49 protein-coding genes and 1 pseudogene (1 of these 50 cut by a window edge) are annotated in these 56,788 nt (G+C 74.4%); 34 read left to right on the top strand and 16 right to left on the bottom strand.

The window, feature by feature from the left end:
* The 9 genes from greA to MNY62_RS10290 all read left to right on the top strand — a co-directional run.
* Window positions 1-245, top strand: partial view of a transcription elongation factor GreA gene (gene greA, locus MNY62_RS10330; RefSeq protein WP_242344073.1) — the 3' portion only. 262 nt of this gene lie to the left of the window's left edge; 245 of the gene's 507 nt are visible here — the last part of the coding sequence; its start codon lies off the left edge, out of view; it ends in the stop codon at window positions 243-245.
* A 27-nt stretch (window positions 246-272) separates the two neighbouring features.
* The gene (gene recG / locus MNY62_RS10325; RefSeq protein WP_242344072.1) at window positions 273-2,957 is read left to right on the top strand and encodes an ATP-dependent DNA helicase RecG; all 2,685 of its coding nucleotides are present in this window, start codon (window positions 273-275) and stop codon (window positions 2,955-2,957) included.
* A gap of 49 nt (window positions 2,958-3,006) precedes the next feature.
* Entirely contained in the window at window positions 3,007-3,630 is a 624-nt protein-coding gene (locus MNY62_RS10320; RefSeq protein ID WP_279426403.1) for a protein-L-isoaspartate(D-aspartate) O-methyltransferase, read from the top strand.
* A 20-nt stretch (window positions 3,631-3,650) separates the two neighbouring features.
* A complete protein-coding gene (locus tag MNY62_RS10315) occupies window positions 3,651-4,181 on the top strand; it encodes a hypothetical protein (protein WP_242344071.1) in 531 nt (176 codons plus the stop codon).
* Between the two features lie 55 nt (window positions 4,182-4,236).
* On the top strand, window positions 4,237-5,433 hold the full coding sequence (locus MNY62_RS10310) for an aminotransferase class I/II-fold pyridoxal phosphate-dependent enzyme (protein ID WP_242344070.1): 1,197 nt from the start codon (window positions 4,237-4,239) through the stop codon (window positions 5,431-5,433).
* Window positions 5,434-5,437: 4 nt separating this feature from the next.
* Window positions 5,438-6,796 carry a threonine synthase gene (gene thrC, locus MNY62_RS10305; RefSeq protein WP_242344069.1) on the top strand — a complete coding sequence of 453 codons (1,359 nt, stop codon included), beginning with the start codon at window positions 5,438-5,440 and terminating at the stop codon, window positions 6,794-6,796.
* 11 nt (window positions 6,797-6,807) lie between these two features.
* Entirely contained in the window at window positions 6,808-7,179 is a 372-nt protein-coding gene (locus MNY62_RS10300) for a hypothetical protein (protein WP_242344068.1), read from the top strand.
* A 1-nt stretch (window position 7,180) separates the two neighbouring features.
* Window positions 7,181-7,825, top strand: a complete 645-nt coding sequence (gene tmk / locus MNY62_RS10295) for a dTMP kinase (RefSeq protein ID WP_242344067.1) — start codon at window positions 7,181-7,183, stop codon at window positions 7,823-7,825.
* A gap of 79 nt (window positions 7,826-7,904) precedes the next feature.
* Complete coding sequence (locus MNY62_RS10290; RefSeq protein ID WP_242344066.1) at window positions 7,905-8,651, top strand: competence/damage-inducible protein A; 747 nt, start codon at window positions 7,905-7,907, stop codon at window positions 8,649-8,651.
* Window positions 8,652-8,713: 62 nt separating this feature from the next.
* On the opposite strand, the gene MNY62_RS10285 is transcribed toward MNY62_RS10290, so the two are convergent.
* Window positions 8,714-8,929, bottom strand: coding sequence for a hypothetical protein (locus MNY62_RS10285; protein ID WP_242344065.1), 216 nt, complete (start codon window positions 8,927-8,929; stop codon window positions 8,714-8,716).
* A gap of 49 nt (window positions 8,930-8,978) precedes the next feature.
* On the opposite strand from MNY62_RS10285, the gene MNY62_RS10280 reads away from it, so the two are divergent.
* Window positions 8,979-9,800 (top strand): hypothetical protein, encoded by an 822-nt coding sequence (locus tag MNY62_RS10280; RefSeq protein ID WP_242344064.1) that lies wholly within the window; start codon window positions 8,979-8,981, stop codon window positions 9,798-9,800.
* 15 nt (window positions 9,801-9,815) lie between these two features.
* Here MNY62_RS10280 and MNY62_RS10275 read toward each other — a convergent pair whose 3' ends face one another.
* Entirely contained in the window at window positions 9,816-10,226 is a 411-nt protein-coding gene (locus MNY62_RS10275) for a hypothetical protein (protein WP_242344063.1), read from the bottom strand.
* 167 nt (window positions 10,227-10,393) lie between these two features.
* Between MNY62_RS10275 and MNY62_RS10270 the strand changes: the two genes are divergently transcribed.
* Window positions 10,394-11,278 carry an acyl-CoA desaturase gene (locus MNY62_RS10270; protein WP_242344062.1) on the top strand — a complete coding sequence of 295 codons (885 nt, stop codon included), beginning with the start codon at window positions 10,394-10,396 and terminating at the stop codon, window positions 11,276-11,278.
* 89 nt (window positions 11,279-11,367) lie between these two features.
* A complete protein-coding gene (locus MNY62_RS10265) occupies window positions 11,368-12,750 on the top strand; it encodes a glucose-6-phosphate isomerase (RefSeq protein WP_242344061.1) in 1,383 nt (460 codons plus the stop codon).
* A gap of 120 nt (window positions 12,751-12,870) precedes the next feature.
* On the opposite strand, the gene MNY62_RS10260 is transcribed toward MNY62_RS10265, so the two are convergent.
* Window positions 12,871-14,103 (bottom strand): lysophospholipid acyltransferase family protein, encoded by a 1,233-nt coding sequence (locus MNY62_RS10260; protein WP_242344060.1) that lies wholly within the window; start codon window positions 14,101-14,103, stop codon window positions 12,871-12,873.
* 99 nt (window positions 14,104-14,202) lie between these two features.
* Here MNY62_RS10260 and mutL point away from each other — a divergent pair, with 99 nt between their 5' ends.
* The 3 genes from mutL (at window position 14,203) to MNY62_RS10245 (ending at window position 17,213) form a co-directional block, all read left to right on the top strand.
* On the top strand, window positions 14,203-16,020 hold the full coding sequence (mutL, locus tag MNY62_RS10255; protein WP_242344059.1) for a DNA mismatch repair endonuclease MutL: 1,818 nt from the start codon (window positions 14,203-14,205) through the stop codon (window positions 16,018-16,020).
* Between the two features lie 439 nt (window positions 16,021-16,459).
* Window positions 16,460-16,627 carry a hypothetical protein gene (locus tag MNY62_RS10250; RefSeq protein ID WP_242344058.1) on the top strand — a complete coding sequence of 56 codons (168 nt, stop codon included), beginning with the start codon at window positions 16,460-16,462 and terminating at the stop codon, window positions 16,625-16,627.
* Between the two features lie 58 nt (window positions 16,628-16,685).
* Window positions 16,686-17,213 (top strand): hypothetical protein, encoded by a 528-nt coding sequence (locus tag MNY62_RS10245; RefSeq protein WP_242344057.1) that lies wholly within the window; start codon window positions 16,686-16,688, stop codon window positions 17,211-17,213.
* A gap of 40 nt (window positions 17,214-17,253) precedes the next feature.
* Here the strand turns inward: MNY62_RS10245 and MNY62_RS10240 are convergent, their stop codons facing one another.
* The 6 genes from MNY62_RS10240 to lon form a co-directional block, all read right to left on the bottom strand.
* Window positions 17,254-17,892 carry a hypothetical protein gene (locus MNY62_RS10240; protein WP_242344056.1) on the bottom strand — a complete coding sequence of 213 codons (639 nt, stop codon included), beginning with the start codon at window positions 17,890-17,892 and terminating at the stop codon, window positions 17,254-17,256.
* A complete protein-coding gene (locus MNY62_RS10235) occupies window positions 17,889-19,712 on the bottom strand; it encodes a sigma 54-interacting transcriptional regulator (protein ID WP_242344055.1) in 1,824 nt (607 codons plus the stop codon). Before MNY62_RS10235 ends, MNY62_RS10240 begins: the two co-directional genes overlap by 4 nt.
* Before the next feature lie 9 nt (window positions 19,713-19,721).
* Complete coding sequence (locus MNY62_RS10230; protein WP_242344054.1) at window positions 19,722-20,564, bottom strand: tetratricopeptide repeat protein; 843 nt, start codon at window positions 20,562-20,564, stop codon at window positions 19,722-19,724.
* Complete coding sequence (locus tag MNY62_RS10225) at window positions 20,561-22,501, bottom strand: serine/threonine-protein kinase (RefSeq protein ID WP_242344053.1); 1,941 nt, start codon at window positions 22,499-22,501, stop codon at window positions 20,561-20,563. The genes MNY62_RS10230 and MNY62_RS10225 overlap by 4 nt, the downstream gene beginning before the upstream one ends.
* 205 nt (window positions 22,502-22,706) lie before the next feature.
* Complete coding sequence (locus MNY62_RS10220) at window positions 22,707-23,765, bottom strand: NAD-dependent epimerase/dehydratase family protein (protein ID WP_242344052.1); 1,059 nt, start codon at window positions 23,763-23,765, stop codon at window positions 22,707-22,709.
* Between the two features lie 28 nt (window positions 23,766-23,793).
* Window positions 23,794-26,283, bottom strand: a complete 2,490-nt coding sequence (gene lon / locus MNY62_RS10215) for an endopeptidase La (RefSeq protein WP_242344051.1) — start codon at window positions 26,281-26,283, stop codon at window positions 23,794-23,796.
* Between the two features lie 410 nt (window positions 26,284-26,693).
* Here lon and MNY62_RS10210 point away from each other — a divergent pair, with 410 nt between their 5' ends.
* Genes MNY62_RS10210 through MNY62_RS10195 form a run of 4 tightly spaced genes read left to right on the top strand, consistent with a single transcriptional unit; the run spans window position 26,694 to window position 30,938 of the window.
* Complete coding sequence (locus MNY62_RS10210; RefSeq protein WP_242344050.1) at window positions 26,694-27,800, top strand: PAS domain-containing protein; 1,107 nt, start codon at window positions 26,694-26,696, stop codon at window positions 27,798-27,800.
* Between the two features lie 22 nt (window positions 27,801-27,822).
* Window positions 27,823-28,686 (top strand): metallophosphoesterase family protein, encoded by an 864-nt coding sequence (locus tag MNY62_RS10205; protein ID WP_332842123.1) that lies wholly within the window; start codon window positions 27,823-27,825, stop codon window positions 28,684-28,686.
* Between the two features lie 5 nt (window positions 28,687-28,691).
* Window positions 28,692-29,609, top strand: coding sequence for a hypothetical protein (locus MNY62_RS10200; protein ID WP_242344049.1), 918 nt, complete (start codon window positions 28,692-28,694; stop codon window positions 29,607-29,609).
* A 6-nt stretch (window positions 29,610-29,615) separates the two neighbouring features.
* Window positions 29,616-30,938 (top strand): type II toxin-antitoxin system RelE family toxin, encoded by a 1,323-nt coding sequence (locus MNY62_RS10195; protein WP_242344048.1) that lies wholly within the window; start codon window positions 29,616-29,618, stop codon window positions 30,936-30,938.
* Window positions 30,939-31,005: 67 nt separating this feature from the next.
* Here the strand turns inward: MNY62_RS10195 and MNY62_RS10190 are convergent, their stop codons facing one another.
* The gene (locus MNY62_RS10190) at window positions 31,006-31,245 is read right to left on the bottom strand and encodes a hypothetical protein (RefSeq protein WP_242344047.1); all 240 of its coding nucleotides are present in this window, start codon (window positions 31,243-31,245) and stop codon (window positions 31,006-31,008) included.
* Between the two features lie 184 nt (window positions 31,246-31,429).
* Window positions 31,430-32,131 carry a transcriptional repressor LexA gene (gene lexA, locus MNY62_RS10185; protein ID WP_242344046.1) on the bottom strand — a complete coding sequence of 234 codons (702 nt, stop codon included), beginning with the start codon at window positions 32,129-32,131 and terminating at the stop codon, window positions 31,430-31,432.
* 108 nt (window positions 32,132-32,239) lie between these two features.
* On the opposite strand from lexA, the gene MNY62_RS10180 reads away from it, so the two are divergent.
* On the top strand, window positions 32,240-33,145 hold the full coding sequence (locus MNY62_RS10180; protein WP_242344045.1) for a hypothetical protein: 906 nt from the start codon (window positions 32,240-32,242) through the stop codon (window positions 33,143-33,145).
* Between the two features lie 76 nt (window positions 33,146-33,221).
* Here MNY62_RS10180 and MNY62_RS10175 read toward each other — a convergent pair whose 3' ends face one another.
* On the bottom strand, window positions 33,222-34,901 hold the full coding sequence (locus tag MNY62_RS10175; RefSeq protein WP_242344044.1) for an ABC1 kinase family protein: 1,680 nt from the start codon (window positions 34,899-34,901) through the stop codon (window positions 33,222-33,224).
* 124 nt (window positions 34,902-35,025) lie between these two features.
* Between MNY62_RS10175 and mutS the strand changes: the two genes are divergently transcribed.
* Complete coding sequence (mutS, locus tag MNY62_RS10170; protein WP_242344043.1) at window positions 35,026-37,680, top strand: DNA mismatch repair protein MutS; 2,655 nt, start codon at window positions 35,026-35,028, stop codon at window positions 37,678-37,680.
* Between the two features lie 98 nt (window positions 37,681-37,778).
* Here the strand turns inward: mutS and MNY62_RS10165 are convergent, their stop codons facing one another.
* From MNY62_RS10165 to elbB, 3 genes are all read right to left on the bottom strand, one after another.
* Complete coding sequence (locus tag MNY62_RS10165) at window positions 37,779-38,063, bottom strand: cytochrome c3 family protein (protein WP_242344042.1); 285 nt, start codon at window positions 38,061-38,063, stop codon at window positions 37,779-37,781.
* Between the two features lie 202 nt (window positions 38,064-38,265).
* The gene (locus tag MNY62_RS10160) at window positions 38,266-38,550 is read right to left on the bottom strand and encodes a cytochrome c3 family protein (protein ID WP_242344041.1); all 285 of its coding nucleotides are present in this window, start codon (window positions 38,548-38,550) and stop codon (window positions 38,266-38,268) included.
* A 180-nt stretch (window positions 38,551-38,730) separates the two neighbouring features.
* Window positions 38,731-39,396, bottom strand: a complete 666-nt coding sequence (gene elbB, locus MNY62_RS10155) for an isoprenoid biosynthesis glyoxalase ElbB (RefSeq protein WP_242344040.1) — start codon at window positions 39,394-39,396, stop codon at window positions 38,731-38,733.
* A gap of 326 nt (window positions 39,397-39,722) precedes the next feature.
* On the opposite strand from elbB, the gene MNY62_RS10150 reads away from it, so the two are divergent.
* From MNY62_RS10150 to MNY62_RS10090, 13 genes and pseudogenes are all read left to right on the top strand, one after another.
* Complete coding sequence (locus MNY62_RS10150) at window positions 39,723-41,327, top strand: N-acetylmuramoyl-L-alanine amidase (RefSeq protein WP_242344039.1); 1,605 nt, start codon at window positions 39,723-39,725, stop codon at window positions 41,325-41,327.
* Window positions 41,328-41,352: 25 nt separating this feature from the next.
* Window positions 41,353-44,145: a [protein-PII] uridylyltransferase gene (glnD, locus tag MNY62_RS10145; protein ID WP_242344038.1), complete on the top strand. Its 2,793-nt coding sequence runs from the start codon at window positions 41,353-41,355 to the stop codon at window positions 44,143-44,145.
* A gap of 217 nt (window positions 44,146-44,362) precedes the next feature.
* Complete coding sequence (locus tag MNY62_RS10140; RefSeq protein ID WP_242344037.1) at window positions 44,363-45,310, top strand: RimK family alpha-L-glutamate ligase; 948 nt, start codon at window positions 44,363-44,365, stop codon at window positions 45,308-45,310.
* Complete coding sequence (locus tag MNY62_RS10135; RefSeq protein WP_242340197.1) at window positions 45,303-45,695, top strand: general stress protein B; 393 nt, start codon at window positions 45,303-45,305, stop codon at window positions 45,693-45,695. Before MNY62_RS10140 ends, MNY62_RS10135 begins: the two co-directional genes overlap by 8 nt.
* A gap of 34 nt (window positions 45,696-45,729) precedes the next feature.
* Window positions 45,730-45,918 (top strand): annotated as a pseudogene (locus tag MNY62_RS10130) (hypothetical protein); the annotation flags it as partial.
* A gap of 180 nt (window positions 45,919-46,098) precedes the next feature.
* Window positions 46,099-46,722 (top strand): L-threonylcarbamoyladenylate synthase, encoded by a 624-nt coding sequence (locus MNY62_RS10125; protein ID WP_242344035.1) that lies wholly within the window; start codon window positions 46,099-46,101, stop codon window positions 46,720-46,722.
* A gap of 53 nt (window positions 46,723-46,775) precedes the next feature.
* Window positions 46,776-47,672, top strand: coding sequence for a site-specific tyrosine recombinase XerD (gene xerD, locus MNY62_RS10120; protein WP_242344034.1), 897 nt, complete (start codon window positions 46,776-46,778; stop codon window positions 47,670-47,672).
* A gap of 115 nt (window positions 47,673-47,787) precedes the next feature.
* Window positions 47,788-48,435 (top strand): site-2 protease family protein, encoded by a 648-nt coding sequence (locus MNY62_RS10115; protein WP_242344033.1) that lies wholly within the window; start codon window positions 47,788-47,790, stop codon window positions 48,433-48,435.
* A gap of 5 nt (window positions 48,436-48,440) precedes the next feature.
* Complete coding sequence (trpS, locus tag MNY62_RS10110) at window positions 48,441-49,439, top strand: tryptophan--tRNA ligase (protein WP_242344032.1); 999 nt, start codon at window positions 48,441-48,443, stop codon at window positions 49,437-49,439.
* 24 nt (window positions 49,440-49,463) lie between these two features.
* The gene (locus MNY62_RS10105; protein ID WP_242344031.1) at window positions 49,464-50,366 is read left to right on the top strand and encodes a segregation and condensation protein A; all 903 of its coding nucleotides are present in this window, start codon (window positions 49,464-49,466) and stop codon (window positions 50,364-50,366) included.
* Window positions 50,363-51,424 (top strand): SMC-Scp complex subunit ScpB, encoded by a 1,062-nt coding sequence (scpB, locus tag MNY62_RS10100; protein ID WP_242344030.1) that lies wholly within the window; start codon window positions 50,363-50,365, stop codon window positions 51,422-51,424. Before MNY62_RS10105 ends, scpB begins: the two co-directional genes overlap by 4 nt.
* Entirely contained in the window at window positions 51,421-52,746 is a 1,326-nt protein-coding gene (locus tag MNY62_RS10095; RefSeq protein WP_242344029.1) for a pseudouridine synthase, read from the top strand. Before scpB ends, MNY62_RS10095 begins: the two co-directional genes overlap by 4 nt.
* A gap of 72 nt (window positions 52,747-52,818) precedes the next feature.
* Window positions 52,819-54,717 carry a HEAT repeat domain-containing protein gene (locus tag MNY62_RS10090; protein ID WP_242344028.1) on the top strand — a complete coding sequence of 633 codons (1,899 nt, stop codon included), beginning with the start codon at window positions 52,819-52,821 and terminating at the stop codon, window positions 54,715-54,717.
* A gap of 437 nt (window positions 54,718-55,154) precedes the next feature.
* Here the strand turns inward: MNY62_RS10090 and MNY62_RS10085 are convergent.
* On the bottom strand, window positions 55,155-56,788 hold a 1,634-nt coding region (locus MNY62_RS10085; RefSeq protein WP_242344027.1), incomplete at its 5' end, for an STN domain-containing protein.

The raw sequence follows: 56,788 nt of genomic DNA, 5'->3' as shown, positions 1-56,788 counted from the left end.
TCGGCGCGACCGTGGCGCTCGAGGAATCCGACTCCGGCGATCAGGTGACCTACCGGATCGTCGGCGAGCTCGAGGCCGACCTGAAGCAGGGCCGGATCTCGGTCACGAGCCCCATCGCCCGCGCGCTCATCGGCCGCGAGGAGGGGGACACCGTGACGGTGCGCACCCCCGGCGGCGAGAAGGAGTACGAGATCCAGTCCATCGCGTTCATCGAGGAGGAGCTCCCGGCCGAGTCCGGCGAGTAGTCGGACCGCGCTGGTAGCCTCGCCCCCGTGGAGCGGAGGGGCCGCCAGGGCGATGCGCCCGCCGCCGGGGAGTCCGTCCCCGGCCTCGCCGCCGCGCAGCAGGCGCTCGCGGCGCTCGTGCCCCCGCTGCGCTTCGCGGTCAAGGACGGCTTCGCCGGCGCGCCCCGCCTCAAGGGGTTCGGCGAGCTGGCGCGCGGCGCCATCGCGCGCGCCCGCGCCGCGGGCGCCCCCGACACGCCCGCCCTGCAGCGGCTCGCCGCCGAGGCCGACGGCTTCGACGCGCTCCCCGCGGAGGGTCGCCGCGCCTCCCTCGCGCGCATCGCAGGGGGGCTCTCCGCGCTCATCCCCGTGCCGGACGAGCTGCGCGAGGTCGCGAGGCTCGGGCGGACCGAGCTCGGTGGGGGGAGGAGGACCGCGGCCGCGCCCGTGGCCCCGACATCGACCGCGACGACCTCGACCTCGACCGCGACCGCGACCCGGACCCCGACCGCGACCCCGACCGCGACCCCGAACGCGAGCTCGAGCTCGAGCCCGACCGCGCCGACCCCTCCCACTCCGGTCATCGACCGCTGGACCGAGGCTCCCCCGCCGCGCTCGCCGGAGGAGCGCGCCGCCCGCCGCAAGCAGCTCGCGATGCCGCTCGCCTCGCTGCCTCGCGTCCACCCGGCGACCCGCGCGCAGCTCGAGGAGCGCGGGCGCGCCACCGTGGAGCAGGCGCTCGAGTTCTTCCCGAAGGGCTACCAGGATCGCACCCACGTCCGGCGCATCGCGGAGCTGCGCGCCGGCGACGAGGGAATCGTGCTCGGCACGGTGAAGCACGTCCGCGTGCAGCGCATGCGCAACGGGCGGCCGCTCCTCAAGGTCGGGGTCTCGGACGCGTCCGGCGCGCTCGAGCTCGTGTTCTTCAACCCGCCGCCGTGGCGGCTGCGCCAGTTCGCGGCCGGCGAGGGGCTCCTCTGCTCCGGCAAGGTGACCGAGGGCTTCGGCCGCCGGTTCCAGATGAGCCAGCCCGAGGTCGAGAAGCTCGCGGCGGGCGACTCGGCGAGCTTCGGACGCATCGTCCCCATCTACGCCGGCCCCGCCGACTACCAGCACCCGGCGCTGCGCAAGCTCGTGAAGCGGCTCGTGGACGAGCACGCCCCGCTCGTCGTGGACGACCTGCCGCCCGCGGTCCGTGCGCGCCGGGAGCTCGTCTCGCGCGCCGTGGCGCTGCACGACGCGCACTTCCCGACGCCCGGCACCGACCTCGCGCTAGCGGCGGAGCGGGCCACGCCCGGCTTCCGCCGGCTCGTGTTCGAGGAGCTCTTCTTCCTGCAGCTCGCGCTCGCGCTGCGCCGGCGGGGCGTGCGCACCGAGCCGGGCATCGCCTTCGACGCCTCGCCGGCGGCCATCGCGCGCGCGCTCGCGCTGCTCCCGTTCCAGCTCACCGGCGCGCAGGCCCGCGCGCTCGACGAGATCGCCCGCGACATGGGCCGGCCCGAGCCGATGAACCGGCTGCTGCAGGGCGACGTGGGGAGCGGCAAGACCGCCGTCGCGTTCGCGGCGATGATGCTCGCCGTCCGCTCCGGCCACCAGGCCGCCCTCATGGTCCCGACGGAGATCCTCGCCGAGCAGCACGCGCGCACGCTCGCGGGATGGCTCGCGGGGACCGGCATCGAGGTCGCGCTCGTCGCGGCCGCCGCGCGTGGCAAGGGGCAGAAGGAGACGCGCGCCAGGGTGGCCGACGGGACCGCGCGGATCGCCGTGGGGACGCACGCGCTCCTCGAGCAGGACGTCGGGTTCGACCGCCTCGGCCTCGTTGTGGTCGACGAGCAGCACCGCTTCGGCGTGCTGCAGCGCGCGAAGCTCATCGGGAAGGGGCGGCGCCCGGACGTGCTCGTGATGACGGCGACGCCGATCCCGCGCACGCTCGCCCTCGCGTTCTACGGCGACCTCGACCAGTCGAAGATCGGCGAGCTGCCCCCGGGCCGAACGCCCGTCGCGACCAAGGTCTACGGCGACTCGCAGCGCCGGGCGGCGTACGAGCTCGCGCGGCGGGAGCTCGAGGCGGGACGGCAGGTGTACGTCGTCTACCCGCTCGTCGCCGAGTCCGAGAAGACCGACCTCGCCGACGCGACGACCGGCGCGGAGGAGCTGCGCCGCGTCTTCGCCGGCCACGAGGTGGGGCTCCTCCACGGCAAGCTGAAGGCCGACGAGAAGCAGGCCGTGATGGACCGCTTCCGGGCGGGCGCGATCCGTGTGCTCGTCGCGACCACCGTGATCGAGGTCGGCGTGGACGTGCCGAACGCGAGCGTGATGATCGTGGAGCACGCGGAGCGGTTCGGTCTCTCCCAGCTCCACCAGCTCCGCGGGCGGGTCGGTCGCGGCGCAGCGCGGAGCCACTGCCTCCTCATCGCGCACTTCAAGCGGGTGGGGGACGAGGCGCGCGAGCGGCTCCACGCGATGGAGGAGACGCAGGACGGGTTCGAGATCGCGCGCGTTGACCTGCGCATCCGCGGCCCCGGCGAGCTCCTCGGCACGCGCCAGTCGGGCCAGAAGCTCTTCGAGGTCGCCGACCTCTACCGCGACGAGGCCATCCTGGAGGAAGCGCGCGAGGACGCGTTCTCCCTCGTCGACGCCGACCCAGAGCTCCGCCGTCCCGAGCACCGGGCGGCCGCCGAGGCGCTCGGGGAGCGCTGGTCCGAGCGGCTCTCGCTCGCGCAGATCGGGTGACCGGCCGCGGAGCGTCTCCGCGCGCGCCACCCGGGCCTAGGATGAGGGAGTGAGCGCCGACCTGTCGCGCGCCCTCGAGGCGATGGGCATCCGCGATCCCGCGGTCCTGCGCGCCGTCGCCGAGGTGCCGCGCGAGCTGTTCGTGCCCCCGCACCTCCGCCGCTCGGCGGACGCCGATCACCCGTTGCCCATCGGCTTCGGGCAGACCATCTCCCAGCCGTTCGTGGTCGCCTACATGACGGAGCAGCTCCGCCTCGCCGGCCGCGAGCGCGTGCTCGAGGTCGGGACCGGCTCCGGATACCAGACGGCGATCCTCGCGCGACTCGCGGCGGAGGTGTTCTCGATCGAGATCGTCCCGACGCTCGCGGATCGCGCGAGAGAGATCCTGCTCGGCACGCTCGGGCTCGGGAACGTCCGCCTCCGCACCGGCGACGGTGGGGCGGGCTGGCCGGAGGCCGCGCCCTTCGACCGGATCATCGTGACCGCCGCCGCCTCCGAGGTGCCGCCCGCGCTGGTCGCGCAGCTCGCCCCCGGCGGCCGGATGGTGCTCCCGGTGGGCGAGGCGCCGGACTGGCAGGTGCTGCGCGCCGTCGAGAAGGGCAACGACGGCGCGAACGCCTCGACGGACCTCATCCCGGTCCGCTTCGTGCCGCTCACCGGCGACGCCGGCTGATGCGCTACACTCGTCAGCCGATGATCGTCTGTCCGGTGTGCGACCACTCCCAGGCCGAGGGAGGAGTGTGCGAGCTGTGCGGGAACCCGCTCGCGGCGGAGGCCGAGCTCGCCGCGGGCCTGGCGCCGCTCGAGGGGCTCGAGCCGACCCGCCACGCCGCCACGTCGGCGCCGGAGGCGTCCCCCGTGGACGGCCTCGAGCCGACCGCCCACACGGCTGCCGGCGCCGTGACCCCGCCGCCGCTCGAGATCGAGCAGACGCGCATTGCCCCGCAGGACGTCGACGCGCCAGCGCTGGACGGCCTCGAGCGGACGGCGCAGCAGGGGACGGGCGACGACGACCCGACGCCGCTCCCGGTGTTCGTCACCTGCCGCTACTGCCGGAGCCCGGCGCTCCCCGGCGAGCGGATCTGCGGGCAGTGCGGGATGCGGCTTCCGGTCGCGCCCGGGGCGAGCGGTGAGCCTGCCTCGCCGGGAGGGCGCGTCTGCGGCTGCGGCGCGCTCGTCCGCGGCAGCTCGTGCCCGTCCTGCGGCGCGCGCCCGTCTCCGTGAGGCGCCCCGACCCCTTGAAATACGGGGCGGCTCCCGGCAAATTGGCGGGTCCTCCATGAAAACGTTCCACGACCCCGAGGTGTTCGCCCGCGTCAAGCGGCTCCCCACCTACGTCTTCACGATCACCGACCGGCTCCGCGACGAGGCGAAGGCGCGCGGCGTGGACGTCGTGGATCTCTCGATGGGGAACCCGGACCGCGGCGCCCCGGCGCGCGTCGTCGAGCGGCTGAGGGAGGCGGCGGGTGACGCGCGCCTCCACCGGTACCTCGACCCGCGCGGCCTGCCCGAGCTCCGGGCCGCCGCCGCGCGCTGGTGGAAGCGCCGGCACGGCGTCGAGGTCGACCCCGAGCGCGAGGTGCTCATCACCATCGGCTCGAAGGAGGGCATCGGCCACGCGCTGCTCGGGCTCCTGTCCGAAGGCGACGCGGTCCTCGCCCCCACGCCGACGTACCCCATCCACGCCTACGGCGCGGTGCTCGCCGGCGCGGAGACGATCCCCGTCCGCGTGGGGCCGGGCCTCGACTTCTTCGACTCGCTCGTCGAGGCGACGGAGAAGGCGGAGCGGCGCCCGAAGGGGATCGTGGTGAACTTCCCGGCGAACCCGACCGCGTCGGTCGCGACGCCCGAGCTCCTCGAGAAGGTCCTCCGCTTCGCCGAGGCGCGGCACCTCTTCGTCATCTCCGACCTCGCCTACTGCGACCTCGTGTTCGACGGCGGGCGTGCGCCGGCGATGCTCACCATCCCTGGGGCGCGCGAGCGCACGCTCGAGTTCATGTCGCTCTCGAAGAGCTACGGGATGGCGGGGTGGCGCGTGGGGTTCTGCGTGGGGAACGCCGCGCTCGTCGCCGCGGCCGCGCGCGTGAAGAGCTACCTCGACTACGGCCTCTTCGGCCCGACCCAGCTCGCGGCGGTGACGGCGCTCGACGAGTGCGAGGACGACGTCGCCGCGAACCGCGAGCGGTACCAGCGCCGCCGGGACGCGCTCGTCGCCGCGTTCGGCGCGGCGGGGTGGCGGATCCCGCAGCCCGCGGCGAGCATGTTCGCCTGGGCGCCCATCCCGGAGCCGTTCCGCCCCCTCGGCTCGCTCGAGTTCGCCCGCCGGCTCGTCGAGGAGGCGGGGGTGTGCGTCGCGCCGGGCGTCGGGTTCGGCGCAGCCGGCGAGGGCTTCGTCCGGATCGCGCTCGTGGAGGACGAGGCGCGCCTCGCCCTCGCCGCGGAGCGCGTCCACGGCATGCTGCAGAAGGGGAGGTGACCCGATGTCCGCCCCGGCCCCCTCGGCCTGGTTCCGCTGCGCGCAGGGCTGCGACTTCCGCGCGGAGCTCGTCGACGTCGTCTACGAGTGCCCGCGCTGCGGCGGCCTGCTCGAGGTCGAGCACGATCGCGCGGCGCTCGCCGCGCGCTCCGGCGCCGAGTGGAAGGCGCTCTTCGACTCCCGGTTCAAGCTCGGCGCGTGGCCGTACGGCTCCGGGGTGTGGGGCAAGAAGGAGTGGGTCTACCCGCAGCTCGCGATCGAGAACGTCGTCTCGATGTTCGAGGGCGGCAGCCCGCTCCTCCGCGTGGACCGCTACGCCCGCGAGATCGGCCTCGACGACGTCTGGGTGAAGGAGTGCGGCGTCACGCACACCGGGTCGTTCAAGGACCTCGGCATGACGGTGCTCGTCTCTGCCGTGAAGGAGATGCGCGCCCGCGGGCAGGCGGTGCGCGCGGTCGCCTGCGCCTCGACGGGCGACACCTCCGCCGCGCTCAGCGCCTACTGCGCCGCCGCCGGGATCCCGAGCGTCGTCCTCCTGCCGCGGGGCAAGATCTCGACCGCCCAGCTCGTCCAGCCCATCTCGAACGGCGCGCTCGTGCTCGAGCTCGACACCGACTTCGACGGCTGCATGCGCGTCGTGCGGGACCTCGCCCACACCAAGGACATCTACCTCGCGAACTCGATGAACTCGCTGCGCATCGAGGGGCAGAAGACCGCCTCGATCGAGATCGCGCAGCAGCTCGGCTGGACGTCGCCGGACTGGATCGTGATCCCGGGCGGCAACCTCGGCAACGCGAGCGCGGTCGGCAAGGGCTTCCTCCTCATGAAGGAGCTCGGGCTCGTCGACCGGCTCCCGCGCCTCGTGGTCGCCCAGGCGGCGCAGGCGAACCCCCTCTGGCGGGCGACGAGCGGCGCGGGCGTGAAGCCGACCGCGGCGGTGGACGTCGCTCCGGTCCCGGCGCAGCGCACGCTCGCGTCGGCGATCCAGATCGGCGCGCCCGTGTCGGCGAAGCGCGCGCTGCGGGCGCTCGAGGCGCTCGACGGCGTCGTCGAGCAGGCCACGGAGCAGGAGCTCGCGGACGCCGCGGCGCGCGCCGATCGCGCGGGGCTGTTCACCTGTCCGCACACCGGCGTCGCGCTCGCCGCGCTCGAGAAGCTCGCCGCGCGCGGCGCGATCCGCCGCGGCGAGCGGGTCGTGGTGATCTCCACCGCGCACGGGCTCAAGTTCTCGGACTTCAAGGTCGGCTACCACGACGGCACGCTGCCGGGGATCGCCTCGCAGCTCAGGAACCCCGGCGTCCAGCTGCCGGCGACGCTCGGGGCCGTTCAGGACGCGATTGCCGCCCGCTTCGGTCAGCGGTAGAAACGGCCCCGATGGAGACCGTCCCCCCCGCCCAGGACACCGCCGCGCTCCGCGCCGAGCACGACGCGCTCGCGGCGCGCCTCGAGATCCGCCGCTCGATCGACCACGTCCGGCGCGGCGCGTACATCGGCTTCGCGGCGCTCATCGGCGTCGGCCTCGCCGTGAAGCTCGGATGGGATCGCTGGGGCACCCTGGCGCCGGGCGTCGTCCGGAAGATCCCGACCGGCCCGCCGGTGTTCTTCTTCCTCGCCGTCGTGCTCACCGCCGTCCTCGTGATCCTCACGCTGCGCGAGGCGCTCCGCGCGCGGCGGCTGATGCGCGACGAGGACGCGCTCTTCTCCCGCATGCTCGCGCTCCGCGGCATGCTCGGGCTCGATCACTGACATGCCGGCGAGGCGCGACCGGCGCGGCCGCTTCATCGTCCTCGAGGGGCTCGACGGAGCCGGGACGACGACGCAGGCGCGCCTGCTCGGCGATCGCCTCCGCGCGGCCGGCCGCACCGTCCACGTCACCGCCGAGCCGTCCGGGGGTCCGATCGGGAGCCTCGTCCGCCAGGCCTTGTCGCGCCGGGTCGTCGGCGGGCGCGGGGAGGGTGAGCTCGACCCGGGCGCGCTCGCGCTGCTCTTCGCGGCCGATCGGCTCGACCACGTCGCCGCCGAGATCGCACCCAAGCTGGCCGAGGGCGTGGACGTCGTCTCGGATCGCTTCACCCTCTCGTCCCTCGCCTACCAGGGCCTCACGACCCGCGATCTCGCCTGGGTCGAGGCGGTGAACGCCCACGCGGCGACGCCGGACGTGACGCTGTTCCTGCGCGCGCGGGCGGCGGTGGCGCTCAAGCGGCGGCGCGCCGCGACGATGGACCCCGAGCTGTACGAGGTCTCTGACTTCCAGCGCGCGGTGGCGCGGAGCTACGACCGCGGCATCGAGCGGCTCCGCGCCGCGGGGCAGCGGGTGGTGGAGCTCGACGGCGAGGCGCCCGTCGAGGCCGTGGCGGACGCGGTCTGGGCGGCCGTCGAGAAGCTCCGCTGAGCCTCGCCGGCACGCGCGCCGGGCGCCCCGCCCCGTCGCGCGATTTGCGGATCGCGCGCGCGCCCTCTAGTTAGAGGGGATGCCCGGTCCCACGGCGATCCTCGTCGTCATCGGCAACGAGGTGCTCTCGGCGAAGGTGCAGGACGAGAACGGCCCGTGGGCCGCGCGGCGCCTGCACGAGCTCGGCGTGCGGCTCGACGCGATCCTGACCCTGCCCGATCGCGTCGACGAGGTGGTCGAGGCGGTGGACCGCGCCCGTCGCCGCGCCAGCTGGGTGTTCACCTCGGGCGGGGTCGGCCCCACGCACGACGACGTGACGGTCCCGGCGGTCGCGCGCGCCCTCGGGCGCCGCCTCGTCCGGTCGGGCGCGCTCGTCGAGAGCCTCCGCGCGATGCACCGCCGCCACCACGGCGGCGCGGAGCCGCCCGAGGCGACGCTGCGCATGGCGGACGTACCCGAGGGGACGCGCCTGCTCGGCGACCCGTCGTTCCCGACGATCGCCGTCGAGAACGTCGTCATGCTCCCGGGCGTGCCCCAGTTCTTCCGCTGGCAGTTCGACCGGATCGCGCCGCTGCTCGCGGCCGCGCCGTTCCACCTCGCGTGCGTCTTCCTCGCGCTCGGGGAGGAGGAGATCGCGCCCGCGCTCGCGCGCGTCGCCGACGCACACCCGGCGGTGGAGATCGGCAGCTACCCGCGCTTCGACGACGCAGATCACCGCGTGAAGGTGACGATCGAGGCGAAGGACGGGACGCGGGTGGACGCGGCGCTGGCGGCGCTGCTCGCGGCGCTCCCCGCCGGCGCGGTGGTGCGGACGGAGCCGGGGTGAGGCCGCGGGCGCGCCCCTCTGGCGGCGGGACCGCGCGACGCGGCGGCGGGCCCGGCTGCGGCTCAGAGCTCGAAGCGATCGATCTTGCCGGCCTTCTGCAAGACCTCGAGCGCGCCGAGCGTCGCCTTTTCCTTGTCGTTTCCCTGGATCTTGACGACGAGCGGCGCGCTCGACGCCTTGCCGGAGGCCGGCGGGTACACTGCGACGGCCCAGCTGTCGCCGAGATCCTTGTCCACCAGGACCCGGCATTCCATGCTTCCGATGAACGCGCGTGCCATTCGGGATCGCTCCTTTAGGGTGCGCGCAAGATATCCCGAAAGGCAGCCGATGAGAAACCTGCGCTTCGTCCTCCTGCTCGCCTTCGCCGCTTGCTCCTCCGGACCGCGCCTGCCGCGTACCGCGCAGGGAGAGAAGGTGATCGAGATCCGTGGCGCGGTCGAGGGCGGCCCGTACGCGGTCGGCGAGAAGGACCTCGCCGCCATGCCCCGTCGCGGCGTGCGCGGCGTCGACCCGGTCACCGGGCGCGAGGCGCTCTGGGAGGGCACGCCGCTCGCGCTCCTCGTCTCGGATCGCGTCGCGCCGAAGAAGGGGACCGACACGGTGATCGTGCGCACCACCGAGGGCACGGCGGTCCCGATCCCGCTCACCGTGATCCGCCAGCTGCGGCCGGTCCTCGCGGACCGGACCGACGGCGCGCCGATCGCGATGCGCGTCCTGGCGTGGCCCAACCTGGAGCAGGCGGGGCTGACGACGGACCCCCGGCAGGCGTCCTGGTGGGCGCACGGGGTGCGCGCGCTCGAGATCGTCTCCTGGCAAGGCACGCTCGGGACGGCGCTCGCCGCCCCCCCGGGCGCCCCTGACCGGGCCCGCCTCGGATCGGGCGAGTTCGGCGCGCGCTGTGTCGCCTGTCACCGGCTGCGGAGCGCCGGCGGCGAGCGCGGGCCGGATCTCACCGCCGTCGCGGACCGGCTGTCGCACGATCGCTTCCGGGAGCTCATGCGAAACCACCCTGCTCGCAGCGACGGGATCGAGCCGCCCGGGGCCGAGGCGAGCGAGGATCTCTGGACGTTCCTCCGCGCGGTGGCCACGGCGGGCGAGGGCGGCGGTCCGTCCGCGCCCCCCACGTCCTCGGCCGCGGCGGCGCCGTAGCCGGCGGGGGCGAGCCTAGACCGTCCAGATGAAGCCGATCCGGACGCCGACGAGCTCCGCGATCTGCTTCGCGATCTGCTTCCCGTCGCGGCCTGCCACCCAGCGCGGGATCACCACGTGGAACTCGCCCCCGGTGAGCTCCGCGGCAGAGGCGAAGAGCTGCCAGCGGCTCGCGACGTCCTCCAGCGTCACCGGTCCAGGGGAGAGCACGTCGAGGAACACCGGCTTCGGCGCGTCGCAGAAGAGCGCGGGGCGGTGGTCGCGCATCGCGCCGTGGATCACCTCGGGCTGGTCCCAGCCCGGCAGGTCCGCCCGGACGCCAGAGTAGCCCGCGAGCGGAAGCGTCTCGGCCATGAGGCGGATGAACGCCTCCTTCTGGACGTCGTTCGGCGCCTCGACCGCCGCGGGGGTCTCGAGCATCTCCATGGCGCAGCCAGGGGGTCGGCGGGGGAGCTCCCCGCCGTCCCCGGCCCTCCCACACGAAGGGTGGTCCTCGATCGCGTCTGGCGCATCCCCCGCGCTCCAGCGAGCGTCCGGGGGCTCCGTGCTCGCGGTGACCCGCCCATGACTGCCGCTCGTCAGATCGCCAGGAGATGACGACCACGCCCCCTCGGAACCTCGACGCGATCCACTGGACGCGCTCCGTCCCGTTCTTCGCCGTTCACGCGGCCGCCCTCGCGACGCCGTTCCTCGCGCCCGTCGAGGGGCGCTGGATCGCCCTCGCCGTCGGCCTCTACCTCCTGCGGATGTTCGGCGTGACCGCCGGGTACCACCGCTACTTCTCGCATCGCGCGTTCCGCACCTCGCGCCCCTTCCAGCTGATCCTCGCGGTGCTCGGCGCGTCGGCCGTCCAGAAGGGGCCGCTCTGGTGGGCCGCCCACCACCGGGACCACCACCGCTACTCCGACGGCCCCGAGGACGTGCACTCGCCGCTCGAGCGCGGCTTCTGGTGGAGCCACGTCGGCTGGATCCTGGCGCGACGTCACGACGAGACGAAGCTCGAGCGGGTGAGGGACCTCGCGGGCTATCCGGAGCTCCGCTTCCTCGACCGCTGGCACCTCGCCGTGCCGGTCGCGCTCGGCGGTGCGCTCTTCCTCGCGGGCGGCCTCCCGGCGTTCCTCTGGGGGTTCTGCGTCTCGACCGTGTTCCTGTGGCACGGGACCTTCGCCATCAACTCGCTCGCCCACGTGTTCGGCCGCCGGCGCTACGACACCGGCGACGGCTCCCGGAACAGCTTCGCGCTCGCGCTCCTGACGCTCGGGGAGGGGTGGCACAACAACCACCACTTCTACCCGTCGACCGCGCACCAGGGCTTCTTCTGGTGGGAGATCGACGTCTCCTTCTACGCGCTCCGGCTCCTGTCCGCGGTGGGTGTCGTGAGAGACCTGCGGATGGCGCCGGACCGCGTCCGCCTCGCCCACCGCACGGCCGTGGGGGCAGCGGCGCCACGCTCCGCCGTGCTCGGACAGGGGAGCTAGCCCCGCTCACCGTCGGGGCCCCCGCGCCGCGAGTCCTCGCCAGGCCGGGGGACCGTCGCTAGAGTGGCGGCGCACCGGGAGGGGAACCCATGGAACGCCTGTCACTCGACGTGAACGGTTGCTTCGACGCCGCCGCGGACGGCCTCGGCGCGGACGCGCTCGACGGTCTCGCCCCCGCCGCGGCGGCCGCCTTCGAGGGGTTCGAGGCGCGGCGCCGCTCGGGCGAGCTCGGCTTCGCCGATCTGCCCGCCGACGCGGCCACCGCCGACGCGAGCGCCGCGCTCGCCCGCGACCTCGCCGCCCGGTTCGAGAACCTCGTCGTGCTCGGGATTGGCGGCAGCTCCCTGGGCGGCCGCGCGATCCTCTCCGCGCTCACGCACCCGTTCCACAACCTCCTGCCGCGCGACCGGCGCGGCGCCATGCGCGTCTTCTTTCCAGACAACTCGGATCCGGCCACCTTCGAGGCGCTCCTCGGCACCCTCGATCTCGAGGAGACCTGCTTCGCCACCATCACGAAGTCGGGTGGCACGGCCGAGACGATGGCGCAGCACCTCGCGCTGCGGGAGCGCTGCCTCGCTCGGTTCGGCGAGGAGGGGTACCGCGCGCGCTGTGTCCTCGTGACCGACCCGGCGAAGGGCGCCCTCCGCGCCATCGCCGACGCCGAGGGGCTGCGCGCGCTGCCGGTCCCGGCCAGCGTCGGCGGCCGCTTCAGCGCGCTCAGCGCGGTGGGGCTCCTGCCGGCCGCCGCGGGCGGGGTGGACCTGACCGCGCTCCTCGCCGGCGCGGCCGCGATGGAGGCGCGCTGCCGCTCCTCCGCGCTGCGCGAGAACCCCGCGCTCCTCTACGCCGCGGTGCTGCACCTCATGGACCGGCGGAAGGGCCGGCGGATCCACGTGCTCATGCCGTACGCGGACGGGCTGCGCGACACGGGCGACTGGTTCGTCCAGCTCTGGGCGGAGTCGCTCGGGAAGCGTCCCGACGTCGGCCCGACGCCGTTCCGCGCGGTGGGCGCGACCGACCAGCACTCCTCGCTGCAGCTCATGATGGAGGGCCCGCACGACAAGCTCGTGACGTTCGTCCGGGTCGTCCAGCCGCGCGCCGACGTCTCGATCTCGGTCCCGGAGACGTACCGGCGCCACGCCGAGATCGCGTACCTCGACGGCCACACGATGGGCGAGCTCATCGAGGCGGAGCGGCGCGCGACGGAGGCCGCGCTGCGCAAGGCGGGGCGCCCCACGATCTCGATCCAGCTCCCGCGCCTCGACGCGCGCGCGGTGGGAGAGCTCCTGATGCTCCTCGAGCTCGCGACCGCCTACGCGGGCGGCCTGTACGGCGTGAACGCGTTCGACCAGCCCGGCGTCGAGGCCGGCAAGCGCTACGCGCAGGGGCTCCTCGGGCGGCCCGGCTACGAGAAGGCCCGCGACGAGCTGCTGGCGCAGGCCCAGACGGATCCGGCCCTCGTGCTCGGCTAGACGACGGCTCGCGACTCGCGAGATCTCACGGGGGCTGCGCCCCCGCCCCGCCGACCCTGAGCCCGTCGAAGGGCCGTCGGGGGCCCACCCCGCTCGCCGGGTCTCGCTTCGCTCGCTGATTCACAGGAACACGGAGCGGCGCGCGGCGAGGTCCTCGTCGAGCATCGCCTGGAGCGTCGAGCGGGTCCGCTCGGTGAGGGCGCTCACCGTCGACGGATCGTCGGCCGCCTCAGGACCCGCTTCGCCCAGATCGATCGGGTCTCCGAACCGCAGCGACCAGCGCGAGGGGAGCGGCAGGAGGGCGGCCGCGCCGACCCTGAGCGAGTCGGTGGGCAGGGCGGCCAGGCCGAGCGCCGCGCCGAGCCAGCCTGGCCTGGAGATCGCCGGGGAGGCCTCCTCGCTTCCGACGATGGCGCAGGGGATGACGGGCGCGCCGGTGCGGAGCGCGAGCTTCACGAAGCCCCCGCGGCCGAACCGCTCGATGTGGTAGCGCTCGCCCCACGCCTTCCGCGCGACGGCGCTCCCCTCGGGGAAGACGCCGACGAGCGCCCCGTCACGCAGGATGCGCTCGGCGGGCTCGGGCGCGGCGCGGACCGCTCCGAGCCGGATCGCGAGCGGGCCGAACAGGGGCAGCCCGGCCTCGCGGTCATCGAGGAGCGGCCGGAGGTCCCGCCGGGCGGGGTGGTCGCGGTGGAGCGCGTGCCGGAGCACGAGCGCGTCCCACGGCACGACGCCGGCGTGGTTCGCCACGACGATGGCGGCGCCGGCCCCCGGCACGCGCTCGAGGCCGCGCGCCTCGGTGCGCCACCATGTCGCGTACAGCAGGTCGAGCAGCGGCTGGGCCCGCTCGTGGAAGCGCGCGTCGAGCCCGTAGCGGTCGAGCCGCTCGGGCGGCTCGAGGAGGCGCGCCAGGTCGATGGCAGTGCCGAGCGCGTGCTTCACCCGCGGCAACAGCCGCGCGACGGTCTCCCGAAGCTCGCCTGCGGCGGACGCGAGCCCCGCGCGCGCGGCGACGTCGCCGAGCCGGTGCTCGAGCCCCGCGAGCGTGCTCTCGACCCGCTGCTCGAGCGCGCCGAGCCGCTCCCCGGCAGCGCGGATGCGATCGGTCGGGGCGTTGGGGGAGGGGGAGGGGGCGTGACGCGGAGTCGGAGTCGGGGTCGGAGTCGGGCGGCTCCCCGCGACCCGCGTCACCTCGGGCGCCGGCTCGCGCGGCGCGGCCCCGCGCGCGAAGGGGTCGTTCCCGAGCACGGGACGGGCGGGCTTCGGCTCCGGGCGCGCGCGGGCTCCCGCCTTGCGCGCGCGCGGCGTGCGCTTCCCAGCTCCGGCGCGGCCGCGCCTCTTCCCTCCAGGCATCGGGCACCTCATAGACGGGTACACCCGGGGCGTCAAACGGACGGACGGGGACCGGGCGGCCCGGCGCCGCGGGTCCGGGGTGTGTGGTACGACACCGCGATGCCGCGCATCCAGGTCCTGCCTCCGGGGCTCGTGAACCAGATCGCCGCGGGCGAGGTGGTCGAGCGCCCGGCGTCGATCGTGAAGGAGCTCGTCGAGAACGCGCTCGACGCGGGCGCGACCTCCGTCGCGATCGACGTGGAGGAGGGCGGCCTCGCGCTGGTGCGGGTCGCCGACGACGGCTGCGGCATGGCGAGCGACGACGCCCTGCTCGCGCTCGAGCGGCACGCCACCTCGAAGCTGCGCGACGCCGCCGGGCTCGCGGCCATCGCGACGATGGGCTTCCGGGGCGAGGCGCTGCCGGCGATCGCATCGGTGGCGCGGTTCCGGCTCGATACTTCCCCGGCCGAGGACGGCGCCGGGACGCGCATCGAGCTCGAGGGCGGGACGCGGGTCGCCGCGGGGCCCGTCGCGCGCCCGCGCGGCACGACCATCGAGGTCCGGGACCTCTTCTTCAACACCCCGGCGCGCCGCAAGTTCATGCGCGCGCCGGCGACCGAGGCGGGTCACGTCAGCGAGGCGGTGGTGCGCCTCGCCCTCGCGCGCCCGGACGTCGGCTTCACGCTCCGCTCGGCCGGGCGCCTCGTGATCGGCTCCCGCGCCGGCGCGGACCTCACCGATCGCGCCGCGCAGGCGCTCGGCCGCGATGCGCACCGGCACCTCGTGGCGGTGGACGCCGCCCGCGGGGCGGTCCGCGTGCGCGGCCTCGTGTGCTCTCCCGATCACTCGGAGGCGACCGGCCGCGCCCTCTACCTGTTCGTGAACGGCCGCTACATCCGCGACCGTGGCGCCGCCCACGCGGTGCTCCGCGCCTTCGCGGGGACGTTGCCGCCCGGCCGGCACCCCGCGGGCGCGCTGTTCGTCGAGCTGCCCCTCGATCGCGTCGACGTGAACGTGCACCCGCAGAAGCTCGAGGTGCGGTTCGCGGAGGCGCGCGAGGTGTACGACGCCCTGTTCCACGCGATCGCGGGGACGCTCCGCACCGCGCCCTGGCTCGCGCACGGGCGGGCCGCGGCGGCCTCGGGCGGCTCGGGACCGGCGCCGCTCGCGCTCGTGCCGGCCGACGGGACCGCCGGGGGCGACGAGACGGCCGCGGTGCTCGCCTGGGCGCGCGAGGCTCACGCGCCCGAGGGGAGCGGCGCGCTCGTGCCGCCCCCGCGGCCGACGCCGGGCGCGACGGCGACGTTCGCCTTCCCGATCTCCGACGAGGCGGGGACGGCGCGGCCCGGCGGCTACTTCGCGTCGCTCCGCTACGTCGGACAGCACGCTCGGACCTACCTCCTCTGCGAGGCGCCCGGCGGGACGCTCGTGGTCATCGACCAGCATGCGAGCCACGAGCGGCTGCTGTTCCAGCGCCTGCGCGAGGCGTTCCGGACACGCCAGCTCCCCGTGCAGCCATTCCTCCTGCCGCAGGTCGTGACGCTCCCCCCGGCGGTCGCCCGGGCGCTCGAGGGGGGGCTCGCGGAGCTCGGCCGGCTGGGGTTCGACGTCGAGCCGTTCGGCGGCGACAGCTTCGCGGTGAAGGGCTCGCCCGCCGCGCTCGCGGGGGTCGATCTCGAGGGGCTGCTCCTCGATCTCGCGGGTCAGCTCGAGCTCGTCGGCAGCGGCAGCGCCGTGGACGAGGCGCTCCACGATCTCCTCGCCACGATGGCCTGCCACGCGGCGGTCCGCGCGAACCAGGACGTCGCGCCGGAGGAGGCGCGCGCGCTGCTCGACGGGCTCGACGCCATCGACTTCAAGGCGCGCTGCCCGCACGGACGTCCGGTGGTGTTCGAGCTCCCGCTCGCGGAGCTCGAGCGGCGGGTCGGTCGGCGTTGAAGGGTGGGAAAAGGGCAGCTCTCGGCGCCGTCTTCAGCGTTGAACGAGCGACGGTGTGAGCGACCGCGCCGAGAGCTCCCAAGTGGACGCCCAGCTGCCGGCTCGGAGTGCGGGGGGGTTGACCCAGAGCCGGTGCGGACTTCCCGTCAGGGATGACATTCAATCAACGTGCCCGGCCGGGTCCTGAAAATATCTCCTCGAATCCCGGAAGGTTCCGGACGACCTCGAAAAATTGACGGGCTTCGACCTTTCAGGGTTGAAAGACCTCGATTCAGGACTGCAATGAGCCGGGCGTCTGTCCCTACCGGCTGTAATTCCGTCACGCTGGTGGCAGGAAAGTTCACGGTCTCCCCAGGCCCGCCCAAAGGGAGACCCGTCGAATCCCTCGCAGATCGAGGAGGTTCGCCAGGGCTCCGCGCCGCGCCGCCCGGCACCGCCGATGCAAACGCAGCCGGACGTGCAGGGCGCGATCACAGGCAAGGACGTGCTGGTCCACTCCGTGACCATCGTCCGGCTGTTCGGCCCGATCTTCTACGTGCGATGCCTGCGCGCGATGTGGAGCGGTCGCGTCTGCACGTTCCTCGAGGTGCTCGCGGAGCACCGCTAGAAGCGCGCGGGCGCTCAAACACTCGACGCGGCGCCGCCCGTTTGGCAGAGTCCCGCGCGTGCCACGGGACCCCCGCTACAAGCCGTACCGGACGGCGCTCTGGCTCCTGTACTTCGCCGTCATCGCCGTCGCGCTCGCGGTGGTGGTGACGAGCGTGGTGCGAAACCTGCGCGGACCCCACCGTCCCCCCGCAACGGGCGCGCTCCCCACGCGGGCCGCGCTGCGCGTGTGCGTGACCGAGCTCGAGGCGCTGCACGCCGAGCAGAACGAGCGGGCCTGGCGTCTCGGGGACGAGATCGGCGAGAAGGACGCGATCCAGCGCTGGGAGATCTGGGCGCGGGAGTGGGAGCAGCGCGTCGACGACCTCGCCGATCGCTGCCGGCTCGACGCGGCGGATCCGGATCCGCAGGGCTTCGGCGGGCGAAAGGAGCTCGCCCGTGCCCGGGACGCGGTGCTGGAGCTCCACCGGGCCTACCGGGCCCAGGTGAACCGGTTCGCGCAGGAAGAGGCGAACCTCGCCCGCCAGGCCGCGGGCTCGCTGCGCGAGGCGCGCGAGGCGCTCGCGCGGCCGCCCGAGCGGAGATGATCTGATGGGGCTGCCCCCCGCGCCCCGCCTCGCTCGCCGCTCAGCCGGCCGGGACGACGGGCGGCGCCGGGCAGGTGACGCACCCCGCGCCCGTGCAGGTGTCCGGGGAGGGCGGCACCGTCAGGAACACCCAGCGATAGACCTGGACCTCGAACCCGAGCTTCGGCTTGCGATAGGGGAGCGCGGCGGTCGCCGAGTCCGCGTTGGGATCGAAGCCGTTCGACACCACGAGCTCGACGACGTGCAGCGCGCCCGCGCCGCCGGTCGCGCCGCTGCCGCCGGCGCTCGGGTACTGGTAGGCGGGGAACTCGAACGCCGGGGTCTCGCGCAGGGTGGGATCGACGCTCCCGTCGGCCGGGGCGAGGATGTCGTTGTCCTGCTGCGGCGTGAGGCTCGGGCGGTTCGTGGGGTCGTAGTTCACGAACCAGCGAGCGACGACCACCTCGTTCGTGATCGCGTCGCGGAGCGTCGCGCCGAGCCGGTAGACCGGCTCGCGCGGGCAGCCCGCCGGCACGCGCACGATCGAGTCGGGCTGGAGCACCGCGCGGACCGTGTCGTCGACCACGATGCGCGGCGGCGTCACCGGCTGGCCCTCGGGGTAGTCGGGCAGCGGCTGCGGCAGCGGGCAGCCGGAGAGGATCACGGCCGCGAGCGCGGCCGCCCTGGCGGTTCGCCTCACGCGTCGTCCTCCTCGTCGGGCGGGAGCTTCTGGCCGCGCCGCTCGGCGTCGAGCTTCTCGAGGTGCCGGAAGATGGTCCGCGGATCGACGCCGAGATCCTTGGCCGTCTTGGTGCGGTTGCCCTGGTTCCGCTCGAGCACCTCGTTGATGTAGCGCTTCTGGAACTCCTCCTTCGCCGCGACGAGCGGGAGGATGGGCTCCAGGTTCTCCGGCCGCAGATCGAGGTCCTCGGCCGACACGAGCGCCTTGTCGGCGAGGACCACCGCCTTCTTCAGCCGGTTCTCGAGCTCGCGGATGTTGCCCGGCCAGGCGTACTTGCGCATCGCGACCACCGCGCTCGGCGCGAACCCGCGCACCTTCGCGCCGAAGTCCTTCGCGTACTTCTGCAGGAAGTACTTCGCGAGCACGACGAGGTCCTCGCCGCGCTCGCGGAGCGGCGGCAGGAGGATCGAGACCACGTTGAGCCGGTAGTAGAGGTCCTCGCGGAACGCGCCCTTGCGGATCTCGTCCTCGAGCACCTTGTTCGTCGCCGCCACCACGCGGAGGTCCACCGGCTCCGGGCGCGTGTCCCCGACCTTCGTCACCGAGCGCTCCTGGAGCGCGCGCAGGAGCTTCACCTGCAGCGCGGCGGGCATCTCGCCCACCTCGTCGAGGAACAGGGTGCCGCCGTGGGCCGCCTGGAACTTGCCGGGCCGCGTGGCGATGGCGCCCGTGAACGCACCGCGGACGTGGCCGAACAGCTCCGACTCGAGGAGCGCCTCGGGGATCGCGCCGCAGTTCACCGCGACGAAGGGGCCGCTCCCGCGCCCGCTGCGGCGGTGGATCTCGCGGGCGACGACCTCCTTGCCGGTGCCGGTCTCGCCGGAGACGAGGACGCTGATGTCCGTACCGGCGACCTTCTCGATGCGCCGGAAGACCTCCCGCATCGACGCGCCCGACCCGATGAGCTCGCCGTATTGCTTCGAGCTCACCGCCTCGCGCAGGGCGACGTTCTCGCGCCGGAGCGAGTCGAGCAGCATGCCGTTCTGCACGAGCAGCGACGCCTGCGCGGCGAAGACGGTGAGCGCCTCGAGCGCGCGGTCGTCGAACAGCGAGACCACGCTGTCGTTCCCGAGGTAGATGACGCCGCAGACGTCGCCCTTCTGCATGAGCGGCGCGCACATCACCGAGCAGAGCTTCAGGTTCACGACCGACGTCGAGCCGGACCACTCCGAGTCGTGCAGGGCGTCCGCGACCACGATCGGGCGGCGCGTGTCGATGACGCGCTGGATGATCGAGTCGGAGACCCGCGCCATCGCCCCCTCGATCGTCTCGCGAGCCACGTTCCGCGCCGCGCGGACGGTCATCTCGCCGTCCTCGAACAGGATGAGGAAGCCCTTCTCGGCGTGGGTCACCTCGAGCAGCGCGTCGATGAGCTCGTCGAGGAGCCGCGCGAGGTCGTTCGCGCCGAGGAGCCGCTCCGAGAACCGGACGAGCGACTCGAGGGCGAGGAGCCGCTGGCCGGCGCTCTGGCCCGGCCGGGCGGGCGCCGCGCGCGGAGCGGGGTCGAAGAGGAGCTCCGTCCCGGCCACGCGGATGCGATCCCCGGCGCCGAGCCGCCACGCCGCGCGGCGCTTGCCGTTCACGGTCATGTCCGCGCCCTCGTGCGCGGCGGCGTTGTACTCGCGGCCGTCCCAGTGGATGTGCACGGCCGTGCGGGGCATGGCGGGATCCGGCACCGCGACGTCGTTCTCCTCGTCGCGACCGACGCTCGTGATCCGCTTCACGAGCGCGATCTCGCGCTCCACGCCGTCCGGGCTCTTCACGATGAGGGTCGCCACGGTGCCTCGCTAGAACGCCCACTCGAGCTTGACCGAGCCGCTGCCGCCGCCGGGCGCGACCTCCGTCTCGACGATGGGCACGAAGTGCTTGTGCGCGTCCCACACGCCGTACGCGTAGAGCGCCCAGAACAGGCCGGCGGAGACGTACTTCACCGCCTCGACGCGACCGAGGAGCACGCGGTCCGAGTCGGAGTACGGCGGCCGCGAGCAGCCCGGCTGACCGGAGATGCAGGTGCGGGTCCGGTCCTCCGCGAGCTGGTTGTGGAAGATGATCGCCGAGAGGTTCACGACCCCCGCCACGATCTGGCCTGCGGCGATGGCGGTCCCCTTCGCGCGATCTCCGTTCTGGAACTGGCCCGCGCCGAGCGGCATCCAGTTGAACAGGTAGAGGCGCTCCTGGACGCGCACGACCTTCGTCGGCGGCCCGGTGCGCGACTGCTCCTCCGCGAGCAGCCGCCGCTTCGCCTCGTCCGCGAGCCGCTCCTGCTCGCGCAGCGCCCGGCGTCGCTCGCGCAGCGGCGCGAGCGCGGGCTCGTGCTCCCGCTTCACGCGGTCGAAGAACTCGACGATGGGCGGCGGGACGAGGAACGGATCGAGCGCGTAGTCGGGATCGTGCGAGAGGAGGTTCACGAACGCCGCGCGCGCCTGCGCCTGATCGCCGAGGTGGTACTCGGAGATGCCGAGGATCCGGTAGGCGTCGATCGCCTCCTCCTCGCTGAGCGACGGGCTCGTCGCGAGGTAGCGCCGGAGCGTGCCGGCCGCGTCGGCGTACGCGCCGAACTCGAAGCGGTCCTTCGCGCGCTTCAGCTCCGGCGGGGCCGTGAGCACGAGCGCGATGAGGAGGGGTATCACGGCTTCACGGCTCCGTCGGAGTGGGGCGCGGCCGGCGGGGCCGCGGCGGGCTGGGGCCCGCCGAAGGCGGGGGGCGGCTGCGGCGCGGGCGTCGGCGCGGCGACGATCACCTCGCCCCCGGCCCGCAGCTTCACCTGCACGTCGCGCGTCGCGGCGCCCGCCGCCTCGAGGCCGATCCGGGCGGGCGCCTCGTACGGGCTCTCCGCGCCGGACGGCACGGGGATGGCGAAGGCGGCGCGCTGCGACTCGCCGGCGGTGCCGATTAGCTTGCCATCCACGTACACGCGCGTCGCCGGATCCCCCTCTACGCGCAGCCGGGCCGGGCGCGGCTCGAGGGGGACGCGCAGCTCCACGATCCGCTGCGCCTCCTCGGCGGTGATCTCCCGGACGAACGGGGCGCAGCAGGCGTGCTCGAGCTGGATGACGTGCGGGCGGCCCGGCGGGATCGAGAACCGGACGAGCTGCTCCCCGCGCGCCACCTCGATCCCGTCGAGCAGCGCGCGCTGCGCGTACGGCCGGACATGCACCGAGAGCGAGGCCGGGGGACCGCCGGGGCTCTCGTGCTGCCGGGCGGACGCGTCACCGCGGGGGACGCGGGGGCGCTGGCCGGCGTGGGCCTCGCGGGCGGGCGCGGCGGCCGGATCGCCTTCGCGGCGCGGCTCCGGATCGCGCACGGGCTCGGGCTCGGGCTCGGGCTCGGAAGGGAGCGCGCCCGCTCCGGTATGGGCGGTCGAGGCGCCGGCACCGGGCTGGGCGGCGTCGCGCGCATCGGCGGCCGCCGATGCGGGCGGCGCGATCGCGGGGCGAGGCACGAGGACGACGACCGCGGCCGTCGCGGCGGCGACGGCGAGCGCCGCGCCGGCCCCGAGGGCGATCCGCTGGAGGCGCCGCCGCCGCGTGAGCCGGGCGAGCTTGGCGGGGATCTCCGCGTTCTCGGGATCGATGGCGAGGACGCGCGAGTAGAACGCGAGCGCGCGCGCGGAGGCCCCCTCGGCCAGGGCCTCGTCCCCGCGGGCGGAGAGCGCGACCACCGCCCGCGCCGGGAACGCCGCCTTGAACGCGGCGGGGTCGCGCAGGAAGGCGACGAGCTCGTCGGGCGCGCGCTCGAGCCCGCTCTCGGCGAGGAGGCGATCGAGCACCTCGCGCACCTCGGCGGCGCTCGACGGCCGGCGCTCCGGGTCGAGCGAGAGGCAGCGGACGACCAGGTCGGCGAGCGCGTCGGGCACGCGCGCGTCCACCGCGCGCGGGTCCTCGAAGTCCGCCTCCAGGACGCGGCGGAGGATCGCGGTGGGGTTCGGCGCGGCGAACGGGAAGTTCCCCGTCGCGAGCCAGTAGAGGATGGTCCCGAGCGAGAAGAGATCGCTGCGCGCGTCCGCCTCGCGCCCCTCCACGATCTCGGGCGCCATGTGGTGCGGCGAGCCGACGAGCGCGCCCGTCATCGTCATGCGCTCGTCGGACGCGAGGATGCGCGCGATCCCGAAGTCGGCGAGCTTGACCGCCGGTCGATCACCCTCGTGCACGAGGACGTTCTCGGGCTTCAGGTCGCGGTGGATGACGCCCGCGGAGTGCGCGTGCACGAGCGCGTCCACGAGCGCGCGTCCGACGAGCGCGCCGATCTCCGGGAAGCCGAACCCGACCTCGTGTGCGAACACGCGGAGGGTGCAGCCGCGGACGAACTCGGTCACGAGGTAGCTGTCGGCCGCCCCGTCGCCCGCGTAGTCGTAGATCTCGACGATGCCGGGGTGGGAGAGGCGCGCGACGGCACGGGCCTCGCGAGAGAAGCGGGCGCGGGAGTCCGGCGCGGAGGCGAGGTGCGGGTGCAGGAGCTTCACCGCGACCTCGCGATCGAGGGCGGTGTCGCGGCCGCGGTACACGACGGCCATGCCCCCGCTCCCGACCTGCTCGAGCAGCTCGTATCGTCCGAGCCTGCGGATCACCGACCCCTCGCCCTCGAACGCCTCGCGCTCGCGTGGGTATCCTCGTGCTGCACGACTCACCCGGCACCCCGCGGCGCACCCCGCCGCGGCTCGTTCCGGATCGCGACAGCGGTGACCGGATCGGGCGTTGAACTATGACACGGATGCCCCGCCGCAGCCATTCTTGCGGCGGGGGACGGCGCGCGCCCGCTCGCCGCCGCCGTGGCTACCCGGCGGGGAGGGCGCCCGTGCCCGAGCCCGGCAGGAAGCGCCGCGCCGCGAGCGCCTGGATGGTCGCGGGGATGGCCTCGGTGGAGACCGGATGGAGCGACCGGAACCCCAGGGCCGCGAGGCGCGCGGTGTCGTAGTAGTGATCCGCGGTCATCCAGTGTAGCGCCTCGCGCTCCACCCTCGGCGCGAGCGCCGCCGTCGCGCCGTTCCGCCCCGCAAGCGTTCGCCACGCGCGCTCCAGCCGCCGGTTCATGGGCCCGAGCAGCGCTCGGTCCGGGACGTGCTGCACGAGCCAGAGCAGGGACGCGGTGAGACGAGGCAGCGCCGGCAAGAGGCGGCCCGGCTCGTAGCCGAGCGCGGCCAGGGCGGCCGAGAGGTGCTCCGCGAGCGGCAGCGGCGCCTCGTCCCCCACGTTGAACGCGCGCCCCACCACGTCGCCGTCGTCCGGGTGCTGCACCACGTGGACGACCGCGCGCGCGAGATCGTCCAGGTGGACGAGGTGCGCGACCGGGCCGCGGCGGATGATCGGGATCCGGCGGTTGCCCGGATCGAGCAGCGCGAAGAACGTGAGCGCGCGGACCGGTCCGCCGGTGAGGGTGGGGCCGTACAGGATCGTGGGGCGCAGGACCGTGAGCGGCGCGCCGCGCCGGAACTCTGCCCAGCTCGCCTGCTCGGCGCGCCAGCGGATCCGCTCGAGCGCGGTCCGGGGCGCCTTCAGCTCGCCCTCGCGGCAGGGGAGGTTCCGCGGCCTCCCGTAGACCGCGGCGGTCGACACGTGCACGAGCCGCCGCGCGCCGGCCTCCCGGGCGAGCGCGGCGGCGGCGCTGGCCGCCGCGGCCTCGGCGTCCGCGCGAGCCCGCTCGTCGAGATCGCGCGGCGTACGGACGCCGAGGTGGACGACCGCCTCGACGCCGCGCGCGTCCACCTCTAGGCGCGGGCGACCGTCCGCGCCGATGGGTGCGTGACGGACCGAGAAGCCGGCGCGGCCGAGTGCCGCCGCGACGGCGTCCGGGACGGCGCCGGCCGAGCCGGTGAGGATCGCGAGCCGCTCCACCCCCGCGAGTGTAGCAGCGGGGCTTCCCTCAGGCCCTGACCTCCTCGGGCTTCTTGGCGGCTGCAGCCTTCTTCTCGGCCTCCGACTCCGGCGTCGGAGGCGCCTGCCGCCCGACCGGGTTCTCCTCGAGCGCGGCCTTCAGCACCTCGTCCATGTGCGCCGCGAAGACGAAGTCGAGCTCCTTGCGAGCCTGCTCGGGGACGTCCACGAGGTCCCGCTCGTTGCGGGCGGGCATGATGATCCGCTTGATGCCCGCGCGGTGGGCCGCGAGGACCTTCTCCTTGATCCCGCCGACGGGCAGGACCAGGCCACGCAGCGTGACCTCGCCGGTCATCGCGACGTCGGAGCGAACGCGGATCCCGGTGAGGAGCGAGACGAGCGCGGTCAGGATCGTGACGCCCGCGCTCGGGCCGTCCTTGGGGATCGAGCCCGCGGGGAAGTGGATGTGGATGTCGGTCCGCTCGAGGAAGTTCGCCGGGATGCCGAGCGAGTCCGCCTTCGAGCGCAGGTACGAGAGCGCCGCCTGCGCGGACTCCTTCATCACGTCGCCGAGCTGGCCGGTGAGGGTGAGCGACCCCTTGCCGGTCATCTTCGTCGCCTCGATGAAGAGGATGTCGCCGCCCGCCGCCGTCCACGCGAGGCCGGTCGCGACGCCCGGGATCTCGGTGCGCTCGGCGGTCTCGTTGTAGAACTTCTCGGGCCCGAGCATCGACTCGACGTCGGCCTCCTCGATGTCGCGCTTCGCGCCGGCCTGGAGCTTCCCGCTCGCGACCTCCACCGCGACCGCGCGGCACACGTCGGCGATCCGGCGCTCCAGGTTACGGACGCCCGCCTCGCGCGTGTACGCCATGATGATCTTGATGAGCGCCTTCTCGGTGATGGCGATCGCGTCCGCCGACAGCCCGTGCTCCCTGAGCTGCTTCGGGATCAGGTGGTTCTGCGCGATGTGGACCTTCTCCTCGAACGTGTAGCCGGGCAGCTCGAGGATCTCCATGCGGTCCTTGAGCGGGCCCGGGATCGGATCGAGCAGGTTCGCCGTCCCGATGAACATCACCTTCGAGAGGTCGTAGGCGAGATCGAGGTAGTGATCCGAGAACGCGTGGTTCTGCTCCGGATCGAGCACCTCGAGCAGCGCCGCCGACGGATCGCCGCGGAAGTCCGCGCCGAGCTTGTCGATCTCGTCGAGCATCATGACGGGGTTCACCGTCCCCGCCTTCTTCATCGACTGGATGATCCGGCCGGGCAGGGCGCCCACGTACGTGCGGCGGTGCCCGCGGATCTCCGCCTCGTCGCGCACGCCGCCGAGGGACAGGCGCACGAACTTGCGGCCGATGCAGCGCGCGATGGACTGGCCGAGCGAGGTCTTGCCGACGCCGGGCGGCCCGACGAAGCACAGGATGGGCCCGCGCATGTCGTTCTTCAGCTTGCGGACCGCGAGGTACTCGAGGATGCGCTTCTTGATCTTGTCGAGGCCGTAGTGGTCGGCGTCGAGGATCTGGTGCGCGTTCTCGATGTCGAGGTTGTCGTCGCTCTTCTTCGACCAGGGGAGGTCCGCGATCCAGTCGAGGTAGGTGCGCGCGACCGTGTACTCCGAGCTCGCCGTCGGGATCGACTTGAGGCGGTTGAGCTCCTTCTGCGCGACCTTCTCCACCTCGGAGGGCAGGCCGGCCTTCTTGAGCCGCTCCTGCAGCTCGTCGAGCTCCTCCTCCTCCTCGCCGAGCTCGCCGAGCTCCTCCTTGATCGCCTTGAGCTGCTGGCGCAGGTAGTACTCGCGCTGCGTCTTCGACATCTCGCCCTTCACGGCGGAGTCGATCTTGTTCGAGAGCTTGAGGATCTCGCGCTTGCGGTTGAGTAGCTCGAGGACGAGCTTCATCCGGGACTTGAGATCGGTCGTCTCGAGGACCTGCTGCTTCTCCTCGATGGGCACGTCCACGTTGGCCGCGATGAGGTCGGCGAGGTGGCCCGGGTGCGTGATCGACTCGACGAGCTCGGTCGCCGCGGCCGGGAGCTCGGGCATGAGCTCGATGACCTCGCGCGCCAGCTTCTTCAGGTTGATCGCGAGCGCCTCGACCTCGACGTCGTCGGTGACGGGCTTGTCCTCGACGGGATCGACCCGCGCCTTGAGGTACGGGCTCTCCTGGACGAGCTCGAGGACCTTGAAGCGCGCGAGCCCCTGCACGACGAGCGAGTAGTTGTCCTCGCCCATCTTGAGCAGCTTCACGACCCGTGCGACGGTGCCGACGCTGTAGAGATCGGCCGCGCCGGGATCCTCCTCCTCGGCGCGCCGCTGCGTCACGACGCCGATCACCTGCTCGTCGCGGACCGCGTCCTTGATGAGGGCGATCGTCTTCTGCCTCCCGACCGCGAGCGGGAGCACGCCGCCGGGGAAGAACACCGAGTTCCTGAGCGGCAGGATCGGGAGAACCTGAGGGATGTCCTCCTTGGCGATGAGCCCCGGAGGCCCCATCGCCGGGGCGACCTGCGCACCGGCTGCGCCCTTCTTTTCCTTCTCAGACATCGCCGTCTCCTTGCCGAATTCGGATGGGATGGGATACCCGCGCGAGCAGCGGATATCAACGAAAAGCGTTTGACCTGTCGGGCGTTACGGGTGCGGCGTGCCGAGCAGCAGCGGCACCCTGCGGCCCCTGCTGCCGAGGCGTCAGTCCTCGTTGAGGGCGGTACGACCGGGGCGCGGCACCGTGCGTCCGTCGGGTTCGCCCCCGGCTCCGCCCGGGTCGGTTCGAGCCGGACCGTTCGATGGGGCCCACAGCCCGGACCCCGGGATTCGCCCGTCGTCTCCGCTCCCGGAGACGTATCCGGCGCGGTGGGAGATCTGCTGGGGGGCGGCGCCGGGACCCTCCGCCGGGGACCACGCGTGTCTGCGGATCATGCCCTCTGCATAAGGACTGCTTCCGCGAGAGCAAGCGGGTGGACACCTTGGGCGCCGTGTTGCCCGGTGCGCATGCGCTCGCGCTCCTGGCAGGCGCCGCGCTCGCCGTCGCCGCCGTGGCAGCGCTGCGCGCGCTCGCCGCGAGGCGACGCGCGGGGCTGCCCGAGGCGGCGGAGCGGCTCGTCGCGGGCGCGCTCGAGCGGCTCGGGGACGGCGTCCTCGTGGTCGGCCGGGACGGGCGCATCACCCGCGCCAATGCGGCGGCGGAGCGGCTCGCGGGCTCGGACGCGGCGCCGCTCGCGGGCAAGGACCTCGCGACCGTCGCCGAGGCGCTCGCCGTCCTGCGGCACGGGCTCCGGCGGGCGGACGCCACGTCCGGGGCGGTCTCGCTGCGCACCGGCGTCCGGGCGACCGCCGCGCTCGTCCGCGTGTCGGATGCACCCACGGTGGATGTCGTGGTCCTCCGGGCGGAGCCGGCGCGCGCGGCGCCGCCGCCCTTGCCCGCGTCGAGGCCCGCGACCGGGCCCGCGCCGGCGCGGCTCGGCGACGTGCTGGCCGGAGCCGCCGCGTGCGTGAGGGCGCCCATCGCGCGCGCCGCCACCGCCGCCTCCTATCTGCGTCTCCTCGCGCCGCCGCTCCCGCCGCGCGCCGCCAAGCAGCTCTCGCTGCTCGACGAGGCGCTGGAGGAGGCCGCGCGCCGCGTGGGGACGCTGCACGACGCGGCGGAGAAGGCCGCCGGCACGCCGCGCGCGCTCGAGCTCGCGCCGCTGGTGGCGGATCTGCTCGCGGCGTGGGCGCCGCCGCCGGGCGTGCGCGTGCGGAGCGCGCTCGAGCCGGCGCTCGCGATGGGGGACGACCGGCCGCTGCGGGCGGCGATCCGCGAGGCGCTCCGCGCCGTCGGCGCGGGCGCGGGCCGAGGTGGGGAGATCGCGGTGAGTGTCGGGCGACGTGGCGCAGCCGCGGTGGTGGAGATCGCGGGCGGCGCCGCGGCGGACGACGGCGGCGCGGCGGCGGTCGCGCGCGCGCTCGTCGCGCCGCACGGCGGCCAGGTGGAGGACGAGGCGGTGCCGGGCCGCGGGAGGACGCTGCGCATCCTCCTGCCGCGCGCCGCGGACGCGGTGACGCCGGACGCGCCGCAGGTTTGACCTGGGCCGGGGCTGAGATAGCATCGCCGCCGCCCCGGGAGGCCGCATCGTCCGACTCGGCCACATCAGCGATCTCCACGTCTCCGACCGAAGCCGCTATCCCCGCAACGGCTTCTCGGCCCGGGACTGCGAGAAGCACTCCGCTCGCCTCGCGAAGGGGCTGCTCGACGCCCTCCGCGAGATCGGCGTCGACCACCTCGTCGTCACCGGCGACCTGACGTTCTCGGGCGAGCCCCGCGAGTTCGAGCGGGCCGCCGACCTGCTCCGCCCGTTCGCGGAGGCGCGCAAGCTGACGGTCGTCCCTGGCAACCACGATCTCTGGACGGAGGACTCCGTCGAGACCGCCCGGTTCCTGCGGGCGCTCGGCCCGGACGGCCTCGGCATGAAGAAGGCCGTGCCGAGCTACCCGCACGTCGTGCCGCTCGGGGACGAGGCGGTGCTCGTCGCGCTCGACAGCGCGCGGTGGGGCGAGGACCCGTGGACGACGCCCGGCCGCATCGGCGGCGACCAGCTCCGCGCGGCGCGCGAGATCGTCCGCGAGCACGCGAAGCTCGGGCGCGCCGTCGTGCTCGCGTTCCACCACCACGTCGTCCTCCCACCCGAGCGCGTCCCATCCGACGTCCACGTCGCCCGGATGCCGCTCGCGGACGCCGACCAGGTCGTCCGGCTCGTCGCAGACCTTCCGGTGGCAGCCGTGCTGCACGGCCACCGTCACACCGCGTTCCGGGTCGACCTGCCCGGCGCCGCCGGCGCGACGCCGGTCCTCTGCGCGGGCTCTGCCTCGCGCGTCGCGGACGAGCCGGTCCGGCGCGCGCGCGCCTACGTGTACGAGATCGATCGTACCGGGGTGCGCAGCGTCGAGGCGCTCGTCTCCGGCTCGGAGTGAATCCCATGAAGAAGCTCTTCCTCGTCGCGGTGCCGATCGGGCTCGCCGTGCTCGCGATCGCCTTCCTGCTCACCGGCTCCCGCGAGAAGGCCGACGCCTACGAGGCCCGGCTCGAGCGCGCCCGGCTGAAGCGCGACTTCTCGGAGCGTGCGGGCGCGGCGCGCGCGATCCCCGCCGACCGGCTGCCGGAGTGGCGCGACGAGGTCGCGGCCCTGTCGCGCTGGTACTTCGACGAGCTGCAGGCGATCCGGAACCGCCATCCGGGCGAGCCGGCGCGCTCGACCGGCGTCCAGGCGGCCGCCGCGGATCGCAAGGGGAAGCTCGAGGAGAAGGATCGGACCCAGCTGGAGGACTTCCAGAAGTACGCCGACGGCCGGCTCGCGCTGCTGCGCGAGGGCCGCTACGCGCCGGTCCAGTCGATGATCGCCGAGGGGTTCCGCCTCGATCTCCTCGCCGTCGAGCCGGGGACGCCTCCGGAGGGCGGCTCACCCGGGCTCCGCATCGACTTCGCGCTCTGGGGCAGCCCCCGGTTCCTCGAGCGGGAGCGGGGCGGGGAGCGCACCGTCGTGCGGAGCGTCGTGCCCGTCGCGTTCCGGCGCATCGCCTTCCACTTCCTCGACGCGGCCGGCAAGCCCTACGGCGAGATGAGCGGGGGCGGGGAGCCGTACCAGAAGCTCAGCGACCCCGAGCGGTTCCAGGACGACTTCCCGCCCGGCGCGCTCTTCGGCACCTGGTGGGTGGAGCTCCTCCCGCGCGAGGCCGCGACCGTCCAGCTCGAGATCCAGACCGACGTCCGCGGCGCGAGCGGCGCCGTCCGGCCCGCCACCTTCCAGGCGCAGATCCCGGTCCCGGACTCCTGGAAGCTCCCGCCCGGCGCCACCTTCCAGGCGGAGGTGCGCGAGGCGGCGGCGCCCGCGCCGTAGGGCCCCGTGACGACGCGGAAGGCGAGCGGCAAGGCCAAGAAGGGCGACGCCGCGCCGGCGCGGAGGCGCGCGCCGCCCAGCCGGAAGGCGCCCGGGCTCCCGGACCCGGGCGGCGACGCGCCGCTCGAGGAGCTGTCGCGCGACGCGCTCTCCGTGTTCCTCTACGTCGCGCTCCTCCCGGAGGAGACGCGCGCGCTCGTGAAGGAGCTCGGACTGTCCGTGCCCGGGTTCCGCACCGAGGCGCTCTCGGACGTGGAGCGGAGCGACGTGCTCGCCGACGAGATCCGCGCTCGCCCGGAGGCACGGGCCCGGGTGCTCGACGCGCTCCGCAAGGCGTTCGGCGCGCCGCCGCTCGCCCGGACGCCGCTCGACGCGATCGCGGCCGACGATCTCCTCACCACCGGCGCCTCGGACCACGGCCTCACGCTCGCGCTCTGGCGCGTCCTCGCCGATCCCGCCGCGGACGTCCGCGCGCGCGCGGCGCCGCTCCTCGACGAGCTCGTGAAGGAGTACTACGGCCCCCTCCCCGAGGCGGCCGGGCGCGGGGCGGCGAAGGCCGCGCCGCGCGAGGAAGGCCCGGACCTCGCCGCGCGGGTCGCGACGCTCGAGAAGGAGCTCACCGAGGCGCGGGCGCGCGTCGAGTCGGGGCGGAAGAAGGCGGAGGAGCAGCGCGACAAGCTCCAGGAGTGGCTCAAGGACGCCCGCGCCCGGGCGGCGCAGGCGGTCGACGACGCGGCGCGCGCGCGGGAGGCGATGGAGGCCGCGCAGCGCGCGCGAGAGCGGTCCGACACCGAGCTCGCCGCGGTGCGCGCCACCGACGCGGCGGCGGAGGCGCAGAGGGCCCGCGCCGCGGCGCGGGAGCTCGAGGCGCGCGCCGCGGCGCTCGAGGCGAAGCTCGCGCGGCAGGAGGAGCGGGAGCGAGAGCTCGAGGCCGCGCTCCGAGAGGCGCGCGCGCGGGCGGAGGCGGAGCGGCCGCCGTCGGGCCAGGTCTCCGCGGCGGCGGAGGGCGCCGAGGAGCTCGAGGAAGCGCCGGCCTCGTGGCTCATGCCGGTGTACACCCGCGAGTTCTACGACTCCCTCGAGGGCTGGGATCGGCGCATCCAGCGCGCCGCCTTCAAGCAGGCCAACCTGCTCGCGCAGGATCACCGTCACCCCAGCCTGCGGGCGCTCCCGCTCGAGGGGCTCCCGGGCTACTACCGGGTGCGCGTCGCGACCGACGTGCGGCTCCTGTACCGGCGGGGGGAGAGGCAGAACGCGATCGAGGTGCTCTCGCTCATCGACCGCGAGGACCTCGATCGCTACGTGCGCCAGGCGAAGACTCGCTCCTGACGAGAAGAGGCGCCGGGCACCGCGAGCCGTGGCCCGCCGCACCCGGCGCCCCTCACGGCACGTGGCGCTACTCCGCGCCTTCCAGGTTCTGCAGATCCGGGGTCGGCCCGGGCGGCTCGTCCACCGCGGGGACCGCGGGCTTCCGGCCCCGCCGGCTCCGCGGCGGCGGCTCCGCTGCCGCCGAGAGCTCCTTCCCCGCTGCGAGCAGCCGGGCCCACGCCTCCGCGGACGGGGTCGCACGGGCCGCCTCGAGGGCCTCCCGGTACGCCGTCCGCGCCGCGTCGAGCCGGGGGTTCACCTTCGCCATCCTCGCCTCCCTCCCTACGAATCGAATCTCCGGCCGGGAATCCGGTCCGGACTCAGCGGCAAGATAGGCGCAGAGGTGGGGGGAGGTAAGCCGACCCGCGGAGCACCACGTGGGCCGCAAACAGGTTGCCTACGCGGCGTGACGCGCTGATGAACGCGTGGTCAGGCGGGCGCCCGGCCTGCGCTCAGCCGAGCTTGCGGTAGACGCCCACCACGACGCCCAGGATCATCGTCGTGCGGAAGTCGGAGGCGCGCACGTAGATGGGCGCCATCCGCGGGTTCGAAGGCTGGAACCTCACGCGGTCGCCCTCGAAGTAGACGCGCTTCACGGTCGCCTCCTCGTCGATCATGGCGACCACGATCTCCCCATCCTCGGCGTGGAGCTGCTTCTTCACGAAGATGTAGTCGCCGGGGAGGATCCCGTCGCCGATCATCGAGTCGCCCTGCACGCGCAGGCCGTAGACCTTCTTGTTCGTGCCGAGCAGGAACGAGTCCACCTGCACCGTGTCCTCGACGCGCTCCTGCGCCAGGATCGGCTGACCGGCGGCGACGCGGCCGATGATCGGGATCTCGACGAGCCGGCCCATCGGCTTCAGGGCAGGGGCGGGGGTGCGGGTGAAGGGGACCACGTTCGACGTGCGCGCGCCGCCGTTGCCGCCGAGCGTCTCGCGCCCCTGCGGCGTCGGGATGAGGGCGCGGGACTTCACCGGGTCGCGGGTGAGGTAGCCCTTGCGCTCGAGCGCCTTCAGGTGGTCGTTGACGCCGTTCGTCGAGCGGATGTCGAGGGCCTCGCCGATCTCGCGGATGGTCGGGGGGTAGCCGCAGTCCTCGATCTGCCGGGCGATGAAGCGGAGCACTTCGAGCTGCCGGTCCGTGAGCGCGTCCATCGGTCCTCCTGGAGCTGGACTGAACACCGGTATACTGGCCCCACGTTCAGAAGGCAAGAACGCGGCCACGCGGTTGCCCGCGGCGCGCGCGACGGCTACCGTCCGCCCGTGCCCCCGACCTTCGGCGCCGCCCTCGGCCTCGGCCTCTCCGCGCTGCGCCGCGAGGCCTGGCTCCTCGCCCCAGGGCTCGTCGTCGCGATCGCCCGGCGCGCGCTCACCTGGCCCGCCCTCGTCGTCGCCTGGACGCTGGTCGTCCGCGGCGCGCTGCTCGCCCTCTCGCACCGGCCGCTCGATCCCGGCGCGGCGATCGCCGGCGCGGTCGCGACCGCCACCTCGCCCCGGTTCCTGGCGCTCGTCGTCGGCCTGTGGCTCGCGGGGGCGCTCTGCGGCGCGGCGCTGCGGGTCGTCTGGCTCGCGGGCGCGCTGCCGACGCTCGCGGGCGCGGCGGCAAGGGAGCCGCGCGCGCCGCGCTTCGCGGCGGGGGTCGCCTACGGGACCCCGCGGGTGCTCGCCACGGCGCTCCTCGGCCTCGTGCTCGACCTCGCCGCGGGGCTGTTCGCCGTGACGCTCGCGATCGCGGCGCTGCGCATCACCCTCCAGGCGGCGGGCGGGCACGGCTCCGCGGCGCTCGCCTTCGCGGTCGCCGCCGCGCTGACCCTCGCGATCGCCGTCCCGCTCGCGCTCTCGGTCGTCGCGGACGCTGCGGTCGCGCGCGCGGCGCTGCGGGCGGAGGGCCCGGGCTCCGCGTTCGCCTCCGCGGCGCGGCGGTTCCTCGCGCGCCCCGGGACGTTCGTCCTCGCGGCGATGGTCTTCGGGTTCATCGCGTCGCTCGCGCCGGCGACGGTGGAGGCCTTCGGGGGCGCCGCGACGGGCTTCGTGAGGGACGCGCCGGCGCTCGTGCTCGCCGGGCCGAACCTCATGCTCGCCGTCGCGGCGGCCGGCGTCGCGGCCGCCGTGGACCTCGCCTGGCTCGGCTCCCTCGCGGCGCTCGTCTGCGCCGACGCGGGCGATTGAACGGGGACTGCGCGAGCGGACGCGCTGCCCGCGTTCGACGATCGACGCGCGGCGAGCCCCAGCACCGGGCGTTCGGTCAGCGGCGGAGGAGCTGCCGGACGGAGATCTTCTTCATCCGCACGGTCGCGACGTGGTACCCGGCCGCGGAGAGGGAGAGGAGCACGGAGCCCGCGAGCGCGAGCCAGCCGAGGAGGTGGGCGGTCGGGCTCGCGAGCACCACGAGGCCGCCCACGGTGAGCCCCGCCGCGAGGAGCCCGAGGAAGACCATGACCCCGAGCGCGCGGACCTGCGCGCCGATCCGGTCCATCGCGTCGCCCGCGACGTTCACCCGGAACTTACCGCCCTCGAGATCGACCAGGATCTGGCTGAGCTGGCTCGGCACGTCCTCGGCGAGCCCCTGCAGCTTGAGGAGCGACTTCATGAGGACGCCGGACGCGTCGGAGGGGTTGAAGCGCGCGAGGAGCAGCTCCTTCGCGTACGGCAGCCCCACCTCGAGCACGTCCAGCTTCGGGTGGAGCCGGCGGATGATCCCCTCGATCGTGATCGCGGCCTTCGCGAGGACCGCGTACTCCTTCGGGATCCGGATCCGGTGGCGGATCGCGAGATCGAGCAGATCCCGCAGCAGGGTCGCGGTCCGGATCTCGTCGAGCTTGAGGCCCAGGTAGCGGTCGAGGATCCCGCGGATGTCCTCGCGGAAGTCGGCGATGGGGGTGTGCGCCTCCGGGACCCCGATCCGGTTGAGGAGCCGCGCGACGGTGTCCGGGTCGCGCAGCGCGACCGCCACGATGAGCGTGACGAGCGACTCCTGCTGCTGCCGCGTGAGCCGGCCGACCAGGCCGAAGTCGAGCAGGGCGATCCGGTCGTCCGGGAGGACGAGGATGTTCCCCGGGTGCGGGTCGCCGTGGAAGAGCCCGTCCTCGAAGAGCTGCCGGAACGCCGTCTCGATGACGTTCTTCGCGACCTGCTCGAGGTCGTGGCCGTCCTCGGTGCGGACGTCGGAGATCTTCTTCCCCTCGACGTAGTCGAGCGTGAGGATCGTCGAGGAGGAGAGCTCCGCGTGGACGCGGGGGATGACGACGACCTCGCGCCCCTCGGCGGCGTCCCGCATCTCGCGCGCGTTCCGGGCCTCGTTCCCGAAGTCGAGCTCCTCGTGGACGGTGCGGTCGAACTCCTCGATGATCCCGGTCGGCGTGTAGATGCCGGTCTCCTCGACGACCGCCTCGAGCAGCCGCGCGAGGTAGTGGAGGAGGGCGAGATCGGACTCGATCTGCTCGCGGATCCTGGGGCGCTGCACCTTCACGACGACCGTCTCGCCCGCGTGCGTCACCGCCCGGTGCACCTGGGCGATCGACGCGCTCGCGAGCGGGACCTCGTCGAGCGAGGCGAACAGCTCCTCGACGCGGCGGCCCAGGCCGCGCTCGATCTGGTGGAGCACCTCGGCGATCGGCAGCGGCGGGCAGTCGTCCTGCAGCGACTCGAGCTCGTCGATCCAGTGCGACGGGAGCACGTCCGGCCGGGTCGAGAGGAGCTGCCCGAGCTTCGTGAACGTGGGCCCGAGCTCGGCGAGGAGCTGGCGGAACCGCGCGGCGGTCTTGCGATCGGGCGGCGGCAGCGGCGCGCCCTCCGCCGGCGGGGCGTCGCGCCCGAGCACGTCGCGGAGCCGCGTCTTCTCGAGGTAGGAGCCGAAGCCGTGCCGCGCGACCGCGTAGGCGATCTGGCGGAGCCGGTTCAGGTCCTGGAGGGTTCGCTCGAGCATGAGACGGGCGGACTCTAGCACCGCGATCCCGGCCTCGCCACGCGGCGTGCGGGTCCGTCCGCGCACCCGCGCCGCGCCTCCGGCGGCGCGCGGGTGGGTGCCCCGTGGTAGAACCCACGGCCCGATGCCGGAGATCGCCCAGGCCACTCCGATGATGCGGCAGTACCTCGAGACGAAGGCGAGGTACCCGGACGCGCTCCTCTTCTTCCGGCTCGGCGATTTCTACGAGCTCTTCTTCGAGGACGCGCTCACCGCCTCCGAGGCGCTGCAGATCACCCTGACCGCGCGCTCGAAGGGCGACGACAAGGTGCCGATGTGCGGCGTGCCGCACCACGCCGCGCGCGGCTACGTCGCGAAGCTGCTCGAGAAGGGCTTCAAGGTCGCCATCTGCGACCAGGTCGAGGAGCCGGGGAAGTCGGCGCTCGTGAAGCGCGAGGTCACGCGCGTCGTGACCCCGGGCATGGTCTTCGACGACCAGGTGCTCGATCCGCGCGAGGCGAGCTACCTGGGCGTGGTCGCGCTCGGCGAGAACCGCGCCGGGCTCGCGCTCCTCGACGCGTCGACCGGGCACCTCCAGTGTGGCGAGGTGCGGGACGACGCGCGGCTCGTCGACGAGCTCCGGCGCGCCGGCGTGCGCGAGCTCGTGCTGCCGCTCGGCGCGGACGACGCCCGCGTCGAGCGCGTCCTGCGGGCGGTCGGGGTCCCCGCCGCGCGCCGGCCGGCTGCGGACTACGAGCGGGCGGAGGAGAAGCTCCGGCGCCACCTGGGCGTCGCGAGCCTCGACGGCTTCGGCGTCGCGGGCGAGCCGCTCGGCCTCTCCGCGGCGGCGGCCGCGCTCGCCTACCTCTCGGACACCCAGCGCGCGTCGCCACGCCACGTCGATCGGATCTCGCGCCTGCGCACCGACGACGTCCTCCTCCTCGACGAGGCGACGCGCACGAACCTCGAGCTCGAGCGCACGCTCGTGGGCGCCCGCAAGAAGGGCTCCTTGCTCGCGCTCCTCGACCGGAGCGTGACCGCGCCCGGCGGCCGGCGGCTCGCGGAGTGGCTCCGCTACCCCCTCACCGATCTCGCCGGCATCCACGCGCGCCTCGACGCCGTCGAGGAGCTCGTGGGCTCCTCGGTCGCGCGCGAGGACCTCGCGGCGGCGCTCCGCCCCGTCGCCGACGCGGAGCGGCTCCTGTCGCGCCTCGTGCTGGGGCAGGGGAACGCCCGCGACCTGCGCGCCCTCGCCGGCGCGCTGCTCGCGCTCCCCGCGCTCGCGGACCTCCTCGGCGCGCGGACCGCGGCGCTGCTGCGCGGCTCGGGCGAGCGGCTGCGCGGCCTCGAGGAGCTCGGCGCCCACCTCGATCGCGCGGTCGCCGAGGAGCCGCCGGCGACGCTCAAGGAGGGCGGGCTCATCCGGCGCGGCTTCTCGCCCGAGCTCGACGAGATCGTCGCCGTCGCCGAGGACGGCAAGGGGTTCATCGCCCGCCTCGAGGCGCGCGAGAAGGAGCGGACCGGGATCGGCTCGCTCAAGGTCCGCTTCAACAAGGTCTTCGGCTACTACATCGAGGTCACGAAGGCGAACCTCCACGCGGTGCCCGCCGACTACGAGCGGCGCCAGACCACCGTCGGCGGCGAGCGGTTCGTCACCCCGGAGCTGAAGCGCTTCGAGGAGACGGTGCTCACCGCCGAGGAGCGGCGCTTCGGGATCGAGGCGCGCCTGTTCGAGGAGCTGCGCCAGCAGGTGATCGAGGCGGCGCCCCGCGTCCGCACCGCCGCCGAGGCGGCCGCGACCGCGGACGCGCTGCTCGGCCTCGCGCGCGTCGCGGCGGAGCGCGGCTACGCGCGGCCGGAGGTGGACGGCTCCGAGGTGCTCGAGATCGTCGACGGTCGCCACCCGGTGGTCGAGGCGGTGCTCCCCGAGGGGCCGGCCGCGTTCGTCCCGAACGACGTGCTCGTCGCCTCGCGCGGCGCGCCCGACTGCGAGAAGCTCGGCGCGCTGCACGTGATCACCGGTCCGAACATGGCCGGCAAGAGCACGGTCATGCGGCAGGCGGCGCTCGTCACGCTCCTCGCGCAGATGGGCGCGTTCGTGCCGGCCCGCCGGGCGCGCGTCGGGGTCGTCGATCGGATCTTCACCCGCGTGGGCGCGTCCGACGATCTCGCCCGCGGCCGCTCGACCTTCATGGTCGAGATGACCGAGACCGCCGCCATCCTGCACAACGCGACGCGCCGCTCGCTCGTGGTGCTCGACGAGATCGGGCGCGGCACCTCCACCTTCGACGGCGTCTCCATCGCGTGGGCGGTCGCGGAGCACCTGCACGACGAGGTCGGCTGCCGCACGCTCTTCGCGACGCATTACCACGAGCTTCAGGACCTCGCCCGCGAGCGCCCCGCCGTCCGGAACCTCACCGTCGCCGTGCGCGAGGTGGGTGATCAGGTGGTGTTCCTGCGCAAGCTCGTCCACGGCGGCGCGTCGCGGAGCTACGGCATCGAGGTCGCGAAGCTCGCCGGGCTGCCGGCCGGGGTGCTCGCGCGCGCGAGAGAGATCCTGAAGAACCTCGAGGCCCTCGAGGTCGACGAGGGCGGCCACGCGGCGCTCGCCCGCGGCCGGAAGCCCCGGCGCCCGGAGCCGCAGAGCCAGCTCGGGCTGTTCGCGCCGCCCCCCGCGCCGGTGGACCCCGCGCTCCTCGAGATCGCCGCCGCGCTCCGCGCCACCGAGCCCGACACCCTCCGCCCGCTCGACGCGCTGAACCTCCTCGCGTCCTGGCGTGCGAAGCTCGACGGCCGGTAGCAACGGTCGAGAGACCGCCGGAAAAAAAAGAGGGGCCGCACTCGCGGCCCCTCCGTCCCTTAAGCCTGACTTCTATCCCAGGAGCGCTGCGGCGCGCCCTACGCCTTCTTGTGGCACTCCGCGCACTTCGCCGGGCCCTTCGCCTCCTTCTTGTGGCACTCGACGCAGAGGGCGTGGGCCTTGTCCTTGCCGAAGCCCTCGATCTTGCCGCCCGCGGCAGTCGCGTGGCAGGTCTCGCACTTCACGGCGGCGTGCGTCTTGTGGTTGAAGGTGACGTTTCCGTTCTTCGCCTGGAGCGTGACCGGCGCGGCCGGCGCGTCCGCCGCGAAGGCGGCACCCGCGAAGAGGACGGCGGCGACGAGCGAAACGATCCGGATCTTCATCTGCGTGACCTCACGTGTTCGCATGCACGGCGGGTGGATCCCGCCGCGGCGTGGCGTCGCAATGTAGAGCGACGCTCGGTGAGAGGTCGCTGCGGTTTGTCGGCGCGCGGCGGGCCGCCGCAGTGGGCGCGGATGGCTTTGGACAAAATGAAAGGGGCCGGTCTCCCGGCCCCTCGTCACTGCGAACGACTCGACGAGCGCGTTACGCCTTCTTGTGGCACTCCGCGCACTTCGTCGGGCCCTTCGCCTCCTTCTTGTGGCACTCGACGCAGGTGCCGTGGGCCTTCTCCTTGCCGAAGCCCTCGATCTTGCCACCCGCGGCGGTCGCGTGGCAGGTCTCGCACTTCAGCTTCCCCTGGTGCGCCTTGTGCGGGAAGGTGATGTTGCCGTTCTTGGCCTCGAGCGTGATGGTCTCGGGGCCCGTGTCAGCGGCGAAGGTGGCGGTGGCGACGACGACGGCGAACAGCGCAGCGAAGAACTTGGTCACTTGTCGTGCTCCTGAGATCGGGGCGGACCAGCCCGCCCGGCTTAGGGACGGCGGAGCCTACTCGATATTCAAGAAGCCGAGACATAAATGCGCAGGGTCGTCGCCGCCCAGATTGGTCGATTGAGAAAGCGTCTCATTTGCGCGCGGGACCCCATTCGGCGGTCTCGATTCGCTTAGCGCTCAGGCCATCTCCAGCACTGCCGAGACGAGCTTGTCGATCCCCGTCGCGACCGCGGAGATCCATGGACCGAGCATGTAGGCAGGCGTCGACACCACCTTCAGCCGATCGTCCACCGCGATCTCGTCCACGCGCCGCTCGACGTGCTGCGCGCCCCACGACGCGATCGCCGCGGCGGTGTCCGCGTCGTTCCCGATGGTGACCTGCACGCCCTCGGCGCCGAGCACGCGCGCCGCGATCACGGGCGAGATGCAGATGAAGCCCATCGGCTTCGAGGCGGCTCGCATCTCGCGCACGAGCCGCTCCACCTCGGGCAGGACCCGCATCGAGCGCCCCTCGACGGCGAACGAGCAGAGGTTCTTCGCCACGCCGAAGCCGCCGGGGAAGACGAGCGCATCGAGATCGTTCGCGGACAGCGCCGCGAGATCGCGGATCTGCCCGCGGACGATGCGCGCGGACTCGGCGAGGACGTTGCGCCGCTCGCCCTGCGCCGGCGCCTGGCGCCTGTGATCGATGACGTGCAGCTGCTCCACGTCGGGCGCGGCGGCCACGAGCTCCGCGCCGCGGCGATCGAGGGACAGCAGCGTGCACGTCGCCTCCTGGATCTCGGCGCCGTCGAGGAAGCCACAGCCGGCGAGGACGACGCCCACGCGCTTGGGATTGGCCAAGGGACACCTCCGCAGAGGAACAAGGGCGCCAATCGTACGCCGGGGCGCGGGGGTGGGACAGCGCCCCACCGCGGGCGCCGTGCGGCCGAAAAGTGGACCTCGATATCGCCGTCGCCGAGACTGGTCGTCTCATGGGCCGCGGGTCGCTTGCCCTTCTCCTCCTCGCTCTCGCGGCCCCGCTCGGGACCTCTGCCGCGACGCACCGCGCCAAGCCCGCGGCGGCGTCGCGATCCGTCAAGCCCGGCCCACGCGCCGCTCGCGCCCCCGCGAAGGCGCGCCAGTCGCCGCGCGCGAGGCAGAGCGGGCTCGAGAGCGCGAAGGCGGCGATGCGCGCGCTCACGCAGGACCGCGAGAAGCGCCGCTACCGGCACCACTGGGAGCACGCCATCGCGGGGCTCGTCCGTGCCGCGAAGGGGAAGGACCGGGCGCCCGCGTTCCTCGAGGCGGCGCGCGCGAGGTACGCGCTCTACCGCTGGTCGGCCGACGAGGCGGATCGCGAGAAGGCGCTGCTGAACGCGGGGCGGGCAGCGAAGCTCGGCTCCCGCGAGGCGGGCGTGCTCGCGGCCGCGATCCGCCGGGAGGCGGGAGACGACCGCCCTGCGCCGAAGCCGTCGCGCGGTCGCGGCGGCGCCACCTCGCCCGCGCCCGAGGAGACGCCGCAGGACTCCGAGCCCGATCCCGAGCTCGACGCCGCGCTGGCGGACCTCACCGGCGCCGGCTCCGCCCCTGCGCTCGCGCTCGGCGAGTCGGGCGGGGAGGGGCGCGCGCGGGTCACCGACGTGCGCACCTGGTCGACCGACGACTACACGCGCGTCGCCATCTACCTGTCGCACTGGGTGGGCTGGCAGAAGCTCGAGCTCGCGCCGGCGGTCGGCCTTCCGCGCCGGCTCGCAGTGGATCTCCGTCCCGCCTCGCTCGCAGGACGCGCGCTGGCGCGGCCGGTCGCGGGCGAGCGGGTGGACCGGGTGCGCGCCGCGCAGAACGACGCCGACACGGTCCGCGTCGTGCTCGACCTGCCCGGCACCGATCGCGTGCAGCTCTTCGGCCTCGACGACCCGCCGCGGCTCATCGTGGACGTCGGGACGGTCTCCGCGCGCCGGAGCGTCGCCGAGGCGCCGCCGCCCGCCGAGCCGGCGCGCCCGGCACCCGAGCCGCCCTCCGCCGCGACCGGCCGCACCGCGGCGGTGCCCGCGTCCTTCAAGCGCGTCGAGCGCGCGCCGGAGCACGACCTGCCCACGCGCATCCGGCGCATCGTGGTCGACGCCGGTCACGGCGGGCACGACCCGGGCGCCATCGGCCCGCGCCGGGTGCGCGAGAAGCAGGTGACGCTCGCCATCGCCAAGCGGCTCGCGACCCGGCTGCGCGCCGCGGGGTTCGAGGTCGCGCTGACGCGCAAGGACGACCGGTACCTGGCGCTCGAGGAGCGCACCGCGATCGCGAACACCGCGGGGGGCGACCTGTTCGTGTCGATCCACGCGAACGCGCACCCCCGCCGCAACCGGAGCGGGGTCGAGACCTACTTCCTCAACGTCGCCGACGACCGCTACGCGGCCCGGCTCGCGGCGCGCGAGAACGGCATCGACCCGTCCGACCGTGGCGCCGGGGACGCCGGGCGAATCCTCACGGATCTCGACGCGAAGGCGAGCGCCGGCGCATCGGAGCGGCTCGCGGGCCTCGTGCAGCGCGAGCTCACGACGGGCGTCCGGGCGCGCGTCGGCGAGGTGCGCGATCTCGGCGTGAAGAGCGCGCTCTTCTACGTGCTCCTCGGAGCGCGGATGCCGGCGGTGCTCGTGGAGACCGCGTTCATCTCGAACCGCGTCGAGGAGCAGCGGCTCGCGTCCGATCGCTACCAGGACGAGGTCGCGGCGGGGATCACGCGGGCCGTGACTGCGTTCGCGCGCAGCGAGGCGCGGGTCGCCGCCGTGCGGTGAGCCGTCGCCCAGCTATATTCGCGTGATGCGCCTGCCCGACGTCCACCCGACCCTGCCGGCCGCGGCGCCCTTCGAGTTCGAGGCGCGGCTGGCCGAGCTGCCGCCGCTCACCGGCGACGTCAAGGCGGACTTCGCCGCGCAGCGCCGGTTCGTCGAGGAGGTGCACCGCGCAGGGGGGAGCGGCCACACGGTGGTCCGCCTCCAGAGCGCGGCGATGGACCGGATCGTCGCGGCGCTGTGGGAGCGCGCCTGCGTCGCGGCCGGCGACGAGCGGGCGCCCACGGCCGTGTCGCTCGTCGCGCTCGGAGGTTACGGGCGGCGCGAGCTCGCGCCGTTCAGCGACCTCGATCTCCTCGTGCTGCACGGCCCGGGCGAGCCCGACGCCTTCGTGAAGGCCGCGAGCGAGCGGTTCCTCTACTCGCTGTGGGACCTGAGGCTCGAGGTCGGCTACGGCGTGCGCGACCTCCGGGCCTGCGACGAGCTCGCCACCGAGGATCACACCGCGCGCACCGCGCTCCTCGACCTGCGCTGGCTCGCCGGCGATCGCGCGCTGTACGCGGAGCTCGAGCGCGAGGAGCTGCACGGGCTCTCGGCCCAGAAGGTGGAGAAGTTCCTCGCCGACAAGCTCGACGAGATGCGCGCGCGGCGCGAGCGGTTCGGCGACTCGATCTACCTCCTCGAGCCGAACGTGAAGGAGTCGGAGGGGGGCCTCCGGGACCTCCAGTCCGCCCTCTGGCTCGCCCGCGTCCGCTTCAAGGTGGCCGGGATCACCGAGCTCCTCGCCCGCGCGCTCCTCCCCGAGCGCGAGATCCGCGAGATGCGGCGCGCGCGCGACTTCCTCTGGCGCGTCCGCAACGAGATGCACTACCTCGCCGGCCGCAAGTGGGACCAGCTCACCTTCGACGTCCAGCCCGAGGTGGCGCGGGCGATGGGCTACCTCGACCGCGAGCACGGCTCGGCCGTCGAGGAGTTCATGCGCCACTACTACCTGGCGGCGAAGACGGTCCTCGTCGCCAGCGACGCGATCGTGGACCGCTGCCTCGAGCCGCAGGCGGCGATGGGCTGGCGCATGGTGCCGCCGCCCGCGGCGACCCTCGGCGCCGAGCGGGCGGTGCCGGTGATGGGCGGGCGGCCGGCGCGCTCGACCGAGCGGCTCCTGCCCGGCGGGGAGTTCAAGGTCTTCCGCGGGCGGCTCACCGTGGTCGACACCGACGTCCTGCGGCGGTCCCCGGCCGCGCTCGTGCGCCTCTTCGCGACCGCCGATCGCGAGCAGCTCGATCTCTACCCCTACGCGCGCGACCTCGCCGCGCAGGCCGCGGAGGAGCTGGCGCCGGAGGCGGCGAGCGATCCCGAGCTGAACCAGGAGCTGCTCGCGTGCTTCACGCGCCCGGGGACGCGCGGGCGCTTCCTCACGCTGATGCACGAGATCGGCGTCCTTCCCCGCGTCCTGCCCGAGTTCGCGCGGGTGACGGCGCGACGCCAGATCGACGTCTACCACGTGTACACCGTGGACGTTCACACGCTGTTCGCGGTGCGGCGCCTCCTCGCGCTGCGCTGCGGCGACGTGACGGAGGACGGGCTCGGCGACCTCGCGCGGACGGTGCAGCGGCCGCTCGCGCTGTACCTCGGGACGCTCTTCCACGACATCGGCAAGGGGGCGGGGAAGGATCACTCCGCGCGCGGGGCGGAGATCGCCGCCGAGGCGTGCGTGCGGATGGGGCTCGACCCGGCCGACGCCGCCGACATCGAGTGGCTGGTCCTGAAGCACCTGCGCATGAGCGCCATCGCGCAGCGGCGCGACCTGTCGGACCCCGACCTCATCCACGCGTTCGCCGAGGAGGTGGGGACGAAGGACCGGCTCGACAAGCTGTACCTCCTCACCTACGCGGACATCGCGACGGTCGGGCCGCGCACCTGGACCGACTGGAAGGCGCGGCTCATCCGCGAGCTCTACGGGAAGACGCGCGAGGTGCTCGAGAGGGGCGAGCGCCGCCCGGAGCCGGGCACCGCGGAGGCGGCGGGCCGCGAGCGCGTCGCCGCCGCGCTCCGCGCGCGCGGGGGCGCGGTCGACGCGGAGCACGCCCGCTTCGTCCAGGCGATGCCGGCGCGCTACTTCGTCACCGTCGATCCCGCGCTCGCCCCGCGCCACCTGCGGCTCCTGCGGTTCGGGCGGGACCTGCCGGTCGCGACCGCGCTCCGGCACCACCCGCCGCTCGGCTACTCCGAGCTGTCGCTCGCGGCGCGGGATCGGCCGGGCCTGCTCGCGACCGTCGCGGGCGTGCTCGCCGCGCACCGCATCGACATCCAGGCCGCCGAGGTGTTCTCGACCGCGGAGGATCCCGGCCTCGGCTGGCTCGCGGGGCGGGCGCTCGACGTGTTCGAGCTGCGCGGGCCTGAGGAGGGCGCGGTCGAGCCGGCGCGCTGGCGGGCGGCGCGGGCCGATCTCGCGCGCGTGCTCGCAGGGGAGGAGTCGCTCGACGCGCTGCTCGCGCGCCGCCTGCGTGCCTCCTCGCTCCCCGAGAAGCCGCTCCCGCGCGTGCCCACCAAGATCGTCATCGACAACGACAGCGCCCGCACGCACTCGGTGGTGGACGTGTTCACCGCCGATCGCGTGGGGCTCCTGCACACGCTCGCCCGCACGTTCTACGAGCTGAACCTCTCCGTGGATCTCGCCCGGATCTCCACGGAGGGGCACCGTGCGTCCGACGCCTTCTACGTCCGCACGCCCGACGGCGCGCCGCTCGAGGGCGAGCGCGCGGCGCGCGTGGTCGCGGCGCTCACCGCCGCGCTCTCCCGCCCCGAGCAGGGCTCGCGCTAGGCCCGCTCCCTAGGCGTCATCGCGGAGCCCATCCGCGCCGGCTCGCGGCGCGCGATCTCTCACGACCCGGTGCTTGCGTCCTCCGCGTGGGGAGCGCAGCGCGGCTCGTTCGGGCACCACCGAAAAGATGCGGGATGGCGCGCTCTTGTCCAGCCGACCGGGCGTGGACACCGTGTTGCGCGGGCGGTCGGGGTAGGGGAAGGGAAGCAAGCGTCGCATGAACGATGTCATCCGAATCGGGATCGTGACCGCCTGGCCCGAGGACGATTGGCACAGCAAGCGGCTCGTCAGCGCCTGCGCTCGCCACGGCGAGGCGGCGGTGATCGATCCGGCGGAGCTCTCGGCGATCGTGGACAGCGACGGCGTCGTATCGGTGACCGCGGAGGGTCGCGAAGGCGAGACCTTCGACGCGTTCGTGCTCGCCCGGGGAATGGGCCGCGCGGGGGACGCCGACGTGCAGTTCGAGATCTACCGCGCGCTCGAGGACGCCGGCGCCGTGGTGGTGAACCGCATCGACCCGCTCCTCGCCGCCCAGGACAAGTTCCGCACGTCGTGGCTCCTGGCGCGCGCCGGCGTGCGGACGCCCCGCGCCGCGGTGGCGCAGACCGCGCGTGGCGCGGAGGGCGCGCTCGCGGCGCTCGGGGAAGCGGTCGTGAAGCCGATCGCGGGCTCTCTCGGGGACGGGGTCGAGCGGCTCCGCGCGGACACCAGCGGGCGCGCCGTGGTCCGCGAGCGGCTCGCGCGAGAGGGCGCGGTCTACCTCCAGAGCTACGTTCCTCATCCCGGGCGCGACGTCCGGGTGTTCGTGGTCGGGGGGCGCGCACGCGCCGCGATCGAGCGGCACGCGCCTCCCGGGGATTGGCGCACGAACGTGGCCACCGGGGGCCGGGCCGAGGCGGTGCCGCTCGGGTCCCGGCTCGCGGCGGTGGCCGAAGCTGCGGCGTCCGCGATCGGGCTCGACTACGCGGGCATCGACGTCGTGGTGGGACCCGAAGGGCCCACCGTCATCGAAGTGAACGGGAACCCCAGCTGGCAGGGGATCCTCGAGGCCACGGGCCTCGACATGGCGGAGGCCATCGCCGAGCACGTGCTCGGTCGGGCGCTGCGCCGGCGCGTGGCCAGCGACCACATTGTTCCTGACTGGACGGGGGCGACAAATGGCTGAGGAGAAGAAGGGCGGCAGCAAGGGAGCGATGACGGTCTCGGAGGCCGGTCGCAAGGGCGGCGTGCGGGTCCGCGAGACGCGGGGTCGCAAGTTCTACGAGGAGATCGGCAAGAAGGGCGGCGAGACCGTCAAGGCCGAGCGGGGTCGCAAGTTCTACGAGGAGATCGGCAAGAAGGGTGGCGACACCGTCAAGGCCGAGCGCGGCCCGCGCTTCTACGAGGAGATCGGGAAGAAGGGGGGCGAGACGATCAAGGCCGAGCGCGGGACGCCGTTCTACGAGGAGATCGGCCGGAAGGGCGGCCACAAGGTCCGCGAGCTCATCGAGAAGGGGAAGGCTGGGGCGGAGGAGGACGCTGGCGCCGGGCACACGGGCGGCGAGCGTTGATGCACCGATGAGGTGCTCTTGAGGGGGGGGTACGATGGCGGACGAAGAGAAGGGCGGCGCGCGGCGCGGTGAGCCGGAAGAGGGTCGCCGTGGGATGACGGTGTCGGAGGCGGGGCGCAAGGGCGGCATCGCCGTCCGCGACGAGCGCGGCCACTCGTTCTACGAGGAGATCGGCCGCAAGGGCGGGCAGAAGGTCCGCGAGCTCATCGAGCGCGGCAAGTCTCGCAGCTGACGGTCGGCGAGGAGTTGAACGCGGCGGCGACGCCGCGAGGCGCCCGTCCGGGGATCCCGGGCGGGCGCGCTCGTTTCGCCGAGAGTGCGTGACCACGCACGGGCCGGCTGGAAAGGTGGGGCGTTCCGAACCTCCCACCGGGCCGAGAAAACTGCTAGTAAGGAGGCGCCCATGCCGGTCGCCCCCATCGTCGAGATCGATCCGCTGCACCCCCAGCCCCGTGTGGTCGAGCGGGCGGTGTCGGTGCTCTCGTCCGGCGGGCTGCTGGCCTTCCCGACCGACACCTATTACGGGCTGGGCTGCGATCTCTTCGACAAGCGCGCGATCGAGCGGATCTACCAGCTGAAGCAGCTGCCCCGCTCGCACGAGCTGTCCTTCATCTGCCAGGACCTCGCCGAGATCTCGCGCTACGCGATCGTCGACAACGCCGCCTACCGCGTGCTGCGCCGCAAGGTGCCCGGGCCGTACACGTTCATCCTCCCGGCGACGCGGCTCGTCCCCGACCTCGTCCTGCGCCGCCAGAAGACCGTCGGCATCCGCATCCCCGACAGCCCCATCGCGCTCGAGATCGTCCGGCGGCTCGGCCACCCGCTCATCTCCACCTCGGCGGCGACCCCGGACGGCGAGGTGCTCATCGACGCGCACGACATCAAGGAGAGGCTCGGGCACGGCCTCGAGCTCGTGCTCGACGGCGGCTACAAGCCGAACGAGCCGTCCTCGGTGATCGACCTCTCCGGCGCCGAGCCGCAGGTGCTCCGCGTCGGCAAGGGCGACGTGTCCGATCTGCTCGCGTAAGCGCGAGCGGGCCGCGAACTGGACCGCGCGGCGCCCCGCGCTATCGTCGCCCCATGTCGCCGCTCGAGCCCGCGCTCGACCTGTTCATCGCGCACGTCCGCGTCGAGAAGGGCCTCGCCGAGAACAGCGTGGAGGCGTACCTGCGCGATCTGCGGCGCTACGTCGAGCACCTCGACGCGCTCGGCGTCACCGCCTGGGAGCGGGTCGGCCGGACCGAGATCCAGGTCCACCTCGCCGAGCTCGTCCGCCGCGGGCTCTCGCCGCGCTCGCAGGCGCGAGCGCTCTCCGCGATCCGCTCGCTGCACGGGCTGCTGTTCGCGGAGCGGCTGACCGCGCTCGACGCGGCCGACGAGATCGACTCCCCGGCGCCGGGCCGGCGCCTGCCGGAGCTCCTCTCGCACGACGAGATCGCGCGGCTCCTCGCGGCGCCCGACCCGCGCGGCGCGGCGGGCCTGCGCGACCGCGCCATGCTCGAGCTCCTGTACGCGACCGGCCTGCGCGTCTCCGAGCTCGTCTCGCTCGGCGTCAACGACGTGAACCTCGAGACCCGGGTGCTCATCGCGCGAGGGAAGGGGAACAAGGAGCGGATCGTCCCGGTGGGCGCGCCGGCGGCGGAGGCGGTGAAGGCCTACCTCGCCATCGCCCGCGAGCGGCTCCTGCGCGGGCGCCGCACCAAGGACCTCTTCGTCACGCCGCGGGGCGGCCGGATGACGCGGCAGGGGTTCGCCAAGCTCCTCGGGCGCTACGCCCGCGCCGCGGGCATCCGGCGCCGCATCTCGCCCCACAAGCTCCGGCACTCGTTCGCGACCCACCTCCTCGAGGGCGGGGCCGACCTCCGCGCCGTCCAGGCGATGCTCGGGCACGCGGACGTGTCCACGACGCAGATCTACACGCACGTGGATCGCAGCCACGTGAAGCGGCTGTACGACCGCTTCCACCCGCGGGCCTGAAGCGGCCCGGCCGCGCGCGCGCAGCTTCGGCTCCGAGGGGGCGAGCGGCCGTCGTCCGCGTTGACCGGCCACCCCCGTGCTGCTAAAGAACCCCCTTTCCCTGCGAGGCTTTAGGTTGGACAACGCCCTCATCCTCGAGCGGGTGCTGAACCTCATCGTGCTCCTGCTCTCCCTGACGTTCCACGAGTTCTTCCATGCGTGGTCCGCCTGGCGACTCGGGGACGACACGGCAGCACGCCTCGGTCGACTCACCCTGAATCCGGTGCCGCACATCGATCCCATCGGGACGCTCCTGCTGCCGCTCCTCGGCGCGCCGATCGGCTGGGCGAAGCCCGTGCCGGTCAACCCGGCGCGGTTCCGGCGGGGCGTCCGTCAGTCGACCGGGGACATCCTCGTGAGCGCGGCGGGGCCGCTCTCGAACCTGCTCCTCGGCACGATCGCCGCCATCGCGCTGGGCCTCATCTTCCGGTTCTCTCCGGAGACGGTCCGGCCCGGCGGCGGCGCGCTCGAGTTCCTGCAGCGGCTCATGATCGTGAACGCCGGGCTCGCGATCTTCAACCTGCTGCCGGTGCCGCCCCTCGACGGCAGCCACGTCGCCGAGAACCTCATGCCGTACCGCTTCAGGCCAGCGTGGGAGCAGTTCGCGCGGTTCTCGCCGTTCATCCTCCTCGGCCTCATCGTCTTCGGCCGCGGGCTCATCTACCCGCCGGTCGTGTTCGTCTTCGGCCTCCTCCAGCAGCTGACCCTCTCGATCGCCACCTAGGTCCGATGTCCGAACAGCGCCCCATCGTCGTCAGCGGCATGCGGCCCACCGGCCGCCTCCACCTCGGCCACCTCCACGGCGCCCTCGCGAACTGGGTGCGGCTGCAGGAAGAGAACACCTGCTACTTCTTCAGCGCCGACTGGCACGCGCTCACGACGAACTACCACGACCCCGGCGTCATCAAGCGCGCCGAGCGGGAGATGTTCGTCGACTTCATCGCCGCCGGCGTCGATCCGCAGAAGGTGACGCTCTTCGTGCAGAGCGAGGTGAAGGAGCACGCGGAGCTGTACCTGCTCCTCGGCATGATCACGCCGCTCGGCTGGCTCGAGCGCTCCCCGTCGTACAAGGAGATGCGCGAGAACATCACCGACCGCGACCTCGCGCTGTACGGCTTCCTCGGCTACCCGGTCCTCATGACCGCGGACATCATCACGTACAAGGCGACGCGCGTGCCGGTGGGCGTGGACCAGGTCCCGCACCTCGAGCTCTCGCGCGAGATTACCCGCCGGTTCAATCACCACTACGGCGAGGTGTTCCCCGAGCCGCAGCCGCTCCTCACCGCCGCGCCGAAGATCCTCGGCACCGACGGGCGGAAGATGTCGAAGAGCTACGGGAACACCATCGACCTGGGCGAGAGCGCCGAGTCGACGACGAAGAAGATCATGGGGATGGTGACCGACCCCGCGCGCAAGCGCCGCCAGGATCCGGGCAACCCGGACGTCTGCGGGATCTTCTACCTGCACAAGGTGACGAGCGAGCCGGAGACCGTCGCCTGGGTGGACGTGAACTGCCGCACGGCGGGGATCGGCTGCGTCGACTGCAAGAAGAAGCTCCTCGAGAAGCTCCTGCCCGAGCAGGAGCGGATGCGGGAGCGGCGCGAGGCGCTGCTCGCCCGGCCGGCGGACGTCGACGCGCTCGTCCAGCTCGGGACCTCCAAGGCCCGCGCGGTGGCGGCCCGCACGCTGGACGAGGTCCGCGGGGCGATGAAGCTGAAGCTCGCCTGAGGAGCACGGGGGCGTCCCTTAGCGATGGCAAGGCACCACCCGGAGAGCGACGCGGCCGCCGGCGCCGAGCAGGCGGCCGAGGAGGCCTCCGCGCGCGCCGCTGCGGACGCGTTCCGGGTCACCCTCCCGCCGCTCCGCGCCGGGGAGCCGCCGTTCGAGGGCCCGCTCGACCTCATCCTGCACCTCGTCAAGGAGCACGAGGTCGATCTCTTCGACATCCCCATCGCGCGGATCACGGAGAGCTACCTCGCGACGCTCGAGGCGATGCGCGAGCTCGACATCGACATCGCCGGCGAGTTCCTGCACATGGCGGCGCAGCTCATGCTGATGAAGTCGAAGCTGCTCCTGCCGAGGACCGAGGTCGCCGAGGACGCGGCCGGCGTGGAGGACGTCGGGGTGGACCCGCGCGCCGAGCTCGTGCGGCGCCTGCTCGAGTACCAGAAGTACAAGGCCGCCGGCGAGGAGCTCGGCGAGCGCGACATCCTCGAGCGCACGGTGTTCGCCCGCAGGGCGCGGGTCGAGCGGCCCGCGGCGGCGGACGGGCCCGAGGGGCTCGCCGACGTCTCCGTCTTCAAGCTCATCGAGGCGCTCGATCGCGCCCTCAAGCACGCGCGGCCCGAGCACACGCACGAGGTGGTGACGGACCGCCTCACCATCACCGACGCCATCGCGCGCGTCGCCGACGTGCTGCGCCTCACGCGCCGCGCGACGTTCGAGGAGCTCCTCTCCGGCCCGGCCGAGCGGCGGCACACGCGCGCCGACGTGATCGCGACGTTCCTCGCGATCCTCGAGATGGCGAAGCTGAAGCTCATCCGGATCTTCCAGGCCTCGCTCGACGAGGCCGGCCCCGGCGCGGAGATCCTCGTCGAGGCGAAGGACACCCTCGGCGACGACGCTCCGGCGCCCGGGGGAGAGGACTATCGATGACCGTGGATCACGACGACTCGACGACCCCCAGCGCGCCGCCCGCCGAGGCGGAGCCGAGCGCGCCGGCCCCGGAGGCGGCGGAGCCCGCCGGCCGCGGCGGCGCGGGGGCGCGGGCCGGCGCGCCCGCGGGAGGGGTGTCCGAGGCCGAGCTCCAGGCGATGCAGGCCGCGGAGGATGCGAAGGCCGGCGACCCGGAGCTCGAGGAGGTCGAGTCGGCCGCCATCGACGCGCCCGGCGCCGACGAGGAGAAGGAGGAGCCGTTCGAGAAGCTCGCCGCGGCCGCGAAGCGGCTCAGCGCCGACCGCGTGCGGACGATCCTCGAGACCCTGCTGTTCCTCGCCGAGCGCCCGCTCACCTCGGAGGAGCTGCGCCAGGCGACCGGCATCGAGCTCGATCGCGTCGAGAAGGCCCTCGACAAGCTCTCCGGCCACTACCGCGAGGGCGTCTGCGGGATCGTGCTGCACGAGGTCGCCGGGGGCTGGCAGCTCCGGAGCTCGCCGGACAACGCCGCCTTTGCGCGCCGCTGGCTCAAGGTGAAGCCGCAGCGGCTCACCCGCGCCGCGCTGGAGACGCTCGCCATCATCGCCTACCGCCAGCCGGTCACGCGGCCCGAGATCGAGGAGATCCGCGGCGTCGACTGCGGCGCGGTCGTGAAGGCGCTCCTCGAGAGGAAGCTCATCAAGATCCTCGGCAAGAAGGAGGAGCCCGGGCGTCCGATGCTCTACGGCACGACGCGCGAGTTCCTCGAGTTCTTCGCGCTAAAGGATCTCGCCTCGCTGCCGACGCTGCGCGAGTTCCACGAGCTCTCCGAGGAGCACCGCGAGATCGTCGAGAAGCAGCCCGAGCCGCAGGACGGCGGGATCTCCGGCATCGTGGCCGACCTCGCCGACGAGAAGCTCCGCGCCGATCTCGAGGCGAAGCGCGCCGAGAGCGACGCTGCCCTCGAGGAGCTCGAGCGCGCGATCGAGGCGGCCGACGAGAAGAGCCAGGCGGTGCAGGCCACGCTCGACGACCAGAAGAAGGGCGACGAGGACGAGGGGCCGGAGGCGCAGCGATGACGGGCGGCGCGAGCGGAGACGGCGTGCGCCTGCAGAAGTTCCTCGCGGAGGCGGGGGTCGCCTCGCGCCGCAAGGCGGAGGAGCTCATCCTCGCCGGACGCGTGAAGGTGAACCAGCAGCGGGTCACCCAGCTCGGGTCGAGGGTCGATCCGGACCGCGACCTCGTCACCGTCGACGGGAAGCTCGCCTCGCGCCGCGACACGAAGAGCTACTACCTGCTCTACAAGCCGCCCGGCTGCGTGACGACGGCGTCCGACCCCGAGGGCCGCCCCACCGCGCTCGAGTACCTGCGCGGCGTGAAGGAGCGCGTGTTCTCGGTCGGGCGGCTCGACTACGACGCGGAGGGGGCGGTCCTCTTCACCGACGACGGCGAGCTCTCGAACCGTCTCGCGCACCCGCGCTACGGCCATCGCCGCACCTACCTCGTGAAGGTGCGCGGCGAGCCGCCGCCGGGCGCGCTCGAGCGGATGGTCTCGGGCGTGCGGCTCGAGGACGGACCCGCGCGCGCCCTCGAGGCGGTCCCCCACGAGCGCGCCGAGAAGAACGTCTGGATCCGCGTGGTCGTGGGGGAGGGGCGCTTCCACCTCGTGAAGCGGCTGTGCGAGGCGGTGGGTCTCTTCGTCCAGCGGCTCTACCGGCCCGAGTTCGGCGGCGTGACCGTGGAAGGCCTCAGGCCCGGCCAGTTCCGGGCGCTCACGCCGGTCGAGCTGCGCGCCCTGAAGGCCGCGGTCGGGCTCGGCGGCGGCGCCCCCGGAGCGGCGACGGCGCCGCCCCGGGACCTCCCGCGTGCGGCGCGCCGGCATGGCCACGGGCCGCCGGCTCCGCCAGAGGCTCCCGCGCCGCGCGGGGAAGGCGCGCGCGGCGGTGGGGAGCGGGCGGAGGCTGGGGAGCGCGCGGCTCGTCCGGAGGGTGGCGAACGCCGCGACCGGGCGGAGCGGACCGGCCGTCCGGACCGTGGCGACCGGGCGGAGCGGGTGGATCGTCCGGACCGCGGCGACCGAGCGGAGCGGACGAATCGTCCGGACCGGGGTGACCGCAGGGATCGCGCGGGGCGGGCAGATCGCCCGGACCGTGGCGACCGCAGCGACCGGGCGGAGCGGACCGGCCGTCCGGACCGGGGTGACCGCAGGGATCGCGCGGGGCGCACGGATCGTCCCGAGCGGAGAGACCGTCCAAACCCTCCGGAGCAGTCCGGCCGGAAGGACCGCCGCGCGCAGGGTGCTGGCGAGCGTCCGCCGCGCGGGGACGCGCGAGAGGGCCGCGGTCGGACCGGGGCCGCTGGCCGCCGCGAGCCGCGGGGCGGATCCCGGCGCGGCCGCTGAGGCGCGTCGCCGAGGCGGTCGCACGCGCACCTCCTTGCGCCTGGGCGGGCTCCTGACGGAGCATGCCCGGCCATGCTCACGCGACGCGCCCTCGTCCTCGCCGCCGCGCTCGGCGCCCTCGCCTGCACGCGCGGGGATCTCGATGCATCCGATCCGGAGCGGCGCGCCGCCGCCGTGCGCGCGCTCGGTCGCGGCGGCGACCTCCCGGTCCTCCTCGTCGCCCAGCGCGACCCGAGCGCGCTCGTCCGCCGCGCCGCCGCGGAGGCGTTCGCAGCGCGCGGCGGCCCCGGCGCGGCGGAGGCGCTGGGCGCGCTCCTCCTCGATCCGGCGCCGGACGTCTCCGCCGCAGCGGCCCGCGGGCTCGTCGGGCTCGGCGCGGAGGGCGGCGGACGAGAGGATCTCGTGCGCGCGTACGGGACGACGGGACCGGCGGCGCGCACCGCGATCGCCGAGGCGCTCGACGCGCTCGGGGTCTCGCTGCGCGAGGCCGTCGAGGCGGAGGCGCGTGCGCTGTGGGAGCGGAACGTCGCGGCGCTCGCGGCGAACGCGGGCCCGGCGCGCGCCGGCGCGGCCGAGGAGATCGGCGCGAGCGCGCGCGCCGACGCGGTGAAGCGGCTCCTCCCGCTCGTCGATCCGAACCGGAACCCGGATCCGCCGCTCGCGGCCGCGGCCGCGCGCGGCCTCGCCGAGGCGGGCGACTGGAGCGCGCGACCGTTCCTGGAGGCGCTCCTCGCGGAGGGCGACGTGGCCACCGCGGAGGCGGCGGCGGCGGCCCTCGCACGGCTCGGAGATCCCGCCGCCGCGCCGGCGCTCGCGCTCGTCGCTGCGGACGGTCCCGCGCGGATCGCCGCGGCGGCCGCCGACGCGCTCGCGGTGCTCCCGGCCGCGCCGGAGGTCGGCGTGGCCCTCTGCGGCGTCGCGCAGCGGACGCGGGATCCCGTCATCGCTGAGCGGGCGGCGGAGGCGGCGGCGGCGCGCGAGGCCGAGTGCCAGGTCCGCCCGTTCGTCGCGCGTCTGGGGCGCCCTGGGGCCGCGGCGGCGATCGCCGCCCTCGCGGCGCTCGGCGCGCCCACGGCGGAGACCGCGGCGCGCATCGTAGCCTCGCTCGATCCGGGACGCGCTGACGTGGCGACCCGCACCGCGGCCGCACGGTTCCTGGGGCGGACCAGCCAGACCTCGGCTGGACCGGCGCTCATGCGCCGGGCGGCGGCGATCGCCGCGCGCGCGCCGGGGACTCTCGCGGCGGGCGAGCCGGAGGAGCTCGGGGCGGTGCTGGCGGCGGCAGGGAAGCTCCGCGCGGACGGTGCGGACGGCCTCCTGCGCGAGCGCGCCTCCGATCCGCTGCCGCCGGTGCGGGCAGGGGCGGTGGAGGGGCTCGCCCAGCTCGGGTCGCCGGGCGCGATCGAGCGCGTGATCGCGGCGCTCGAGGACCCGGATCCGAGGGTGAGGCTCGTCGCGGCCGACGCGCTCGGCCGCCAGGGGACGCGCGGTGCCGGCGCGCTCGCGAAGGCGGCCGCCGCCGGGAAGTTCGACGAGCCGGAGTGGTCGGACGCCCTCGCGCGGGCGCTCGGGGAGGCGGGAAGCGCGGAGGCGGTGCCCGCGCTCGCGGGGCTGCTCGACGGCCCGGCCGCGGCGACCGCCGCCGCGGCCCTCGCCCGGACCGGCGCGCCCGGCGCAGCGGCGCCGCTCGCGGCCTACCTCGCGAGACCGGACGCGCCCGCCCGAGCGCAGGCGATCGACGCACTCGCCGCGCTGGGCGCGAGCGAGGCCGCGCCCGTCATCGCGGCGCAGCTCACGAACGATCGGCCCGAGGTGCGCGCCGCCGCCGCGCGCGCCCTGGGGAAGCTCCGCTACGAGCCCGCCTCCGGGCGGCTCGAGGCGCTGCGGAGCGACTACTACGGCCGCGTCCGCCGCGCCGCGGTCGAGGCGCTCGCGAAGCTCCCCTCCGGAGCGCCGCGGCCGCGGCCTTAGACGGCCGATCGTTGCTCGCGCCCGGCAAGCGCCGTGCTCCGCCGGGGCCGCCACCGCGATGGCGGCGAGAGGCACCGAGGCCGCCCGGGGCGCGGTGCCCGAGGCCGAAACAGCCGACTGGGTTCGCGAACAGGACAGCAAAGCGAGCCCGCCGGAGCGCGCCGCGTTCGCGGCGAAGAGGTCACGCGGCGGCGCACTGGACAAGGCGAGCACGGAGCGAGCCGGGGGGCCCGTGTGCGTCCCCCCCGGCAAGAAGCCGGGGCGCAGCGCTTGAAGGGCTCGTGGTCATGCCCCCGCGAGCAAAGCGAGCCCGCCGGGGCGCCGACGCGTTCGCGGCGAAGCCGCCACGCGTTGGCGCACGGGACCCGGCGAGCAGGGGTGGGGCCCCGACGACGGCGGCCAGCCGTCGGCGGGGCGGGGGCGCAGCCCCCGTCTAATTAGACACTCGGCGCGACCGTGGTCGGCAGGACCGGCCCCTGCTGCCCAAACCGCGTCCGGATGGCAGCGCCGAAGGTGATGAGGGCGGCGGCGATCCAGGCGAGCCCGCCCAGGATCGGGATCTGCGTGACGAGCACGACGATCGCGGTGCCGATCGCGAGCTGCAGGACCCACGCGCCGCGCTGCGGGAGCGGGAGCGAGCGGCCGACGTGGAAGGCGAGGGCCGTGAACCCGAGCACCCCGGCGGCGAGGACGAGCAGGGCGAGCACCGCGACGAGCGGGATGCCGATGATCGTCACGACGAGCAGGAGCGCGAGCACCGGCGTCGCGACGATGCCCAGCAGGCCCGTGAGGATCGACTTCCACGGGCTCGCGAGCATGGTGCCCGCGACGGAGTCGACGCGGCGCGGGAAGAGCGCGACGACGAGGAGCCCGAGCGCGAAGAAGAGCGCGAACTTCGCGAGCACCTGGCCGATCGTCCAGAGCACCGAGTCGCCGCCGCCGAAGAGCAGGCTCGACCCGAAGATCCCGCCGATGCCGGGGAGCCCCGGGACCGAGACGCTGGTCTGCTCGCCGCCGATCGCCGCGTGCGGATCGGGCTTGACCGATCCGCCGACGCTCGTCGCGTTCCGCTCCACCACCGCGCCGGGGCCGACCTCGATGCTGCCGAGCACCGCGGTCGCGTCGCGCACGTTCGCGCCGCCCTCCAGCTTGATGCTCCCGAGCACCGCGACGACGTCGCGCGCCGTCGCGCCCGGCTCGAGGCGGACGTTGCCGCGGATGGCGACGACGTCGCGGACCTCCTCGCCGCTGCGGATGGTGACGTCGCCGTTCACGACGCGGTCGCGGGCGTCCTCGCCGGTATCGCGCCCGTCGCCCCACTGGCGCTGGGCGTCGCGCATGGCGCGGTCCGCGTCGCGCAGGGCGCGCTCGGCCGACCTGCGCGCCTCCGCGCCGATGCCGGCGAAGCCGCCGAAGGGCTGCTCGCGCACGACCACGACGCCGCCCTGGAGCTCCGCCATGAGCCCGGCCTGGTCGAGCACCGCGCGCAGCGCGTCCTCCACCGGCGTCGCGTTGAACACCCCGGACACCTCGCCGCGCACGCCGGGCGGGATGACGATGGAGAGGCTGCCCGCTGCAGCGACCTGACGGAGCGCGTCGTCGACGTCGGTCTCCTGGAACTCGCCGGTGAAGCGCTTCCCGCTCGGCTTCTCGAACCCCACGAGCGTGGGCTGCCGCGCGACCGGTCCGCTCGACGGCGCGACCACCACCGTGTTGCGGCGCCGCGACGCCTCGAGCTGCGTTCCGCTCAGGGCGGCGCGGAGCGCGTCCTCGACCGGCACGTCGCGGAGCTTCAGGACGAGCTGGATGTTGCCGGTCCTGCCGGTGTTGAGGACGAGGTTCCAGCCCGCCGCGTCGGCGATCTTCTCGAGCGCGTCGTCGAGCGAGACCGTGTCCGAGAGCGTGACGTGCTTGCCGGAGGGCTCGGCCGGCCAGTCGCCGACGAGCGGATAGCTCCCGAGCGCCGGCGGCGGCACGGGGGGGAGGGGCGACGGGGCCGGGCGGGCCGCCGGGTGCGCCGCGCTCTTCGGCGGCGCGCCGCCCGGCCGGGCCGGCGGCGCCTGGCGGGCCG

The sequence above is a fragment of the Anaeromyxobacter terrae genome, assembly GCF_022690685.1.
GTDB lineage: Bacteria > Myxococcota > Myxococcia > Myxococcales > Anaeromyxobacteraceae > Anaeromyxobacter > Anaeromyxobacter terrae.
This window is presented reverse-complemented; position numbering and strand designations above follow the sequence as displayed.

What these genes read in the sequence shown, in the direction of transcription:
- MNY62_RS10285 (WP_242344065.1), bottom strand. Translation starts at nt 8,929, where the DNA reads ATGGCACGCGCGTTCATCGGAAGCATGGAATGCCGGGTCCTGGTGGAC.
- MNY62_RS10300 (WP_242344068.1), top strand. Translation starts at nt 6,808, where the DNA reads ATGGAGACCGTCCCCCCCGCCCAGGACACCGCCGCGCTCCGCGCCGAG.
- glnD (WP_242344038.1), top strand. Translation starts at nt 41,353, where the DNA reads ATGCGCCTGCCCGACGTCCACCCGACCCTGCCGGCCGCGGCGCCCTTC.
- mutS (WP_242344043.1), top strand. Translation starts at nt 35,026, where the DNA reads ATGCCGGAGATCGCCCAGGCCACTCCGATGATGCGGCAGTACCTCGAG.
- lexA (WP_242344046.1), bottom strand. Translation starts at nt 32,131, where the DNA reads ATGGACGCGCTCACGGACCGGCAGCTCGAAGTGCTCCGCTTCATCGCC.
- MNY62_RS10095 (WP_242344029.1), top strand. Translation starts at nt 51,421, where the DNA reads ATGACGGGCGGCGCGAGCGGAGACGGCGTGCGCCTGCAGAAGTTCCTC.
- MNY62_RS10150 (WP_242344039.1), top strand. Translation starts at nt 39,723, where the DNA reads ATGCGCGCGCTCACGCAGGACCGCGAGAAGCGCCGCTACCGGCACCAC.
- tmk (WP_242344067.1), top strand. Translation starts at nt 7,181, where the DNA reads ATGCCGGCGAGGCGCGACCGGCGCGGCCGCTTCATCGTCCTCGAGGGG.
- MNY62_RS10270 (WP_242344062.1), top strand. Translation starts at nt 10,394, where the DNA reads ATGACGACCACGCCCCCTCGGAACCTCGACGCGATCCACTGGACGCGC.
- scpB (WP_242344030.1), top strand. Translation starts at nt 50,363, where the DNA reads ATGACCGTGGATCACGACGACTCGACGACCCCCAGCGCGCCGCCCGCC.
- MNY62_RS10165 (WP_242344042.1), bottom strand. Translation starts at nt 38,063, where the DNA reads ATGAAGATCCGGATCGTTTCGCTCGTCGCCGCCGTCCTCTTCGCGGGT.
- MNY62_RS10265 (WP_242344061.1), top strand. Translation starts at nt 11,368, where the DNA reads ATGGAACGCCTGTCACTCGACGTGAACGGTTGCTTCGACGCCGCCGCG.
- trpS (WP_242344032.1), top strand. Translation starts at nt 48,441, where the DNA reads ATGTCCGAACAGCGCCCCATCGTCGTCAGCGGCATGCGGCCCACCGGC.
- MNY62_RS10290 (WP_242344066.1), top strand. Translation starts at nt 7,905, where the DNA reads ATGCCCGGTCCCACGGCGATCCTCGTCGTCATCGGCAACGAGGTGCTC.
- MNY62_RS10090 (WP_242344028.1), top strand. Translation starts at nt 52,819, where the DNA reads ATGCTCACGCGACGCGCCCTCGTCCTCGCCGCCGCGCTCGGCGCCCTC.
- mutL (WP_242344059.1), top strand. Translation starts at nt 14,203, where the DNA reads ATGCCGCGCATCCAGGTCCTGCCTCCGGGGCTCGTGAACCAGATCGCC.
- MNY62_RS10250 (WP_242344058.1), top strand. Translation starts at nt 16,460, where the DNA reads ATGCAAACGCAGCCGGACGTGCAGGGCGCGATCACAGGCAAGGACGTG.
- MNY62_RS10135 (WP_242340197.1), top strand. Translation starts at nt 45,303, where the DNA reads ATGGCTGAGGAGAAGAAGGGCGGCAGCAAGGGAGCGATGACGGTCTCG.
- MNY62_RS10140 (WP_242344037.1), top strand. Translation starts at nt 44,363, where the DNA reads ATGAACGATGTCATCCGAATCGGGATCGTGACCGCCTGGCCCGAGGAC.
- xerD (WP_242344034.1), top strand. Translation starts at nt 46,776, where the DNA reads ATGTCGCCGCTCGAGCCCGCGCTCGACCTGTTCATCGCGCACGTCCGC.
- MNY62_RS10275 (WP_242344063.1), bottom strand. Translation starts at nt 10,226, where the DNA reads ATGGAGATGCTCGAGACCCCCGCGGCGGTCGAGGCGCCGAACGACGTC.
- MNY62_RS10190 (WP_242344047.1), bottom strand. Translation starts at nt 31,245, where the DNA reads ATGGCGAAGGTGAACCCCCGGCTCGACGCGGCGCGGACGGCGTACCGG.
- MNY62_RS10125 (WP_242344035.1), top strand. Translation starts at nt 46,099, where the DNA reads ATGCCGGTCGCCCCCATCGTCGAGATCGATCCGCTGCACCCCCAGCCC.
- MNY62_RS10260 (WP_242344060.1), bottom strand. Translation starts at nt 14,103, where the DNA reads ATGCCTGGAGGGAAGAGGCGCGGCCGCGCCGGAGCTGGGAAGCGCACG.
- MNY62_RS10200 (WP_242344049.1), top strand. Translation starts at nt 28,692, where the DNA reads ATGAAGAAGCTCTTCCTCGTCGCGGTGCCGATCGGGCTCGCCGTGCTC.
- thrC (WP_242344069.1), top strand. Translation starts at nt 5,438, where the DNA reads ATGTCCGCCCCGGCCCCCTCGGCCTGGTTCCGCTGCGCGCAGGGCTGC.
- MNY62_RS10280 (WP_242344064.1), top strand. Translation starts at nt 8,979, where the DNA reads ATGAGAAACCTGCGCTTCGTCCTCCTGCTCGCCTTCGCCGCTTGCTCC.
- MNY62_RS10175 (WP_242344044.1), bottom strand. Translation starts at nt 34,901, where the DNA reads ATGCTCGAGCGAACCCTCCAGGACCTGAACCGGCTCCGCCAGATCGCC.
- MNY62_RS10315 (WP_242344071.1), top strand. Translation starts at nt 3,651, where the DNA reads ATGATCGTCTGTCCGGTGTGCGACCACTCCCAGGCCGAGGGAGGAGTG.
- MNY62_RS10105 (WP_242344031.1), top strand. Translation starts at nt 49,464, where the DNA reads ATGGCAAGGCACCACCCGGAGAGCGACGCGGCCGCCGGCGCCGAGCAG.
- lon (WP_242344051.1), bottom strand. Translation starts at nt 26,283, where the DNA reads ATGTCTGAGAAGGAAAAGAAGGGCGCAGCCGGTGCGCAGGTCGCCCCG.
- MNY62_RS10310 (WP_242344070.1), top strand. Translation starts at nt 4,237, where the DNA reads ATGAAAACGTTCCACGACCCCGAGGTGTTCGCCCGCGTCAAGCGGCTC.